39 protein-coding genes are annotated in these 48,188 nt (G+C 71.2%); 17 read left to right on the forward strand and 22 right to left on the reverse strand.

All coding sequences use genetic code 11. The features are described from left to right. Positions 1–314 precede the first annotated feature (314 nt). Positions 315–1,322: a stage II sporulation protein M gene (locus AB0I66_RS32555; RefSeq protein WP_363211579.1), complete on the reverse strand. Its 1,008-nt coding sequence runs from the start codon at positions 1,320–1,322 to the stop codon at positions 315–317. 89 nt (positions 1,323–1,411) lie between these two features. Here AB0I66_RS32555 and AB0I66_RS32560 point away from each other — a divergent pair, with 89 nt between their 5' ends. Next, positions 1,412–2,359: an RDD family protein gene (locus AB0I66_RS32560; RefSeq protein ID WP_363211580.1), complete on the forward strand. Its 948-nt coding sequence runs from the start codon at positions 1,412–1,414 to the stop codon at positions 2,357–2,359. A gap of 12 nt (positions 2,360–2,371) precedes the next feature. On the opposite strand, the gene AB0I66_RS32565 is transcribed toward AB0I66_RS32560, so the two are convergent. Together AB0I66_RS32565 and ahcY are read right to left on the reverse strand one after the other, a co-directional pair. Then, the gene (locus tag AB0I66_RS32565) at positions 2,372–2,986 is read right to left on the reverse strand and encodes a hypothetical protein (protein WP_363211581.1); all 615 of its coding nucleotides are present in this window, start codon (positions 2,984–2,986) and stop codon (positions 2,372–2,374) included. Positions 2,987–3,997: 1,011 nt separating this feature from the next. Beyond that, positions 3,998–5,455, reverse strand: coding sequence for an adenosylhomocysteinase (ahcY, locus tag AB0I66_RS32570; RefSeq protein ID WP_363211582.1), 1,458 nt, complete (start codon positions 5,453–5,455; stop codon positions 3,998–4,000). Positions 5,456–5,950: 495 nt separating this feature from the next. On the opposite strand from ahcY, the gene AB0I66_RS32575 reads away from it, so the two are divergent. After that, positions 5,951–8,026: a fructose-specific PTS transporter subunit EIIC gene (locus tag AB0I66_RS32575; protein ID WP_363211583.1), complete on the forward strand. Its 2,076-nt coding sequence runs from the start codon at positions 5,951–5,953 to the stop codon at positions 8,024–8,026. Positions 8,027–8,104: 78 nt separating this feature from the next. Here the strand turns inward: AB0I66_RS32575 and AB0I66_RS32580 are convergent, their stop codons facing one another. From AB0I66_RS32580 to AB0I66_RS32610, 7 genes are all read right to left on the reverse strand, one after another. Further along, positions 8,105–9,064 (reverse strand): cation diffusion facilitator family transporter, encoded by a 960-nt coding sequence (locus AB0I66_RS32580; RefSeq protein ID WP_363211584.1) that lies wholly within the window; start codon positions 9,062–9,064, stop codon positions 8,105–8,107. Between the two features lie 101 nt (positions 9,065–9,165). Further along, complete coding sequence (manA, locus tag AB0I66_RS32585) at positions 9,166–10,320, reverse strand: mannose-6-phosphate isomerase, class I (RefSeq protein WP_363211585.1); 1,155 nt, start codon at positions 10,318–10,320, stop codon at positions 9,166–9,168. A gap of 90 nt (positions 10,321–10,410) precedes the next feature. Then, on the reverse strand, positions 10,411–11,613 hold the full coding sequence (locus AB0I66_RS32590) for an SIS domain-containing protein (RefSeq protein WP_363211586.1): 1,203 nt from the start codon (positions 11,611–11,613) through the stop codon (positions 10,411–10,413). A gap of 118 nt (positions 11,614–11,731) precedes the next feature. Further along, positions 11,732–11,908, reverse strand: coding sequence for a Trm112 family protein (locus AB0I66_RS32595; protein ID WP_363211587.1), 177 nt, complete (start codon positions 11,906–11,908; stop codon positions 11,732–11,734). Positions 11,909–12,072: 164 nt separating this feature from the next. Continuing rightward, entirely contained in the window at positions 12,073–13,437 is a 1,365-nt protein-coding gene (locus tag AB0I66_RS32600) for a phosphomannomutase/phosphoglucomutase (RefSeq protein ID WP_363211588.1), read from the reverse strand. Positions 13,438–13,583: 146 nt separating this feature from the next. Then, on the reverse strand, positions 13,584–15,200 hold the full coding sequence (locus AB0I66_RS32605) for an L-lactate permease (protein ID WP_363211589.1): 1,617 nt from the start codon (positions 15,198–15,200) through the stop codon (positions 13,584–13,586). Positions 15,201–15,374: 174 nt separating this feature from the next. Then, the gene (locus AB0I66_RS32610) at positions 15,375–15,752 is read right to left on the reverse strand and encodes a DUF3499 domain-containing protein (protein ID WP_363211956.1); all 378 of its coding nucleotides are present in this window, start codon (positions 15,750–15,752) and stop codon (positions 15,375–15,377) included. 384 nt (positions 15,753–16,136) lie between these two features. Here AB0I66_RS32610 and AB0I66_RS32615 point away from each other — a divergent pair, with 384 nt between their 5' ends. Then, positions 16,137–16,601, forward strand: coding sequence for a metallopeptidase family protein (locus AB0I66_RS32615; protein WP_363211957.1), 465 nt, complete (start codon positions 16,137–16,139; stop codon positions 16,599–16,601). A gap of 35 nt (positions 16,602–16,636) precedes the next feature. On the opposite strand, the gene AB0I66_RS32620 is transcribed toward AB0I66_RS32615, so the two are convergent. The 3 genes from AB0I66_RS32620 to AB0I66_RS32630 form a co-directional block, all read right to left on the reverse strand. Further along, positions 16,637–18,139 carry a DUF5719 family protein gene (locus AB0I66_RS32620; RefSeq protein ID WP_363211590.1) on the reverse strand — a complete coding sequence of 501 codons (1,503 nt, stop codon included), beginning with the start codon at positions 18,137–18,139 and terminating at the stop codon, positions 16,637–16,639. Beyond that, on the reverse strand, positions 18,136–21,816 hold the full coding sequence (locus AB0I66_RS32625) for a glycosyltransferase family 2 protein (protein WP_363211591.1): 3,681 nt from the start codon (positions 21,814–21,816) through the stop codon (positions 18,136–18,138). The genes AB0I66_RS32620 and AB0I66_RS32625 overlap by 4 nt, the downstream gene beginning before the upstream one ends. A gap of 192 nt (positions 21,817–22,008) precedes the next feature. Next, positions 22,009–22,272, reverse strand: coding sequence for a WhiB family transcriptional regulator (locus AB0I66_RS32630; RefSeq protein WP_016642094.1), 264 nt, complete (start codon positions 22,270–22,272; stop codon positions 22,009–22,011). Positions 22,273–22,981: 709 nt separating this feature from the next. On the opposite strand from AB0I66_RS32630, the gene AB0I66_RS32635 reads away from it, so the two are divergent. From AB0I66_RS32635 to AB0I66_RS32645, 3 genes are read left to right on the forward strand one after another with little or no spacing between them, the layout of a single operon-like run. Beyond that, positions 22,982–23,497, forward strand: coding sequence for a cysteine dioxygenase family protein (locus tag AB0I66_RS32635; RefSeq protein WP_363211592.1), 516 nt, complete (start codon positions 22,982–22,984; stop codon positions 23,495–23,497). Positions 23,498–23,531: 34 nt separating this feature from the next. After that, a complete protein-coding gene (gene cofD, locus AB0I66_RS32640) occupies positions 23,532–24,488 on the forward strand; it encodes a 2-phospho-L-lactate transferase (protein ID WP_363211593.1) in 957 nt (318 codons plus the stop codon). Positions 24,489–24,493: 5 nt separating this feature from the next. Then, positions 24,494–25,816 carry a coenzyme F420-0:L-glutamate ligase gene (locus tag AB0I66_RS32645; protein WP_363211958.1) on the forward strand — a complete coding sequence of 441 codons (1,323 nt, stop codon included), beginning with the start codon at positions 24,494–24,496 and terminating at the stop codon, positions 25,814–25,816. Between the two features lie 114 nt (positions 25,817–25,930). On the opposite strand, the gene AB0I66_RS32650 is transcribed toward AB0I66_RS32645, so the two are convergent. The 3 genes from AB0I66_RS32650 to AB0I66_RS32660 all read right to left on the reverse strand — a co-directional run bounded on the left by AB0I66_RS32650 (position 25,931) and on the right by AB0I66_RS32660 (position 29,666). Continuing rightward, positions 25,931–26,947, reverse strand: a complete 1,017-nt coding sequence (locus tag AB0I66_RS32650) for a DNA-3-methyladenine glycosylase 2 family protein (protein ID WP_363211594.1) — start codon at positions 26,945–26,947, stop codon at positions 25,931–25,933. Positions 26,948–27,076: 129 nt separating this feature from the next. Further along, positions 27,077–28,159, reverse strand: a complete 1,083-nt coding sequence (locus AB0I66_RS32655; protein WP_363211595.1) for an NDP-sugar synthase — start codon at positions 28,157–28,159, stop codon at positions 27,077–27,079. A 130-nt stretch (positions 28,160–28,289) separates the two neighbouring features. Continuing rightward, the gene (locus AB0I66_RS32660; RefSeq protein ID WP_363211596.1) at positions 28,290–29,666 is read right to left on the reverse strand and encodes a peptidoglycan recognition protein; all 1,377 of its coding nucleotides are present in this window, start codon (positions 29,664–29,666) and stop codon (positions 28,290–28,292) included. Between the two features lie 137 nt (positions 29,667–29,803). On the opposite strand from AB0I66_RS32660, the gene AB0I66_RS32665 reads away from it, so the two are divergent. The 4 genes from AB0I66_RS32665 to AB0I66_RS32680 all read left to right on the forward strand — a co-directional run bounded on the left by AB0I66_RS32665 (position 29,804) and on the right by AB0I66_RS32680 (position 35,602). Further along, the gene (locus AB0I66_RS32665) at positions 29,804–30,559 is read left to right on the forward strand and encodes a TIGR03089 family protein (RefSeq protein WP_363211597.1); all 756 of its coding nucleotides are present in this window, start codon (positions 29,804–29,806) and stop codon (positions 30,557–30,559) included. 138 nt (positions 30,560–30,697) lie between these two features. After that, positions 30,698–31,930, forward strand: coding sequence for an LCP family protein (locus AB0I66_RS32670; protein WP_363211598.1), 1,233 nt, complete (start codon positions 30,698–30,700; stop codon positions 31,928–31,930). A gap of 226 nt (positions 31,931–32,156) precedes the next feature. Then, positions 32,157–33,887 (forward strand): LCP family protein, encoded by a 1,731-nt coding sequence (locus AB0I66_RS32675; RefSeq protein WP_363211599.1) that lies wholly within the window; start codon positions 32,157–32,159, stop codon positions 33,885–33,887. Positions 33,888–33,961: 74 nt separating this feature from the next. After that, positions 33,962–35,602: an LCP family protein gene (locus AB0I66_RS32680; RefSeq protein ID WP_363211600.1), complete on the forward strand. Its 1,641-nt coding sequence runs from the start codon at positions 33,962–33,964 to the stop codon at positions 35,600–35,602. Positions 35,603–35,662: 60 nt separating this feature from the next. Here the strand turns inward: AB0I66_RS32680 and AB0I66_RS32685 are convergent, their stop codons facing one another. Continuing rightward, positions 35,663–36,703 (reverse strand): glycosyltransferase family 2 protein, encoded by a 1,041-nt coding sequence (locus AB0I66_RS32685; protein ID WP_363211601.1) that lies wholly within the window; start codon positions 36,701–36,703, stop codon positions 35,663–35,665. A gap of 290 nt (positions 36,704–36,993) precedes the next feature. Between AB0I66_RS32685 and AB0I66_RS32690 the strand changes: the two genes are divergently transcribed. Further along, positions 36,994–38,370, forward strand: coding sequence for an LCP family protein (locus tag AB0I66_RS32690; protein WP_363211959.1), 1,377 nt, complete (start codon positions 36,994–36,996; stop codon positions 38,368–38,370). Positions 38,371–38,409: 39 nt separating this feature from the next. Here the strand turns inward: AB0I66_RS32690 and AB0I66_RS32695 are convergent, their stop codons facing one another. Beyond that, positions 38,410–38,958: an acyl-CoA thioesterase gene (locus tag AB0I66_RS32695; protein ID WP_363211602.1), complete on the reverse strand. Its 549-nt coding sequence runs from the start codon at positions 38,956–38,958 to the stop codon at positions 38,410–38,412. A 129-nt stretch (positions 38,959–39,087) separates the two neighbouring features. On the opposite strand from AB0I66_RS32695, the gene AB0I66_RS32700 reads away from it, so the two are divergent. Beyond that, positions 39,088–40,422 (forward strand): LCP family protein, encoded by a 1,335-nt coding sequence (locus tag AB0I66_RS32700; RefSeq protein ID WP_363211603.1) that lies wholly within the window; start codon positions 39,088–39,090, stop codon positions 40,420–40,422. 160 nt (positions 40,423–40,582) lie between these two features. Continuing rightward, the gene (locus tag AB0I66_RS32705) at positions 40,583–41,737 is read left to right on the forward strand and encodes a dipeptidase (RefSeq protein ID WP_363211604.1); all 1,155 of its coding nucleotides are present in this window, start codon (positions 40,583–40,585) and stop codon (positions 41,735–41,737) included. 28 nt (positions 41,738–41,765) lie between these two features. Here the strand turns inward: AB0I66_RS32705 and AB0I66_RS32710 are convergent, their stop codons facing one another. Both AB0I66_RS32710 and AB0I66_RS32715 read right to left on the reverse strand, forming a co-directional pair. Beyond that, a complete protein-coding gene (locus tag AB0I66_RS32710) occupies positions 41,766–42,170 on the reverse strand; it encodes a VOC family protein (RefSeq protein ID WP_363211605.1) in 405 nt (134 codons plus the stop codon). 23 nt (positions 42,171–42,193) lie between these two features. Continuing rightward, positions 42,194–42,562, reverse strand: a complete 369-nt coding sequence (locus tag AB0I66_RS32715; RefSeq protein WP_363211606.1) for a VOC family protein — start codon at positions 42,560–42,562, stop codon at positions 42,194–42,196. A gap of 87 nt (positions 42,563–42,649) precedes the next feature. On the opposite strand from AB0I66_RS32715, the gene AB0I66_RS32720 reads away from it, so the two are divergent. Next, entirely contained in the window at positions 42,650–43,195 is a 546-nt protein-coding gene (locus AB0I66_RS32720) for a CGNR zinc finger domain-containing protein (RefSeq protein ID WP_363211607.1), read from the forward strand. A gap of 156 nt (positions 43,196–43,351) precedes the next feature. On the opposite strand, the gene AB0I66_RS32725 is transcribed toward AB0I66_RS32720, so the two are convergent. Beyond that, complete coding sequence (locus tag AB0I66_RS32725) at positions 43,352–44,695, reverse strand: UDP-glucose/GDP-mannose dehydrogenase family protein (RefSeq protein WP_363211608.1); 1,344 nt, start codon at positions 44,693–44,695, stop codon at positions 43,352–43,354. Positions 44,696–44,884: 189 nt separating this feature from the next. Here AB0I66_RS32725 and AB0I66_RS32730 point away from each other — a divergent pair, with 189 nt between their 5' ends. Continuing rightward, positions 44,885–46,042 (forward strand): acyl-CoA dehydrogenase, encoded by a 1,158-nt coding sequence (locus tag AB0I66_RS32730; RefSeq protein ID WP_363211609.1) that lies wholly within the window; start codon positions 44,885–44,887, stop codon positions 46,040–46,042. A 66-nt stretch (positions 46,043–46,108) separates the two neighbouring features. Here the strand turns inward: AB0I66_RS32730 and AB0I66_RS32735 are convergent, their stop codons facing one another. Beyond that, complete coding sequence (locus AB0I66_RS32735) at positions 46,109–46,561, reverse strand: MarR family transcriptional regulator (RefSeq protein WP_363211610.1); 453 nt, start codon at positions 46,559–46,561, stop codon at positions 46,109–46,111. Between the two features lie 145 nt (positions 46,562–46,706). Here AB0I66_RS32735 and AB0I66_RS32740 point away from each other — a divergent pair, with 145 nt between their 5' ends. Both AB0I66_RS32740 and AB0I66_RS32745 read left to right on the forward strand, forming a co-directional pair. Next, entirely contained in the window at positions 46,707–47,264 is a 558-nt protein-coding gene (locus AB0I66_RS32740) for a quercetin 2,3-dioxygenase (protein WP_363211611.1), read from the forward strand. Beyond that, positions 47,261–48,121, forward strand: a complete 861-nt coding sequence (locus tag AB0I66_RS32745; protein WP_363211612.1) for an alpha/beta hydrolase — start codon at positions 47,261–47,263, stop codon at positions 48,119–48,121. Before AB0I66_RS32740 ends, AB0I66_RS32745 begins: the two co-directional genes overlap by 4 nt. The last annotated feature ends 67 nt before the right edge of the window (positions 48,122–48,188 follow it).

A 48,188-nucleotide genomic window follows, 5' to 3' on the forward strand; every position in this document is an offset into this window, starting at 1 on the left:
CTATCAGACTCTTTCGTGTCCGATTTCCTCGGTGCCTTTCCGGTTCCCGCTCCGGCCTTTCGGCTTTCGCGTTTCCCTTTCCGGCGAGTCCGACTTTATCAGAAGTTTTCGGCCGGTCTTACCGGCTGGAGTTTCCGATTTATCGGGTGCGGCTTCTTGGCTTATGAGAATCAAGAAGCAGGCAGATATTAACTGCCGCCGCTGGACTTGTCCAGCTCTAGGCAACTGTTCGAATCTACCTCCCCAGTCCTTCCGTGTCAACGGTTTTTCTGGGGCGTCGAGGACACTAGCAGCTCAGCAGGGGCGTACGCACATCAGGCTGCGACGGGGACCGTGGCGCTGCGTTCGGCGGGGTCCACGTCGCCCGTGGCACCGGCGCGTGCCGCCCTGCCGCCCACTACGTAGACGTAGACCAGGAAGGCCAGTTCAGCGGCGATGCCGATGCTGATGCGAGCCCAAGTCGGCAGGCCCGAGGGCGTGACGAAGCCTTCGATGGCGCCGGAGACGAACAGGACCAGGGCCAGGCCCACCGCCATGCCGAGGGCGGCTCTTCCCTCTTCGGCGAGGGCTGTTCGGCGTGAGCGCGGGCCCGGGTCGATGACGGTCCACCCGAGGCGCAGGCCCGTACCGGCGGCAACGAAGACCGCCGTCAGCTCCAGGAGGCCGTGCGGGAGGACCAGGCCGAGGAAGGTGTCGAGGCGGCCGGCGTCGGACATCAGGCCGATGCCCACTCCCAGGTTCAGCATGTTCTGGAAGAGGATCCAGATGACGGGGAAGCAGAGGAATGCGCCCAGGACCAGGCACATGGCGGCTGCTTGGGCGTTGTTCGTCCAGACCTGCGCCGCGAATGATGCTGCGGGGTGGCTCGAGTAGTACGTCTCGTACTCGCCGCCGGGCCGGGTGAGCTCGCGCAGTTCCGCGGGGGCCGCGATGGACGCCTGGACCTCGGGGTGCGTGGCGATCCACCAGCCGATGACGGCCGCGAGGAGCGTCGAGAGCAGCGCGGTGGGGACCCACCAGTGGCGGGAGCGGTAGACCGCTGCCGGGAAACCGTGGCTCAGGAAGTGTGTGGCATCGCGCCAGGAAGCTCGGCGGGTGCCTGTCACCGCACTACGCGCGCGTGCCACGAGGTGGGTGAGGCGGCCGGTGAGCTGCGGGTCCGGGGCGCTGGACTGGATGAGGGAGAGATGGGTGGCGGTGCGTTGGTAGAGCGCGACGAGTTCGTCGGCCTCTGCTCCGTTGAGGCGGCGCCGGCGGCGCAGCAGGGCGTCGAGTCGGTCCCACTCTGCTCGGTGGGCGGAGACGAAGACGTCGAGGTCCATCAGGTGGCTGCTCCTCGTACTGCGGCGCGATGCTGCCTCAGCTTGGCAGACTGGCGGTTCCGACGGCAGGGCAGGGAAGGGCGGCTGGCGTGAGTGAGCTGGTGACGGGCGAGGCGGTGGCGCTTGAGCTGCGCCCGGCGAAGCTGCCGAGTCGGGGGCTCGCCGTACTGATCGACCTGGTGGTGGCCTGGGCGGTCTACCTGGCGGTGACCCTGACGATCGTGGCCTCCACGTCGTCGTTGGACGACGCTGCGGCCGCCGCTGTCGCCGTGGCGAGCTTCGTGCTGATTCTGGTCGGCGGGCCGATCGCGGTGGAGACGCTCAGCCATGGGCGGTCGCTGGGGAAGATGGCGTGCGGGCTGCGGGTGGTGCGGGACGACGGGGGGCCGATTCGGTTCCGGCACGCGCTGGTGCGGGGTGCGGTGGGGGTCGTCGAGATTCTGCTGACGTTCGGGGTCGTCGCCTGCATCGCTTCGCTGGTGTCGGCGCGGGGGCGGCGGCTCGGGGATGTGTTCGCGGGGACGCTCGTCGTGCGGGAACGGGTGCCGACCGGGCAGGCGGCGTTCATTCCTCCGCCGCCGCCTTGGCTTGCGGGGCGGTTCGCCGAGCTTGATTTGTCCGGGGTGCCCGAGGGTCTTTGGCTGGCCATCAGGCAGTACCTGACGCGGATGGGGCAGTTGGATCCGCAGGTGGGCTGGACGATGGCTGAGCGGCTTGCCGGGGATCTCGCGGGACGTACGGGGGCGCCGGCTCCGCAGGGTGTGCCGCCGGCGGCGTATCTGGCGGCGGTCGTGCAGGAGCGGCAGGCGCGGGATGCTCGGCGGGCGTTCGGTGGCGGGGGTGGGGTGCCTGCTGGCGGGGCGGCGTACGTGGCGCCGTCTCCCCCCGCGTACCCGTCTCTCCCTGCCTACCCGTCCTCCCCTGCCCATCCGGCGCCCCCAGCCGCCGGGCCGGAGATGCGTGACGTACCGCCGGCCGTTCGGCAAGAGGGTGCGGAGGCCGCGCCTCCTGGCACCGGGTTCGTGCCGCCCGCGTAGGGCCGGCCGGGGTCAGGTGAACGTCGAGGGCGGGGATTCGAGGTTCTCGAGCTCCGTGCCGGGGGCGGAGAGGACGACGTCGCCGGCGATGTGGATGGGGTGCTGTTCGCCGGTGTCCAAGGCTGTGACCTGGTATTCGTCCACGATCAGGGGGCCGTTGTCAGTGGCGTGTGCTTCGCTTTTCAGCAGGGCCCAGGACTGGTCGAGGGTGCGGGGGGCGAGGACCGGGTCGGTGAAGGCGACGAGGCGGACGCGGGTCGCGGGGGAACCGGGGGTGAGGCGCAGCAGGCGTGTGGTGGCGACGAGGAAAGCGGGGGATGTGCCGGTGAAGGCGTGGGCGGGGGCGTTGTCTTCGGTGGCGTGGGTTCCGGTGGGGTCGGTGCGTACCCACGTGACGCCGTCGATCGCCGCGGCACGGATCTGCCAGTCACCCGCGTGCAGTTCGAGGCGGATGGGCCGGCCAAGTTCGTCCAGGGCGAGGTCGACGGAGCCGGTGGGCTCGCCTGAGGGCGCGGTCCGCTGGGAGACGTAGCGCCAACCGGAGGGGCCGGGGGCGCAGTGGAAGTGCTCTTCACCGAGGGGGGTGTGGTCGTGCGGGTCGTGAAGCGAATAGTGGCCGCGGGGCATGGGGCTCGGTCCTTGTAGGGGGCGGGTTCTCGTCCCGGAGCCGGGGCAACTGTGGGTCAGTGCTGGGCCGGGTGGGCTGCTGCTGTCGGTGGACTGCGGGCCGTGAGGGTCTCTCGGCCCGCCCCGAACCCCACGGTAGTCAGTCGAAATGCTTGGCCTGCGGGTGCCGGGCGCCTGGGTGGCCTCGCCGACTGTTCGAGGGGCGGCGCGAGGAGGCTGACGGTGGACGTAGTGCGCGTGCGCATCCGGGGGGCTGGCAGAGCAAAGGGCACGGGGGTGTGTAAGGCCGAACCCGGGGGGGTGACGCGAAGGGCGCGGGCCGCGGACGTCCGTCGCGGGCGGTACCCCGTTCCACGCTGACCTGCTGATCCGGACCGACGCCGTCCTGATGCACGCCTGTTTGCAGACCTGCCTTCCGCAGCTGCAAGAACACGGATTGGCCGTCCCGTAGCAGGGGGCGACGGTGGACGTAGTGCGCGTGCGCGTCCGGGGCTGGCAGCGCAAAGGGCACGGGGGTGTGCAAGGCCGAACCCGAGGGGTGACGCGAAGGGCAGAAGGCCGCGGACGTCCGTCGCGGGCGGTACCCCGTTCCACGCTGACCTGCTGATCCGGACCGACGCCGTCCTGATGCACGCCTGTTTGTAGACCTGCCTTCCGCAGTTTCAAGAACGCGGATTGGCCGTCCCGTAGTAGGGGGCGACGGTGGACGTAGTGCGCGTGCGGGTCTAGGGAGCCGTACACGGGTCGGCGGGAGGACAGAGGCTGGGCCTACGGCGGCTGGTCTCCGCGGCCTGCGCGGTGCCGGTTTAGGGAGCCGTACTGGACTGGTGGAGGACAAGGCTGAGCCGCGGCCGGTCTCCGCGACCTCCGCGGTGCCGGTTCGGGCGACTGTGCCTGGCCCAGTCGGAGGGCCGGAGGGCATGGCTTTCGAAGCTGCTGTGGCTGGGACGGGGGCAGGCCCCCGCCGGGAAGGCGAGGGCCTGCTGTTGAGCGGGGCCGGGGGCCCGGGGCTCAGTAGCGGTAGTGGTCGGGCTTGTACGGGCCCTCTACCTCTACGCCGATGTACGCGGCCTGCTCGGGGCGCAGCGTGGTGAGCTTGACGCCGAGCGAGTCCAGGTGGAGGCGGGCGACCTTCTCGTCCAGGTGCTTGGGCAGCACGTAGACGTCGGTGGGGTACTCCTCCTGCTTGGTGAACAGCTCGATCTGGGCCAGGGTCTGGTCCGCGAAGGAGTTGGACATCACGAAGGACGGGTGGCCCGTGGCGTTGCCCAGGTTCAGCAGGCGGCCCTCGGACAGGACGATGAGGACCTTGCCGTCGGGGAACGTCCACGTGTGGACCTGCGGCTTGACCTCGTCCTTGACGATGCCGGGGATCTTCGCGAGGCCGGCCATGTCGATCTCGTTGTCGAAGTGGCCGATGTTCCCGACGATCGCCTGGTGCTTCATCTTGGCCATGTCCGAGGCCATGATGATGTCCTTGTTGCCGGTCGTGGTGACGAAGATGTCGACCTTGTCGACGACCTCGTCCAGCGTCGTGACCTGGAAGCCGTCCATCGCCGCCTGCAGGGCGCAGATCGGGTCGACCTCGGTGATGATCACGCGCGCGCCCTGGCCGCGCAGCGACTCCGCGCAGCCCTTGCCGACATCGCCGTAACCGCAGACGAGAGCGGTCTTGCCGCCGATAAGGACGTCCGTGGCGCGGTTGATGCCGTCGATCAGGGAGTGGCGGCAGCCGTACTTGTTGTCGAACTTCGACTTCGTCACGGCGTCGTTCACGTTGATCGCCGGGAAGAGCAGGGAGCCGTCACGGTGCATCTCGTACAGACGGTGGACGCCCGTCGTGGTCTCCTCGGTCACGCCGCGGATCTCCGAGGCGAGCTGGGTCCACTTCTGCGAGCCCTCGGTGATGGTGCGGTTGAGGAGCTGCAGGATGACGCGGTGCTCGTCCGACTCGGCGGTGTCCTCGGAGGGGACCTTGCCGGCCTTCTCGTACTCGACGCCCTTGTGGACCAGGAGCGTGGCGTCGCCGCCGTCGTCCAGGATCATGTTCGGGCCGCCGGTGGGGGTGTTCGGCCAGGTCAGCGCCTGCTCCGTGCACCACCAGTACTCCTCCAGGGTCTCGCCCTTCCAGGCGAAGACCGGGATGCCCTGGGGGTCGTCCGGGGTGCCGTTCGGGCCGACGGCGATGGCCGCGGCCGCGTGGTCCTGGGTCGAGAAGATGTTGCAGGAGACCCAGCGGACCTCGGCGCCGAGGGCGACCAGGGTCTCGATGAGGACGGCGGTCTGCACGGTCATGTGCAGCGAACCCATGATGCGGGCGCCGGCCAGCGGCTGGGTGGCGGCGAATTCCTTGCGGATCGACATCAGGCCGGGCATCTCGTGCTCGGCGAGGGTGATCTCCTTGCGGCCGAACTCGGCCAGGGAGAGATCGGCGACCTTGAAGTCCTGGCCGTTGGTGAGAGTCGTCATGTGCGAGCTGCTCCTCGTGGGGTTGATCGAGGGTGGGTGGGCATGGCTGGCTGACCTGCGACGACGGCACAGAGGTGCATCGGCGCGCAGCAGCGCAGTCCGTCGGAGGCCCTCTCTCCCTCGGACGGCACCCGTAGAGGCACCGCCCGACCGCCATCAGCAGCGACGTCTGGCTCGGTCACAAAGCTACACCGATTGGCCCAGCGAGCCCCAGCCCGCCTCCAGGGTGTCAGGGCCCGCCTTGAGGGTGGCTGGACCTCGCCTCCAGTGCGGCCGAAGGCTTGCCTCTCCCGTGTCCGGGCTGGCGGGGCGGCCGACGGGCGGCGCGCGGGGCGGCTGACGGGCGGACCCGGGAAGGGCCTCATACCCACCTATTCGGGACCTTTGCGCTTTTGAACCTGCGCCCGCGTGTTGCAGGATGCCTTGAGATCGGGAACATTTGCGCGATCTTGTTGGACGAAGGCTTGAAGACGCTGAAGGCGTTAGGAGATCCACGTGACCCATCCGGCCGATCCCCCCATAGGCGGGAGCAGTGGCGAGCGCAAGAAGCTCAGGCTGCTCGCCGTGACCGCCTGTCCGACCGGTATCGCCCACACGTACATGGCGGCGGAGAAGCTCTCGAAGGCGGCGGAGAGCCTCGGCATCGACATGAAGGTGGAGACGCAGGGCTCCATCGGTGCCGAGAACGTCCTGACTGACAACGATGTCAGGGATGCTGACGGCATCATCATCGCCGCCGACAAGGACGTCGACCGCGGCCGCTTCGTGGGCAAGCGCGTGTTGTCCGTCGGCGTGTCCGAGGGCATCAGCCGCCCTGAACAGTTGATCGAGCAGGTGCAGAGCGCGCCCGTGCACGGTGGTGGCGACGGCGGCGGGACCGCCGAAGCGGCCTCCACAGGTGGCGGCGGGGGCGGAGGCGGCAAGGAGCGGAGCCTCGCGTACAAGGCGCTGATGAACGGCGTCTCGTACATGATTCCGTTCGTCGTGGTCGGCGGGCTGCTGATCGCGATCTCGCTGTCGCTCGGCGGGCACACGGACCCCAAGGGCGGACTCGTCATCCCCGACGACTCGTTCTGGATGCACGTCAACCAGATCGGTGTCATCGGCTTCACGCTGATGGTGCCGATCCTCTCCGGCTATATCGCCTACGCGATCGGCGACCGGCCCGCGCTCGTGCCCGGCATGATCGGCGGCTGGATCGCCAACACCGGCGAGCTGTACGACTCCAAGGCGGGCGCGGGGTTCATCGGGGCCATCGTGACCGGTTTCCTCGCCGGTTATCTGGTGCTGTGGATCAAGAAGGTCAAGGTCCCCAAGTTCGCCCAGCCGATCATGCCGATCATCGTGATCCCCATCATCTCGACGACGGCACTCGGTCTCTTCTTCATCTACGTCATCGGGAAGCCGATCTCGTGGGTCTTCGAGCATCTGACCAGCTGGCTCAGCGGTATGACGGGGACCAGCGCGATCCTGCTCGGCGCGATCCTCGGACTGATGATCGCTTTCGACATGGGCGGGCCGGTCAACAAGACGGCGTTCCTGTTCGGCGCGGGGCTCATCGCGACCGGCAACCAGACCGTCATGGGCATGTGCGCCGCCGCGATCCCGGTCATGCCGCTCGGCCAGGGGCTCGCGACGCTGATCCGCAAGCGGCTCTACAACGAGCAGGAACGTGAGACCGGTCTGGCCGCGCTGTTCATGGGCTTCTTCGGCATCTCGGAGGGAGCGATCCCCTTCGCGGCCGCGCGGCCCGCGCAGGTCATCCCGGCGAACATGCTCGGCGGTGCCGTCGCCGGTGCGATCGCCGGTCAGGCGGGCGTCGAGGACGCGGTGCCGCACGGCGGGCCGATCGTGGCGGTTCTTGGTGCCGTCGGCGGCGTACCGATGTTCTTCATCGCTGTCGCCATCGGTGCCGTCGTCACCGCCCTCACGACGGTCACGCTCGTCGACATCAGCGAGCGCAAGCGCCGTGGGGCGCCGGTCGTCGACGTACCGGGCGGTCCTGAGCCGGTGCTCGCCGGTGTGGGCGCGGGAGCCGTCGCCGCAGGCGGGACGAGCACCCCGCAGAAGGTGCCTGCGCCCGCCCCCACAGCGACAGCCGCCCCCGAGGAGCCCGAAGTCCTCTCCGGCTATCTCACCGAGCAGACCGTGAAGGTCCGTCTCGACTCCGCCGACAAGGACTCCGCGATCCGCGAGATGGCGAACCTCCTCGCCGCCACCGGCAAGGTGAACGACGTCGAGGAGCTCGTGCGGACCGCGCTGCGCCGCGAGGCGCAGGGCACGACCGGGCTCGGCGAGGAGATTGCCATCCCGCACGCCAAGACCGACGCGGTGACCTCGCCGGTCGTCGGGTTCGCGCGGTCGGCCGAGGGCATCGAGTGGGGTGCTCTCGACGGCACGAAGGCCAAGCTGATCTTCATGATCTCCGTGCCGGAGGCCGCCGCGGGCGACGAGCACCTGCGGATTCTCGCGCTCCTCTCGCGCAAGCTGATGGACACCGGCTTCCGGGAGCGGCTCGAGGCCGCCCCCGACGAGGCGGCGGTCCTCGAGGTGCTGCGCGAGGTGCGGTGACCCCTGGGTGAGTCACGCAGTCGGGGCCCCGCACCTGCACGGTGCGGGGCCCCGACTGCGTACGGGAGTGGCGGGAGGTCAGTGGGCGCCCGGCGACTTCGCCGGGTTGGTGCCCTCTGCGGCCGCCGTCTCGCTGTAGATGTCCGGCTCCAGGTAGATCACGCGGGCGATCGGGACCGCGGCGCGGATGCGTTCCTCGGCGGCGTTGATCGCGGAGGCCACCTCGGTGGCCGTCTCGTCGTGGCGTACGGCGATCTTGGCGGCGACGAGCAGCTCCTCGGGGCCGAGGTGCAGGGTGCGCATGTGGATGACGCGGGTCACCGTGTCGCCGTCGACCAGGGCCTTCTCGATCTTCTGGACCTCTTCGGTGCCCGCGGCCTCACCCAGGAGCAGGGACTTGGTCTCCGCGGCGAGGATGATCGCGATCAGGATGAGCAGGACGCCGATGCAGAGCGTGCCGATGCCGTCCCAGATGCCGTCGCCCGTCGCGAGCGCGAGGCCGACGCCGCCCAGGGCCAGGATCAGGCCGACCAGCGCGCCGAGGTCCTCCAGGAGCACGACCGGCAGCTCGGGGGCCTTCGCGCGGCGCACGAACTGCGTCCACGTGAGGTTGCCGCGCGTGAGGTTGGACTCCTTGATCGCCGTACGGAACGAGAAGGCCTCGGCGATGATCGCGAACACCAGGACGCCGACCGGCCAGTACCAGTGCTCGATCTCGTGCGGGTGCTTGATCTTCTCGTAGCCCTCGTAGATCGCGAACATGCCGCCGACCGAGAAGAGCACGATGGAGACCAGGAAGGCGTAGATGTAGCGCTCGCGCCCGTACCCGAAGGGGTGTTGGGGGGTCGCCTCGCGCTGCGCCTTCTTGCCGCCGAGGAGCAGCAGCCCTTGGTTGCCCGAGTCCGCGAGCGAGTGCACGCTCTCGGCGAGCATCGACGACGAACCACTGAAGATGAACGCGACGAACTTCGCCACCGCGATCGCGAGGTTCGCGGCGAGTGCCGCGACAATCGCCTTTGTTCCGCCTGACGCGCTCATGTGTGCCCGTTGTCCCTTCGCCTGCGTACGTACTTGTCCGTTGCCGCTTTGCCCGGCCTTTGCGGTGGGTCATTGTTGCAGCACGAGGCGCTGGTGGTGAGTCAGGCCACCACAGTGGCACGGAAGACCGTGCCGACTCCGGACACTTCGGTCTTTTCGTCCGCGGGGACGAACACGGACTGGCCGGGCGTGAGTTCGCCGGCGTCGCCCACGCTCACGGAGCCCGCGACGCAGAGCAGGATCTGCGGGGTGGCCGCGGTGAGGTCGTGCGGCGCCGCGCCCTCGGGCAGGACGAAGCGGGAGAGGCGGAACTCGTCGATCGGGGTCTCGTAGACCTCTTCGCCGTCGGGCGATGCCTCGGGGCGCAGGATGCCCGGGACGGTCGGCTCGAAGCGGACGATGCGCAGGAGTTCGGGGACGTCGACGTGCTTGGGGGTCAGGCCGCAGCGCAGCACGTTGTCCGAGTTGGCCATGATCTCGACGCCGAGGCCGTCGAGGTAGGCGTGCGGGACTCCGGCGCCGAGGAACAGGGCCTCACCGGGCTGCAGTCGGACGTGGTTGAGGAGCATCGCCGCGATGACGCCGGGGTCGCCGGGGTAGTGCCGGGCGATGCCCGCGTACGGGGCGTAGGCGCCGCCGAGCCGCTGGGCCGCGTCGGTGACCTCGGTGACGGTCGCCGCCATCTCGTCGGGGTCCGCAGTAAGTACTGCCGTCAGTACCTCGCGCAGCGCGCCGTCCTCGGGCTTGGCGTGCAGCAGGTCGACGTACGGCTTCAGGGAGTCGACGCCAAGGCCGGCGAGCAGGTCGGCGGCCTCGACGGGGTCGCGGAAGCCGCAGAGGCCGTCGAACTCCGTGAGGGCGCAGATCAGTTCGGGCTTGTGGTTGGCGTCCTTGTAGTTGCGGTGCGGGGCGTCGATCGGGACGCCTCGCTCCTCCTCGGCCTCGTAGCCCTCCCTCGCCTGCTCCAGGTCGGGGTGGACCTGGAGGGAGAGCGGGGCGCCCGCGGCGAGGAGCTTGAGGAGGAAGGGCAGGCGCGGGCCGAACCTGGCGACGGCCGCCCGGCCGAGTTCCTGCCCCGGGTTCTCGTCGATCACCTTGTCGAGCGGACCGCGCCCGGTGCGCGAGGGGGCGCCGGGGTGGGCGCCCATCCACATCTCGGCCTGCGGTTCACCGGTCGGCTCGGCGCCGATGAGCTCCGCGATGGCGGTGGTGGAACCCCAGGCGTAGGGGCGGATGGTGTTGGTGAGGCGGTCCACGGAGGGGTGCTCCCTTACGTACGTACGCGGTGCGGGCGAGGCGGGGCCATGCGGTGTCGTGCTGCGTCCGAGGTCATGGCCGGGCTGTGGTCATGATCGGTCCCTCGGGGCGAGCGCCAGGTAAACGGCGGCGAAATCCGTGACGGCGATCAGCTCGGCGAGGGTCTCCAGGTCGTCGCCGTCCTCCGGTTCGAGCTCGCTGATCGCGATGTCGTGGCCGTGGGCGAGCTCGCGGGCGGCGGGCGCCGCGCTGAGGCCTCCGACGTCCACCGGGCGGTCGCGGAGCAGGACGACGCGGGCGCGCAGCTGCTGGGGTTCCTCGACGCGGTCGCGGAAGAAGTCGTCGCCGTCGTCCCCGCCGCTCGACGCGAGGTTGCCCGCGAGCAGGGCGCCGTGCGCGGGCAGGGACTCGGGCAGCTCGCCCGCGACCGCGGGGTGCCCGGCGAGCTCGGCGAGGCCTGCGGCGAAACGGCGGCCCACGGGGCCCGCGAGCCCGCCCTCGGTCCAGATCACCGGGAGGGTCTCGTCGAGCTCAGCGGCGAGCGTCTTGGCGGGGTTGCTGTACGTCGCGACGACCGGGCCGCAGCGTTCGGCGACGTGGTCGAGGCGGTCGGCGATCTTCTCCAGGGTCTCGGCCGGTGCGGTGATCAGGCCGGTGCGGTCCAGGAGGATGAGGAGCGGGGTGAGCAGGGCCCAGAGGGTGGCGGGGGCGGAGGCCGCGGCCTCGTCGTCCACGCGGCGTGCCTCGTACGCCTCGGAGGCCCGCTCCCCGTCGTGCGGGGTCTCGTACTCCCCGTAGGGGGAAGTGGCCATGGGGACCGTGAGGCCGTGCGAGCCCTCCACGCCTTCCGCGAGCGGGGAGCGGGCGGGGGCGACGGCCACGACCGTGCAGCCGCGGCGGTAGGCCTGGCCCGCGAGGAGTTCGAGGCCCGGTTCCGTGCCGTCCGGGGTGGCGATGAGCAGCAGGTCCAGAGGACCCGCCCAGCCGGGGAGCGCCCAGCGCAGGGCGCCCGCCGCGGGGGCCACGCCGGTGGGGGCGAGGCGGACCACGGGGCAGCCAGCGCCCGCGAGGGTGCCGAGCAGATCGGCCACGCAGGTGGCGGCCGTGCCGGGCCCCGCGATCAGGATGGCGCGGGGGCGGCCGTCCGGCTTGAGCTGGGTGAGCCCGGCCTCCGTCGCGTGCCGCACCGCCGTGCGGACGCGGGCGCCTGCCTCCGCGGCGCCGCGGAGGAGGCCTCGGCGGTCGGCCACGGCGAGGGCCTCGGGCGCGTCAAGGAGCGATTCGTCCAGCATGGGGTCGGGCCTCCGATTCGCCGGGCGACGGGGCGGGGGCGCCGCCGCTCGCACTTCTTGTCGTTACGCGGGGCCTGGCGGGCCTTGGGGGCGCTGCCCCGGGCGGCCTTGCGGGGCCTTACGCGGGGCGGCGGGCCTCGTCGACGAGGAGTACGGGGATGCCGTCGCGGACGGGGTAGGCAAGGCCGCAGTCCTTCGCGGGCGCCGTGCAGACCAGCTCTGTGTCCGCCTCCTTGAGGGGGGCGTGGCAGGCCGGGCAGGCGAGGATCTCCAGGAGGCCGGCTTCGAGCGGCATGGGGTGGGTCCCTTCGAGCGGTGGGGCGAGGAATGTCGCCTGGTCAGCCTACCGCTGGCCCCTGGGCCTGTGCTGGCCCCCGGGCCTGTGCTGGCCCCGGGCCTGTGCTTGCCCCGGGGCCTTGCTGCGCGTGTATTGCCGGGGCTCCGCCCCAGGCAGGTGCCTCAGCCTCGGATGATCCCCAGGGCCTCGTCGCGGGTTCGGGTCATCGTCGCCTCGTCGCGGGCCTCCACGTTCAGGCGCAGGAGCGGCTCCGTGTTGGAGGCACGGACGTTGAACCACCAGTCCGTGGACGTCACCGTGAGGCCGTCCAGTTCGTCGAGGGTGACGCCCTCCTGGCCGGTGTACCGCGTCTTGATGGCGGCGAGGCGGGCCGTCTGGTCGTCGACCGTGGAGTTGATCTCGCCGGAGCCCGCATAGCGGTCGTACTGCGCGACGAGCGCCGACAGGGGGCCGTCCTGGCCGCCGAGCGCCGCGAGGACGTGGAGCGCGGCGAGCATGCCCGTGTCCGCGTTCCAGAAGTCACGGAAGTAGTAGTGCGCCGAGTGCTCGCCGCCGAAGATGGCGCCCGTCTTGGCCATCTCCTCCTTGATGAAGGAGTGGCCCACGCGGGTGCGGACCGGCGTGCCGCCGTTCTCCTTGACGACCTCGGGGACCGACCAGGAGGTGATGAGGTTGTGGATGACCGTGCCCTTGCCGCCGTTGCGCGCGAGCTCGCGCGAGGCGACCAGGGCGGTGATCGCCGACGGGGAGACCGGGGCGCCGTCCTGGTCGACGACGAAGCAGCGGTCCGCGTCGCCGTCGAAGGCGATGCCGAGGTCGGCGCCCTCCTCGCGCACCCGCTCCTGGAGGTCCACGATGTTCTTCGGGTCGAGGGGGTTGGCCTCGTGGTTGGGGAACGTGCCGTCCAGCTCGAAGTACATCGGCACGAGCGTGAGGGGCAGGCCTTCGAAGACCGTCGGGACGGTGTGCCCGCCCATGCCGTTGCCCGCGTCGACGACGACCTTGAGGGGGCGGATGGACGTCAGGTCCACCAGGCCGCGCAGGTGCTCCGCGTAGTCCTTGAGGGTGTCGCGCTCGGTGAGCGTGCCGGGGGTGGCCGCGGGCTCCGGGGCGCCGGTCTCCGACCAGCCCTCGACGAGGGCGCGGATGTCGGCGAGGCCGGTGTCCTGGCCGACCGGGGCCGCGCCGGCACGGCACATCTTGATGCCGTTGTACTGCGCGGGGTTGTGCGAGGCCGTGAACATCGCGCCCGGCAGGTTCAGCGCACCCGACGCGTAGTAGAGCTGGTCCGTCGAGCAGAGGCCGATCTCCGTGACGTCGACGCCGAGCGCGGCGGCACCGCGCGCGAAGGCGCGGGAGAGGCCGGGCGACGAGGGCCGCATGTCGTGTCCGGTCACGATCGCGTCCGCGCCCGTGACCTTCGCGAAGGCGGCGCCGAACAGCTCGGCGAGCGACTCGTCCCACTGGTCCGGGACCACCCCGCGCACGTCGTACGCCTTGACGATCTGGGACAGATCAGCAGTCACGGCCAACCCTCTCTGCAGGTTCTGCGAGTTCAGCGGTTTCGGAAAGCACTCGGTCGAGTGCTCGCCGGTCACCCCAAACTACCCGCAACAACTGACAGCAGGCTGTGAGCGGCGTCAAGCTCCGTCAGCCGGAGGTCAGGCGCGCGTCACGGCAGCATCCAGCCGAGCACCACCGTGCTCTGTCCCACGACGATCAGGCACATCACCAGGAGCAGACCGAGGCTCCAGGGCAGCACCTTGCGGAGCAGATCGCCCTCCTTGCCCGCGAGTCCGACCGCCGCGCACGCGATCGTCAGATTCTGCGGGGAGATCATCTTGCCGAGCACACCGCCGGAACTGTTGGCGGCCGCGAGCAGTTCGGGCGAGAGCCCGGACTGCTGAGCCGCCGTCACCTGGAGGGCGCCGAAGAGCGCGTTGGCCGAGGTGTCCGAGCCGGAGACCGCGACGCCGAACCAGCCGAGCACCGGCGACAGGAAGGCCAGCCCCGCGCCCGCCGCCGCCACGAAGTGGCCGATGGTGGCGGCCTGCCCGGACAGGTTCATCACGTACGCGAGGGCCAGCACGGACGTCACGGTGAGGATCGCGAACCGCAGTTCGTGCACGGTCGCGAGCCACTCCCGCACCGCCACGCGCGCGTGCACCCCGATGACGGCGGCCGTGCCCACACCGGCGAGCAGCACGAGCGTCCCGCCCGTCGCCACGAGCGGCAGCGAGAAGAGGTTGCCGCTCACCGGGCCCCCGTCGGGGCCGGCGACGTTCAGGAAAGGCCAGTCGAAGGTCTGCGTCGCCTTGGCGAGGAAGTCCTTGACCGGCGGGATCTGGGCGACCGAGAAGATGGCCACGATCAGGGCGTACGGGGCGTAGGCGCGCAGGATCTCGGGGCGCGGGTCGTCCTGGTCCAGGTCCTCGCTGCGGGCGCCGGTGAGGACGGCGACCCGTACGGGCTCCGTGGCGGGCTTGCGCGCGCCGGGGACCGCCATCAGGGCGCCCGCGCCGGCCAGCGCCGCCCCGATGTCGGCCAGTTGGGCCGAGACGTAGTTGGACGCGGCGAACTGCGCGGCGGCGAAGGCGAATCCGCACACCAGGGCGGGCACCCAGGTCTCGCGCAGCCCGCGCCGCCCGTCCACCAGGAAGACCAGGAGCAGCGGCACGACGAGGGCGAGCAGCGGCGTCTGGCGGCCGACGACCGTGGCGACGGTGTCCAGCGGAAGCCCGGTGACCTGCGCGAGTGTCACCACGGGGGTGCCCATGGCGCCGAACGCGACGGGCGCGGTGTTGGCCACGAGGGCGACCACGGCGGCCTTCACGGGGTCGAAGCCGAGCGCCACCAGCATCACCGCGGAGATCGCGACGGGTGCCCCGAAGCCGGCGAGCGCCTCCAGGAGCGCCCCGAAGCAGAAGGCCACGACGAGTGCCTGGATGCGCGGATCGTCCGACAGCCGTCCGAAGGAGCGGCGCAGGATGTCGAAGTGCCGGGTGCGGACCGTCATCCGGTACACCCACAGGGCGTTGACGACGATCCACAGGATGGGGAAAAGCCCGAAGAGGACACCCTGTGCGGCGCCGGAGGCGGTCTGGCCGAGCGGCATCCCGTACGCGATCCAGGCGACGAGGGCGGCGACGCCGAGGCCGATGAGGCCCGCGTGGTGGGCCTTCATGCGGACGGCGCCGAGCAGGACGAGGACGGTCAGGAGGGGCAGGGTCGCGACGAGGGCGGACAGGCCGAGCGAATCGGCCACGGGCTCCAGCTGCTGCACGTACACGGGCGGCTCCCCGGTTCCATTTCCGTATTCCGCGATGTGGAACGTGATCTCTCACGGCTGGGGGAATGGTCGAGTCGCCGACATGGGCACGTCAATGGGTCGTACAAGAAAACTTGTTCAGCGATGAACGACAGGGGTCTCCGGAGAGGGCCGTTCAGCAAGGAGAGGGGCGGTTCAGGAATCCGGTGAGCGCAGCACCCGCAGATGGCCGCGGCGCGCGACCTCCATCGGGTCCGCCCTGCGCGCGCCGCCACCGGCCTCCGCGGCGCGCTCCTGCGGGCGGGCCGCCTCGCGCACCGCGTTGGCGAGCGCTTCGAGGTCGTCACCGCTGGGCCGGGCCGGACCGGAGGAGTCGGCGAGCCGGACGACCTCCCAGCCACGGGGCGCGGTGAGGCGCTCGGAGTGCTCGGCACAGAGGTCGTAGCAGTGGGGTTCGGCGTAGGTGGCGAGGGGGCCGAGGACCGCGGTCGAGTCGGCGTAGACGTACGTCAGCGTCGCGACGGCGGGACGGCCGCAAGCGGTGCGCGAACAGCGACGTACAGGGCTCACGATGTTGGACGGTACCGCACTCTTGAGCGGGCCGCGACGACTCTCCGCGAGGTCACCCCACCGTGTCGTGCCGTGATCCCCGCCACCGCACGCTCCCGCGGCGCGTCGCTGACCTGCGGTGACACAAGGGGCCCGAGTGGCCGGTGGTGTTGAATCCGGTCACTACTTGGCGCAAATACCGTCATTCATCGCGAGGTCGACGGTCCCGGAGAGATACGGAATCGGGCCCAACCCTGGCCGGAATGGTCATCGGACGACATGCGGCGCGCCGGACGGAAGCCGTACGGGGGCAGTACGGAAGCAGTGCGAAAGCAGCACGGAAGCAGTGTGGAAGCCCGGTGGAAGCTGTGCGGAAACGCCGATCTCGAGGACTACTCTTCGTCAGTGATGGACGACCCCGTACAGCCCCGCACCGCAGACCCGAGGCCCCGCCGCCGCGACCGCCACGGCAGGGGCATGCGCGGACCCGTGGCGCCGCCCCAGGTGCCGCTGTCCGCCAGCCGCGCCGAGGTCTTCACCGATCTGGTGCAGGACTCCGTGGAACGCCTCGAGCGGCGCTGGCCGCAGCTGAGCGAGATCGACTTCCTGGTCCTCGAGGTGCCCGCGCTGGGGCGGGGCGGGGGCGCGGGCGAGGACGACTGGAGCGATGACGTCGTGCCGTTGGGCGGCACGATCGAGGCGGCCGGTGACCGTCCCGCGCGGGTGGTCATCTACCGGCGGCCGGTGGAGATCCGCACCAAGGGGCGGGACGAGCGGGCCGCGCTCGTACACGAAGTGGTCGTCGAGCAGGTCGCCGAGCTCCTCGGGCTCTCGCCCGAGTCGGTCGACCCGCGGTACGGGGAAGACTCCTGACGGGCTCCCCCGCCCCGGTCGACGGGCCCCCGGGCCTACTTCTGCAGCACCTTCAGATCCTGTTTCGCATGCGGCACCGACACCATGCCCCTGTCGTCCGGCAGGGTCTGGACGGTGAACATGGGGACGCCGTCCTCCGGGTCCTCCAGCATGCGGGAGGCATGGACGTCTCCCCCCGACACCGGCTCCACCGTGAGCGCGTACGTGCCCTTGAGACCGCTCGGCACGGGCGCCTTGATCCCCAGGGTCGTCCCGCCCTTGACCGTGTACGTCTTGGTCGTCGGCGAGCCGCCCTCGCTGCCCTCCGACGCCGTGACCTTCACCTTGCCGGTCTCGCCCGGGGCCACGAGCGACAGCGTGGAGCCCTTGGCCCGGTTGTCGGCCACCGTCGCGCGCGTGCCGATGGCGCTCGTCGCGGGGATGAACGCCGTCTCCTGGTCGGCGCCCTTGCCCCGGGTGACGCGCAGGGCGGCCACCACGGGCGTCGCCTCCTCCGTCGGCGTCAGGATCAGCGAGCCCGCCTCGCCCTTGGTGACGTCGCCGAGGTCCACGGCTGTCGTCATGCCGGACTTGACGTGCAGGTTCGCGTGCCCGGCGGGGCTGATCGAACCGGTGGGCGAGGCAAGTTGGACCTTCAGGTCGGCGTCGTCGGCGCCGGGGGTGAAGGCGACCAGGCGTACCGAAGTGGCGTCCTTGGGGATGCCGGGCAGGACCAGGCGGCTCGCGGGGTCGGCGGACGCGGGCAGCCAGTCGCCGCCGAGCTTGTCGTCCGACGACTGCACGGCGGCCGCGACCCGGCCGCTGCGCGCGGTCACGTGCATCGTGAGGTTGGTGTGTTCCTTGGCCGCGAGCGTGGACAGCAGGACCGGGACGCTGGAGTGCGGCTGGACCTGGATCGCCTCGCCCACCTCGGTCTTGAGGGCGCCGTCCTTGCCGTACAGCTCGACGTCGACGACCGCCGCCGAGTCGTCCGGGTTGGTCAGGTGGACGTAGTCACTGCGGTCCTTGGCGGTGCTCGCGCCCGGGAACCAGAAGTCCGTGTCGGGCGCCGTGCAGTTGGTGCCCTGGATGCCGCGGCCGCTGCCCACCGCGTACTTGGTGGTCTGCTGGACGGTCCAGCCGGGGGCAAGACGGCCGTCCGCGGTGCCCAGGAGCGAGGGTGACTCGCCCCCGGTCTCCTCGCCGGTGACCGGCTTGCCGGGCGCCTTGGAGGTCAGGAAGGGCTTGTCTTCCTTCTTCGTCTCTTTTCCGGCCTCGTCCTCAGGGGTGACCTTCAACGCCCTGGTGGCGGGCATCAGTTCCGCCTTGCCCGTCTTGCCGGAGCCCTCGCCCTCGGGCGTGAACGCCGTGTACGTGGTCTCGGCGAGGTCGGAGGAGCTGGGCACCGGGCAGAGCAGGCTGGTGCGCTCCACGGGCAGCCGCGCGGCCGCCTTCGCGCCGTCGTCGCCGCTGCCGTCGGGCGCGTTGGCCACGGCGAACCCGGTGACCGCGGCGAGCGCGGCCGCGGCGGCGATCAGGGACTGGGTCGTGCGGTTCACTGCTGGCTCCCGTCGGGGCGCTCACTGTCGGTGCCGTGCGGCGGCTGCGGGGGCTGGGGCGGCATCGGGGGCTGCTGACCGTACGTGGCGTCGAACGCCTGGCCGTACTGCTCGGCGCCGCCCTGCGCACCCTGTGCGCCTCCGTAGGCGTACGGGTCGTACTGGCCGCCCTGGTAGGGGTCCTGGTACGCGGGCTGGTCGTACGCACCCGCGGGGTACTGGGCGTCCTCGTACTGCTGCTCGCCCTGGTACGTGCCGTAGCCGGCGCCCGCGTCGGCGGCCTGCCACTCGTCGTGCGACTGCGACTGCTGCTGGGGCACCGCGGCGTAGGCACCTTCCTCCTCCGGAGGAGGAGGCGGAGTACCGGCGTCGTCCTGCCCGGCGCCTCCCTGCGCGGCGTCCTGCTCGGCCTGCGCGGCCCGCAGCCTGCGGGCCCTGCGCCCCTCGCCCTCGACGGGCTCCGCCGGGACGACGGCCTCCTCGGGGAGGTCGTCGTCCACGTCGCGGCGGCGGCCGGGAAGGGCGAGGACCACCAGGACCACGGCGAGCGCGCCCTGGGCCCAGAGCCATCCCGTGTGCCCCACGGGCGTCGCGTGCGTGACGTCCAGGCGGCCGCCCGAAGCGGGCAGTTCGAAGCCCTGCGCCCAGCCGTCAAGGGTGGTCGGGGTCAGCGTGCGGCCGTCCAGGGTCGCCGTCCAGCCCTCGTCGACGGCGTCGGCGAGCCGCAGGGTGCGGCCCTCGTCTCCGGCCGGGATGTTCGTGTGCAGCTCCACGGGACCCGCGGCCACCGGCAGCGGATCGCCCGTCTCGGGGACGATCGCGGCGCGCGCGACCTGCCGGTCCACGCGCCACAGGGCGCTGCCGTCCTCCTGGGAGAGCCGGGTCAGGCCGGGGGTGGAGTCCAGGGTGCGGCTCATCTGGCGGGGCGCGCCCTCGCGTACGAGGACGTAGCGCACGGCGAAGCCGCCGAGCTGGTCGGCCTGGTCGGCACCGGAACCCGCGAGGAGCCGGGCGACGATCTTGTCCAGGTGCCCGTTCGAGCCGCCCGCGTCGGCGAGTTCGGCGTCGCCGAGGCGGGCGCCCGAGCCGCGGACGAGGGTGTACGACACCTGGGCGGCCGATTCGCTGTCCAGGACGAGCGTGCGGGCCTGATCCTGCGTGCCGCTCTCCTCGGCGACGAACGCGGGCACCTGGACCGGGTCGCGCCGCTCCAGGGGGCCGTCGGCGCCGCGGATCATCCACCCGGCGGCGACGAGCAGCGGCCCGGCGGCCGCCGCGAAGGCGATGAAGACGGCGACCGGCTGGCGCCAGCCGAAGCTCTGCTCGGCGACACGCGTGCGTGCGCCGTCGGCGCCGAGCGCGGCGGCGGCGAGGAGCGCGAGGCCGTACCCGAGGGTCGCGGGGCCCGCCCACGCCGAGCTGTTCGAGAGCGCGGCGAAGACCAGGGAGACCAGCGCGACGATCCAGGCTGTGCGGACGGCGAGCTGCCGCTCCGTGCGCAGGAGCGCGGCCAGGGCGGCGAGCACGATGCCGATGAGCAGCAGCCCGTCCACGGTGCCGGGGCCGCCGGGGCTGCTCCCGAGCAGGTCGAGCCCCGTCGCGGAGCCGACGCCGAAGGCGAGTCCCGCCTCACCGAAGAAGCCGAAGGGCAGCAGCGAGAGCGACCAGGGCGCGAGGACCAGGAGCGGGGTGCCGAGCGCGGCGAGGAACCGCAGGCCGTACGCGGTGATGTCGCCCCTGCGCACCACGAGGAGTGCGAGGCCGAGCACCAGGGCGACCGGCCACACGATCGGCGTGAAGGCGGTGGTGAGCGTCAGGAGCAGGGCGAACGCCCACGAGGCGCGCCAGCTTCCGCGCGTGCCCTCCGGGGAGGCTAGGCCGCTCGCCGCGACGCCCGCGCGCGCCATGAGCGGCAGCAGGATCGCGAGGACGGCGGTGCCGATGCGCCCGCCGGCGAGCGCGCCCGTGGCGGCCGGCAGGAAGGCGTACGCGACGGAGGCCCAGGCGCGCAGCAGACGCGACTCGACCAGCGGCCGTGAGGCGAAGTAGGCGGCGAAGCCGGCCAGCGGCACCGAGCCCACCAGGAGCACCGTGACCGCGAGCCCGGTGGACCCGAACAGCAGGCTGCTGAGCCCCGCGACGAGCGCGAGGTAGGGCGGCGCCGACTGGGTGCCGCCGGTGCCGACCGGGTGCCAGGCGTCGAGATAGCGCGCCCAGAGGGCCGAGGAGTCACCGGGGGCGGGCAGCAGCGCGCCGCCCGCGAGCGCACCGCTGCCGAGGAGTTCGCGGCAGGCGATGAGCGAGGCGAACAGGAGCACCACGAAGAGCATCGGGCCCGGCTTGCGGGCCAGGCGCTTGAGGCGGGCGAACTGCTCGACCTGGAGGAAGTCCGCGTCGTCGCCGCCGGGTCCGGTCTCGACGGCCCCGTGCCGCCCCGCGCCGGTGACGGCCTCGGGGTCGGAGCGGCCGACGATGTTGCCCGCCACCTGTTCGACGGTGGCGCGCACGGTGGCGCCCGGCGGCGGGAAGAGCGGCCGCATCTCGGACGGTTCGAGCACCGACTTGCCGCGCTCCTTGCGGGCGCTGACGATCCGTCCGGGCCGCAGCAGTGTCCCCAGGAGACCGGCGACCTCGTCGACCGCCTGGCCCGGGACCTTGCCGACCAGATACGCCACGGTGCGCAGCAGGGTGCCCAGGACGAGCCGCAGGAGCACCCAGGGCAGCACGGCCGTACGGGCGTTGACGAGCAGGGTGTAGGCGGCGCCCGCCTTGTCCACGCGGTGCGGCGACGTCGACGTACGCCCGACGCAGTCGACGGTGCGGCGCTCGCGCGAGGAGGCCTCGGCGTGCCGGACGACGGCTTCGGGGGCGATGAGGACGCGGTGGCCCGCGTTCTGCGCGCGCCAGCACAGGTCGAGGTCGTCCCGCATGAGCGGCAGGCGCCGGTCGAACCCGCCGAGTTCGTCGAAGACGTCCCGCCGGATCAGCATGCCCGCGGTGGACACCGAGAGCACGGGCCGTACGTGGTCGTGCTGGCCCTGGTCCTGCTCGCGCCGGTCGATGCCGGTCCAGCGGCGGCCGCTGTTGGCGACGGAGACGCCGACCTCGAGGAGCTGGCGGCGGTCGTACCAGCCACGCAGCTTGGGGCCGACGATCGCGACGTCCTTGCCGACCTCGCGTTCGTTCTCCACGACGCGGAGCAGTTCGGCGAGGGCGCCGGGCTCGGGCGCGCAGTCGTCGTGCAGCAGCCACAGCCACTGTTCGGGCTCGCCGTGGGGCAGTTCGGGGAGGTCGTAGGCGTCGTCGCGCCAGGTCCGGCTGACCGGGTCCCAGCCGCTGGGGCGCTTCAGGTAGGGCAGCTCTTCCGGGGTCAGCACGCCGGCGGTGCGGTTCGCCTCGTCGACGGCGGTGCCGAAGCCGGAGCGCCGGGCCAGGTGCAGGACGCGGTCGGGGCCGAGTGCCTCGGTGACCAGGCGGGCGGAGTCGTCCGCGCTGCCGGTGTCCGCGGCCACGGCGTTCTGCACCGGGCGCTCCTGGCCGAGCAGCCCGGCGAGGGCGTCGGGCAGCCAGCGGGCGCCGTCGTGGGAGACGATCACGGCGGTGACTACATGCCGCGGGAACTCAGGAGCGGCAGCGGCGTCTTGGTGACTGGCTGCCGAATGGCTGTGCACGGACATCGAGGTACGGGCCCCGGTTCGATGGACTGCGGTGGACGCCTGCGCTTCATGGGGGCGCCGGGGCGTCTCGGACGGGGCCCCACACTAACGGCTGGCATCACAACAGCCCGCCGCCTGTGGATAACCCACGGGCGACGGGCTGTTCCTTACGTAGGGGTGTGTGCCGTTTGGTCGGGCGGATCCAGCTGGTGTTCAGACGGCGGCCTTCTTCAGACGGCGGCGTTCCCGCTCCGAAAGGCCGCCCCAGATTCCGAACCGCTCGTCGTTCGCCAGTGCGTACTCAAGGCATTCCGAGCGAACCTCACAGGCGAGGCAGACCTTCTTGGCCTCTCGCGTGGAGCCGCCCTTCTCGGGGAAGAAGGACTCGGGATCGGTCTGGGCGCACAGCGCGCGCTCCTGCCAGCCGAGTTCCTCGTCCGCGTCCTCGACCAGCAGTTCCTGAACCAGCTCGGTCATGTGCGCCCCTCGTCTGTCTGTGCGTCCCCGTGGTGCTTGCCGTTACCGATTTCGGCTGAACGACACGAGTGAAATTACAAGTGTGCCGATCCGGGCCAGTCAAGCCGAGATCTGCTATTGGGCCCCTTATTCACCCTGCGGAACCAAGGTAATGCGGAAAGTGTTCAAATCGGCATAAACCCCGTCACTTGCCGGTGGCCCATCCCGAGGCACCCCGCGACCGCCTTCACCAGGGAAGGACGTCACGGGGAACGATCCCGTTGCGACCGGTCCACCGAAGCGAAGGGGATCACATTCGGGTCACGGGAGTGCGCCGGGGTTTACGCGCCGGTTGAAGCGCGATGTGACCCTGGGTGTCCCGTGAACCCCATGCACAAACCTTTCACCTGAGAGAACAACCGGATGAGGTGAAACATATCCCACATACCGGACATAGAGTTGACAGAGAAGGTGTGAGCGGCTGTCCTAGTGGGCATGCTCGCAAACTTGGCACTCCCGACGACCCGCACCCGCGGGCTCCTCGGCGCTGCCCACGCGCGCTGTCTCTGTTCCTGTTCCAGCTGTTGAGCCAACCCGCTTCCAGCTGTTGAGCCCGCTCCGGCGCTTCACCGCCCGAGCCGCTTTTCCCCTCTTTGCCTGTAGCCCCCTCTGTTCCCTCGCACCAGCTCCCTAGCGACTCCTGGCACTCACGTTGAGGAACCACCGCACCATGAACAGCGACAGCGACCTCCAGATCGCCGGCGACATCCTCGAAGTCACCCACCTCCTGCAGCCCGCCCGCGAGCACCCGGCCACCGTGGCCGAGTTCGTCGGCCTGGCCCGCACCATCGCGGCCGACCGCGCCCAGTGGTCCCACCTCGTCGAGTACGACGCGACGAGCCGCTGGTACCACCGCCTGCGCACGGGGCCCGGATACGAGGTCTGGCTGCTCTCCTGGGTGCCGGGACAGGGCAGCGGCACGCACGACCACGGCCGCTCCTCCGGCGTACTGGCGGTCCTGGAGGGTGAACTGACGGAGCGTACGGAGCGCGGGCAGCGCGCGCTCGGCGCCGGGTCCCAGCGCGTGTTCGCGCCCGGGTACGTCCACGACGTCGTCAACGACTCCCTGGAACCGGCCGTCAGCCTGCACATCTACTACCCCGGCCTGACCGACATGCCGATGCACGCGGCGCAGTGCGGCGTGCGGGCCACCGCCCCGGCGGCCGGAGATGTCGTAACCGCCTGACGCGCTGTCGTACCTGCCTGACATGCTTGGCCCCATGCGCATTGTGGTCCTGGCCGGCGGTATCGGCGGCGCCCGTTTCCTCCGCGGGCTCAAGAAATCCGCGCCTGACGCGGACATCACCGTCATCGGCAACACCGGTGACGACATTCACCTGTTCGGGCTGAAGGTCTGCCCCGACCTCGACACCGTGATGTACACCCTCGGCGGTGGCATCAACGAAGAGCAGGGCTGGGGCCGTACGGACGAGACGTTCAAGGTCAAGGAAGAGCTCGCGGCGTACGGGGTCGGGCCCGAGTGGTTCGGGCTCGGCGACCGTGACTTCGCCACGCACATCGTGCGGACCCAGATGCTGGCCGCCGGATTCCCTCTCAGCGCGGTGACACAGGCGCTGTGCGAGCGGTGGCAGCCCGGCGTGCGGCTCATCCCCATGTCGGACGACCGCGTGGAGACGCATGTCGCCGTCTCGGTCGACGGCGAGCAGAAGGCGATTCACTTCCAGGAGTACTGGGTGCGCCTTCGGGCGTCCGTGGACGCGCACGCCGTGGTGCCGGTCGGCGCGGACCAGGCCAAGCCCGCGCCGGGCGTCCTGGAGGCGATCGCCGAGGCGGACGTCGTGCTCTTCCCGCCGTCCAACCCCGTGGTGAGCGTCGGGACGATCCTCGCCGTGCCGGGCATCCGCGAGGCCATCGCCGACGCGGGCGTGCCCGTCGTCGGGCTCTCCCCCATCGTCGGGGACGCGCCCGTGCGCGGCATGGCCGACAAGGTGCTCGCCGCGGTGGGCGTGGAGTCGAACGCCGCCGCGGTCGCCGAGCACTACGGAAGCGGGCTGCTCGACGGCTGGCTCGTCGACACCGTGGACGCCGGGGTCGTGGAACGGGTCGAGTCGGCGGGCATCCGGTGCCGGGCGATCCCGCTGATGATGAGCGACGACGACGCGACCGCCGAGATGGCGCGTGCGGCGCTCGCCCTCGCGGAGGAGGTGCGGGCGTGAGCTTCATCTCCGAGGCCGGGTCCGGGGCCGGGGCCTCGCCGTCGTTCCGGGTCTGGGCCGTGCCCGGACTGCCCGAGGTGCGGCAGGGGGACGACCTCGCCAAGCTGATCGCCGCCGCCGAACCGGGGCTCGCCGACGGGGACGTGCTCCTCGTCACCTCGAAGATCGTCAGCAAGGCCGAGGGGCGGATCGTCGAGGCGAGCGACCGCGAGGCGGCCATCGACTCCGAGACCGTACGGGTCGTGGCGCGGCGCGGGACCCTGCGCATCGTCGAGAACCGGCAGGGCCTCGTGATGGCCGCCGCCGGTGTCGACGCCTCCAACACGCCCGCCGGGACCGTCCTGTTGCTGCCCGAGGACGCCGACGCGTCGGCGCGAGCGGTGCGGGACGGACTGCGGGACGCGCTGGGCGCGGACGTCGGCATCGTCATCACCGACACCTTCGGGCGCCCCTGGCGCAACGGCCTGACGGACGTCGCCATCGGGGCGGCGGGCGTGCGGGTCCTGGACGATCTGCGGGGCGGCGTCGACGCGTACGGCAATCCGCTGAGCGCTACGGTCGTCGCCACCGCGGACGAGCTGGCCGCCGCGGGCGATCTCGTCAAGGGGAAGGCCGGCGGGCTGCCGGTCGCGGTGGTCCGCGGGCTGCCGCACGTCGTCGGGGAGACCGGCGAGGGGGCTCGCGCCATGGTGCGGTCCTCGCGTGACGACATGTTCCGGCTCGGCACGTCCGAGGCCGTGCGGGAAGCGGTGACGCAGCGGCGTACCGTGCGGGAGTTCACCGACGAGCCCGTGGACCCCGGGGCCGTGCGCCGGGCCGTGGCCGCCGCGGTGACCGCGCCCGCGCCGCATCACACGACGCCGTGGCGGTTCGTCCTCCTGGAGTCCGAGGACTCCAGGGTGCGGCTGCTCGACGCGATGCGGGACGCGTGGGTCGCCGATCTGGAGCGGGACGGCAAGTCCGCCGAGTCCATCGCGAAGCGCGTACGCCGGGGAGACGTCCTGCGCAGGGCCCCCTACCTGGTGGTGCCCTGCCTCGTCATGGACGGCTCGCACACGTACGGGGACGAGCGGCGGGACGCGGCCGAGCGGGAGATGTTCGTGGTCGCGGCCGGTGCCGGGGTGCAGAACTTCCTCGTGGCCCTCGCCGGGGAGCGTCTTGGGTCCGCGTGGGTCTCGTCGACGATGTTCTGCCGGGATGTCGTACGGGACGTTCTCGGGCTTCCGGAGTCGTGGGACCCGATGGGAGCGGTGGCTGTCGGACACGGGGCGGTCGAGCCGGGCGCCCGGGGGGCGCGGGATGCGGGGGACTTTGTCGCCGTGCGGTGACTCGCCCCTGGGCGTTGAGCGCGATACTGCCCGGGCTTGATTCGGGTGCGCGGCTGTGGGGGCTGGGCGCGCAGTTCCCCGCGCCCCTTACGGGGCGCCCCGGAACGGAGCGTTCTAGAGCAGTGCGATGTCCGTTTTTGGCATTTTTGGTTTTCTGCGGGACGGGGTGCGGCCGCTCAGGAGGATGAGGCGGGCCGCTCGGTGGCGTTGGCCCTCGTAGGGGGTCAGGAGGCGCAGCATTTCCTCGTCGTCCGCCTCGCGGTTGTCCGCGAGGGCGTGGCCGATGATGCCCGGCAGGTGGAGGTCGCCGACCGTGACCGCGTCCGGGGCGCCGTTGCTGCGCTGGACCGTCTCCGCCGAGGTCCACGGGCCGATGCCCGGGATCAGTTCCAGGCGGGCCTGGGCCTTGAGCGGTTCCATCGCCGCCGCCTCCTCCAGCCGCGCGGCCACTCGCACCGCACGCAGGATCGTCGACGCTCGTTTGTCGTCCACGCCCGCCTTGTGCCACTCCCAGGACGGGATCAGGCTCCAGGTCCTCGGGTCCGGCATGACGTACATGCGCAGCTGCTCGGGGACCGGGCCGGGTGCCGGTTCGCCGTACTTGCGGACCAGGAGGCGCCAGGCGCGGTACGCCTCGTCCGTCGTGACCTTCTGTTCCAGGATCGACGGGATCAGGGACTCCATGACCAGGCCCGTGCGGATCAGGCGGAGGCCGGGGCGGCGGTGTGCTGTCACCGCGAGGAGGCGGTGGCGGGGGACGAACGCCTCCGGGGCGTCCGACTCGCCCAGGAGGTTCGGGAGTTGGTCCAGGAGCCAGGTCGCTCCCGGGCCCCAGGCCGCCGCCTCCACCGTGTCGCCGCGCAGGGCCACCCGGAGCGTGCCGGGGCCCTCCGGGGTGCGGCACGCCCGCCAGGCTTCGCCGGCCGGCGTCGTACGGAACGTGGGGTCCGCGGGGCCCCTTCGCAGGGGGCCTACCGTCAGGCCCAGGTTGAGGGGGTAGGGCGGGGTCCAGGTGCGGGTCCTGGCCGTGGTGGCCTGGCGGGGTGCGCCCTGGCCCACCGCTCGGGGGATCGCCGTTTCGCCGCCGCGCACTGTGGTGCGGGTGGGGCGCGGGGCGAAACGGGATGACATCTGTACGAGGGTAAGGGCTTCCTTGGCCCCAGCCCCGCCCCTTCCCGAAAACCTGCTCCGGCGCAGGGGCCTGGTTACCGCATCACCGGCTTCGCCGAGCTCGTCCTCAAACGCCGGACGGGCTGGTGGTCACTGGTCCGACGAGAACCTCACCGAACCCGCCGGCAACACCGCCCCGCACCACACCCGTACGCCGTCGCGCAGTTCGTTGTCGGCGCCCACGTCCGCGCCGTCGCCGATCACCGCGCCCGCCAGGACCGTGCGTGCGCCCACCCGCGCGCCCGCGCCGATCAGCGAGTCCGTGACGACCGCGTTCGGTTCGATGATCGCGCCCGCGAGGACCGTGCTGCCGTCCACCCGCGCGCCCTCGCCGATCACCGCGTGCTCGCCGACCACCGTGCCGCCGGTGAGCTTCGCGTCGGGGGCGACCGTGGCGGTCGGCAGGACCAGGCGGTCGCCGCAGCGGCCCGGGATCGCCGGGGACGGGGCGCGGCCGAGCACCAGGTCGGCCGAGCCGCGCACGAAGGCCTGGGGTGTGCCCAGGTCGAGCCAGTACGTCGAGTCGACCATGCCCTGGAGGTGGGCCCCGGCGGCGAGCAGGTCGGGGAACGTCTCGCGCTCGACCGAGACGGGGCGGCCCACGGGGATGGTGTCGATGACCGAGCGGCGGAACACGTACGCGCCCGCGTTGATCTGGTCGGTGACGATCTCCTCGGGCGTCTGCGGCTTCTCCAGGAAGGCCTGCACCCTGCCCGTCCCGTCGGTCGGCACGAGGCCGTACGCGCGCGGGTCCGTGACCTTCGTGAGGTGCAGGGAGACGTCCGCCCCCGACTCCTCGTGCGTGGAGACGAGGGCGCGGATGTCCAGGCCCGTGAGGATGTCGCCGTTGAAGATCAGGACCGGCTCGTCGGGTCCCGAGCGCAGGCGCGACGCCACGTTGCGGATCGCGCCGCCCGTGCCGAGGGGCTCGGTCTCCGTGACGTACTCGATGTGGAGGCCGAGGGCCGAGCCGTCGCCGAAGTACGGCTCGAAGACCTCGGCGAGGTACGAGGTCGCCAGGACGATGTGCTCCACGCCCGCCGCGCGGGCCCGCGCCAGCTGGTGGGTGAGGAACGGGACGCCCGCCGCCGGAACCATGGGTTTCGGGGTGTGCACCGTGAGCGGACGCAGCCGGGTTCCCTTGCCGCCGACCAGGAGGATCGCTTCTGTCACCTGTCGTCTCTGCTTCCTGCTGGGGCCGGCCGAACTTGAGTCGCGGCCGGCCAGTGTATGCAGATGGCTTTGCAGATCGTGCAGTGCGCTGTGCGGGTCGTGCGGTGTGCTTCGTGGTACGGGTGCGGACTCAGCGGCCCTGGTAGCGGGCCGAGGTGGACCGGGCCTTGCCCAGCTTCTGGTACAGCCTGCTGCCGGGGCATTCCGTGGCGAATCCGTCACGGTGCCCGGAGATCACGTGGAGCCGGACGTTGCGGCCCTTCTTGTACAGGTTTCCTCCCCCGGACCTCAGGTATGTCTTTCCGCGCGGGTTGGCGCCGTACAGGCCGAGCTTCCACGCGGTCAGCCGGGCGATGGCCCTCACCGAGGCCGCGGGCGGCCTGGTGGACCCGAAGCTGCCGATGACGGCGATGCCCATGCTGTTGCTGTTGAAACCGAGAGTGTGGGCCCCGAGGACGGGCTTGGCCACACCTCCGGCACGTCCTTCGTAGATCTTTCCGCACTTGTCGACCGCGAAGTTGTAGCCGATGTCACGCCAGCCGCTGCTCTTGACGTGGAAGCGGTAGATGCTGCGCAGCACCGATCCGGTCTGTGAGCAGCGGTAGTTGTTGCCGGACGCGCTGTGGTGCACGAAGGCCGCCTTGACGGTCTTGGTGTACGCGAAGTTCTTCTCGCGGAGCCTCTCGTTCGCGCCCCAGCCCTTGCGCGTGGTGATCCGCGGCCGCGGTCCCACGTAGGGCCTGGCCTGGCCCGCGGCCTCCTCCGGGCCGCCGCGGGCCGCGATGAGGTCGGACTCCGTCTCCTTCTTGCCGAGCGCCGGGATGACGTCGGCGCCGAGCGGGGCGAGGTCGGCGTTGACCGCGGAGGAGGCGGCGGTCTCGGCGGTCAGGGCCGTGGAGCCGGCGCCCTTGGGTGCCGGGCCCTGCGGGGGCGGCTCGGCCCCGGGGTCGACGAGTTCGAGGCGCAGGCCCGTCGGCAGGGCCTGTCCCGCGGAGGGGTGTGCGCCGCCGCGGTGCTGCGCCATTTCGCCCCGCACTCGGATCTCGACCCCGTCCGAGTCGCCGACCCACAGCGGTGCCGTGGAGCCGCGGACCCGGCCCGAGGCCCGCTCCGGGTCGTCCGGGTCGGCGGCGTGCTCGTGGTTGTGCGTCTCCACGGGCTGCCAGCCGGACCAGGTACTGGTGCCGTTCGCCCGGGTACGGACCTGGACGCTGCCGTGCAGTTCGTCGTCCGGGTCGTCCCAGATGACGCCCACCAGGGAGAAGGGGCGGACCTCGCGCTGGAGCAGGCCCTGTTCGACGGATGCTCCGCCGCCCGTCGAGCGGTCGGAGCCGAGTGGGGTGAGCGGGAGTGACTGGGTGCTGCCCGGCACCGATTCCGCGGAGGGCCCGGCGGGCGACTCCGCGGCCGGGGTCGCGGCGCGGGCGCCGGACGACGGCAGGGTCAGGGGGAGGGCCAGGGCGGCCGCGCACGTGACGCCGATCGAGGAAGCTAGAAATCCACGCATACAACTGATAGTTGGCATAGCGGGACAGATCTGTCCATTGGGGAATTGACGGTCCGTCGGTTGCTGTCCGCCGAACCGGTGTCCGCCGCTCCCCCGCCGCACCCGGGGCGCAAGGGCACGCGCGTACCCTTGCGCCCGTGAACGCCACCGACCGCACCCCTGCCGACCTGCTGCGATCCGCGCTCGCCGCGGACCCGGGCCGCCCGCTCATCACCTTCTACGACGACGCCACGGGCGAGCGCGTCGAATTGTCCGTGGCCACCTTCGCCAATTGGGTGGCCAAGACCGCCAATCTGCTCCAGGACGATCTCGCCGCCCAGCCCGGCGACCGGCTCGCCCTGCTGCTGCCCGCGCACTGGCAGACGGCGGTCTGGCTGCTCGCCTGTTCGTCCGTCGGCGTCGTCGCGGACGTGGGCGGCGACCCCGCGGGCGCCGACCTCGTCGTCAGCGGGCCCGACTCCCTGGACGTGGCGCGCACCTGCTCCGGGGAGCGGGTCGCGCTCGCGCTCCGGCCGCTCGGCGGCCGCTTCCCGCAGACCCCCGACGGCTTCGTGGACTACGCGGTCGAGGTGCCGAGCCAGGGCGACCGCTTCGTGCCGTACGCGCCCGTGGACCCGGCGGAGCCCGCCCTCGCCGTCGGCGGGACCGGGGAGCTGACGGGTGCGGAACTGGTGGAGCGGGCCCGCGCCGACGCCGGCGCGCTGGGGCTCACGCCCGGCTCGCGGCTCCTCTCGGGGCTGTCGTACGGCACCTGGGAGGGCCTCAGCTCCGGCCTGTACGCCCCGCTGGCGGCGGGCGGCTCCGTGGTGCTCTGCCGCCACCTCGACCAGCTCGCGGAGGCGGGTCTGGCGAAGCGGATCGAGGACGAGCGGGTCACGGCCACCGCCAAGTAGCCCAGGTCGTCGGGCGCCCCCTCGCCTCCCCCGTTCGGCCCACCCACGCCCCTGGCCCGCAGGCCACCGGCGTCGCGTCGGTCCATGGTCATAAGAGCGCACCATGCACCGACGTCGCGATGAGGGGTGGCCGTACACGTGTCCGACACCGCAGGCATGCCCGCCGGACCGGAGCGCCCGGACGCCGACGGCGGCCCGCCTGAGCCGTCGGCGACGTACGCACCCGGCGCGGGCTCCAGCCCCACCGGTGAGGGCGTCGCCCGGCGCAGGCGGCGCTGGCTGCGCTGGACGGCCGTGGGGGCCGCCGGGCTGGTCCTGGCGGCCGGGGGTGCGGGCTGGGCGGTCTACAAGAAGCTCGACGGCAACATCACCAAGGACACCGACGCCGCGGCGGAGCTCGCCCGCTACGAGAAGGAGCGCCCGACGGCGCTGGTGAACGGCGCGCAGAACATTCTCCTGATCGGCTCGGACACCCGCTCCGGACGCGGCAACAAGAAGTACGGCCGCGACCCGGGCACCCAGCGCTCGGACACCACGATCCTGCTGCACCTCGCGGCCGACCGGCGCAGCGCCACCGCGGTGTCGATCCCGCGGGACGTGATGGTGGACATACCCCGCTGCCGCAAGAGCGACGGTTCGCGGACGCGGGCCCAGTTCGCCCAGTTCAACTGGGCCTTCCAGTTCGGCGGGACGGCCTGCACCATCCGTACGGTCGAGAAGATGACGAAGATCCGCGTCGACCATCACATGGTGGTGGACTTCGCCGGATTCAAGGACATGGTCGACGCGGTCGACGGCGTACAGGTCTGCCTCAAGGCGCCGATCAACGACCGCGACGCCCGTCTGAAGATCGCCGCGGGACGGCAGACCCTGAACGGCGAGCAGGCGCTCGGCTATGTGCGGGCGCGCAAGAGCATCGGCAACGGCAGCGACACCGACCGGATGGACCGCCAGCAGCAGTTCCTCGCGGCACTCGTCAACAAGGTGCAGAGCAATGACGTCCTGCTGAATCCGGCGAAGCTCTATCCCGTTCTCGACGCGGCCACTTCTTCTCTGACGACCGACCCGGAACTCGCGAGTTTGCGTGGTTTGTACGAACTGGTGCGCGGCATGCGCAACATCCCCACAGAACAGGTGCAGTTCCTCACGGTGCCCCGGCGGTCGTATGCCTACGACGCCAATCGGGATGAACTCGTCGAGCCGGCGGCGGAAGAACTCTTCACCCGACTCCGAACGGACGCACCCCTCCAAGTGACTCGCGAGGAGCCGGAGACCGACCCCGGCGACGAGCAGGCGGCGGACCCTTCCGCGACTCCGAGCCCCGACCCCACTTTCCGCGGCAACACGGCAGCCGGGACGACCTGCGAGTAAACACATCCTCAAGCGCAAGACCGCCCGCACAAAGAAATGGGGCGGATTGCCCAGTTGTAGGGGAGTGGAATTTGTCACCGGCGTCGTTCGACGCTGAACTGGCCGGATAGTGTGAGCGATCCGGTGCGCCTGGCCCCTCGTGGCCCGCACCGCTGGATGACTGACCGAGCGCCTTTCTTGAGGGGGGAATGGCGCCGCGTGGCCCCGACGGAGGACGCAGACAACCGTGGACGCGCAAGGCCGTGGGCGGGCGGAGAACATCGACCCCGCAGACCAGTGGGTGCTCAACCCGAACACCGGCGATTACGAACTGCGACTGAGCCCTTCCGCTGGGCAGTCGCCAGTGCCCGGACCGCGCAGATCACCGCGGTCCTCGCCCCGCCAGGGAACGCGCGGCCGCGATGGCCGGCGCGACGAGCGCCGTGACGAGCAGCGGGACGTGCCGCCGCAGCGCAGAAGGCGGGCGCCGCAGCCGGAGGCCGCGGGCGGGCGCCGCAAGCAGAAGCCGAAGAAGTCCAAGGGCAAGAAGGCCCTGATGTGGACGGGCGGCTCGCTCGCCTTCGTCCTGGTCGCGGTCGGTGTCGGCGGGTACGTCTACTACCAGCACCTCAACGACAACATCAGCTCGATCAATGACGACGGCGCGAGCACCGGCGGCTTCAGCAAGGACCGTGCCATCAACATCCTGGTGATGGGCACGGACAAGCGCAGCGGCGAGGGCAACGAGAAGTACGGCGACAAGGGAAGCGTCGGCCACGCCGACACGACGATCCTGCTGCACGTCTCCAAGGACCGCACGAACGCCACCGCGTTGAGCATCCCGCGCGACATGATCACGGACATTCCGGACTGCCCGACCACGATGGAGGACGGCAACAAGAAGACGATCCCGGGATCGCAGGGGGCGCGCTTCAACGAGAGCCTCGGTCAGAGCGAGCGCACGCCCAGCTGCACCATGCGTACGGTCACCAAGATCACCGGGATAGTGCCGGACCACTTCATGGTGGCCGACTTCAACGCGGTCAAGACGCTCTCCAGCGCGGTCGGCGGCGTCGACGTATGTCTGGCCAAGGACATCGACGACCCGGACTCGCATCTGAAGCTGCCCGCGGGCAAGCACACCATCGAGGGCGAGGAGGCGCTGGCGTTCGTCCGCACGCGCCACTCCGTGGGCACCGGCGGCGACTTGAGCCGCATCGAGCTGCAACAGCAGTTCCTCAGCTCGCTGATGCGCAAGCTCAAGTCGAACGACACGCTGACCAGCCCGTCGAAGATGATAAAGCTGGCCGAGGCGGGCACCGAGGCGCTCACCGTCGACTCCAAGATCGCGGACATCATGAAACTCCGTGACCTGGGCATGGAGCTCGGCAAGCTCGACATGAAGAACCTCAGCTTCGCGACCGTGCCCGTGGTCGACAACCCGGCGGAGAAGGTCCACACGACGGTCGTCGTGAACGAGGCCAAGGCCGACCCGCTGTTCGCCATGATGCGCGCGGACGAGTCGCTGACCGCGGTGAAGAAGAAGGAGAAGAAGGAGAAGGCAGCGGTCGCCGCCCGGCTCAAGGGCAGCAAGTCCGCCGCCTCCGATGTGCGGGTCAACATCTACAACGGCAGTGGTAAGACCGGCGCCGCTCAGGCAACTCTCACGTACTTGCAGAACACTGAGGGCATGTCCAAGGCCAGCCAGCTCGGCAACGCGTCGTCCGACCTCAAGAAGACGACGCTGGAGTACGCGCCCGACCAGGCCGATCAGGCCCGGCGGCTCGCCGACGTCATGGGGCTTTCCGGCTCCGCGATGAAGCCCGGGAAGAGCGAGAAGAACTCGCAGGGGCTCCCGGCCATCAAGCTGACGCTCGGCAGCGACTTCAAGGGGGCGGGAGTGCCGATCAGTGCCCCGTCGAAGGCGCCGGAGGGCATTCAGAAGGTCGAAGCGGACAAGACTGTGTGCGCCAAGTGACCTGAAGCGGCCATTCTGCGTCTCACAAGGCGCAGGATGGCCGTATTTCGGGGTAGCGCGGGGAGGGACAGGGGATGGGGAAAAGCAGCGTGCGTGGGGAGGGGGCGCGACCACGCGCCCCGCACGCAAGTGATCATGGCCAGGAAGGAGGCCCGCCGCACGAGGGAGGGGAGCCCTCGACGGACGGCGGGCACCGCAGGAGCGGCCGTGGGGGTGGTGGTGGCCGGGCTCCGCGTCCGAGACGCCGGATACTCCGCTGGTCGGCGACGATCCTGTCGGTGCTGATCCTTGGCACGGCCGGCGCCGGATACCTCTGGTACCAGCACCTGAACGACAATCTGGAGACGGACGACCTGACCCTCGGCGAGCACCGGGCCCCCGAGCCCACGCCGAACGCGGCCGGTCAGACCCCGCTGAACATCCTGCTGATCGGTTCGGACGCGCGGGACTCCAAGGAGAACCAGAAGCTCGGCGGGGCCAAGGAGACCTTTGGCGGCACCCCGCTCGCCGACGTACAGATGCTCCTTCACCTGTCGGCGGACCGCACGAACATGTCGGTCATCAGCATGCCGCGCGACACCCTTCTGGACATCCCCAAGTGCACCGACCCGGACGACGGCAAGGTCTACGAGGCGTCGACGCAGCGGACGATGACCAACCAGACGCTCGGCCGCGGCGGCCCCGGCTGCACGGTCGCCACCTGGGAGAAGCTCACCAACATCCACGTCGACCACTTCATGGAGGTCGACTTCGCGGGTGTCGTCTCCATGGCCGACGCCATCGGCGGCGTACCGGTCTGTGTGGACGCCAACATCCACTCGCGCGACAGCCAGGGCCACGGCTCCGGCCTGAAGCTGAAGAAGGGCACCACCGCCGTCAAGGGCGAGCAGGCCCTGCAGTGGCTGCGCACCCGCTACGGCTTTGACGGCGGCACCGACATCAGCCGCGCCAAGGCCCAGCACATGTACATGAACTCGCTGGTGCGCGAGTTGCGGGACAACGCCAATCTGAGCAGCCCCAACAAGCTGCGCAGGCTCGCCGAGACGGCCACCAGCGCGCTCAAGGTCGACGACGGCCTCGGCACCGTGAAGAAGCTCTACGACCTGAGCAACGAGCTCAAGAAGGTCTCACCGGAGCGCACCACGATGACGACCATGCCGTTCGAGTACGTGGGCGCGCGCGTCATCCCCAAGCCGGGCGACGCCGAGCAGCTCTTCCGCCTCGTGCGCGACGACATCGCACTGGACGGCAAGGGCAAGAGGAAGCCGGCCGAGGAGAAGCTCTCGGACGACCCGGCGGCGGCGGACGACGAGATCGCCGTACGGGTGCAGAACGGCACCCGCACGGACGTCGAGCCGCCGGTCAGCGGGCGCGCCAACGCGGTCACGCAGATCCTCGCGGGCAAGGGCTTCGCCAAGGCGACGGCCGACACGACGACGGCGCTCGCCCAGGAGAAGACCGTCGTCAGGTTCCCCAGCGCCGAGCTGGAGGGCGACGCCCAGCGGATCGCCAAGTCCCTCGGGATGAAGCTGAGTTCGGTGAAGAAGTCGACGGACGTCTCCGGGGTCACCCTGGTCGTCGGCGCCGACTGGCGGGAGGGGAACAAGCCCCCCAAGGCGAAGCAGGACGACAAGACGCCGGATTCGGCCGACGCGCTCAACGGCTCGGACAAGAAGGCGTGCATGCACGTGGACCCGGACTTCACCTGGAAGTGAGGACCGCCCGGACATGAAGAGACCCGGCCCACCAGTGGTGGGCCGGGTCTTTTTCGGCTGCTAGGCCTCGCTGAGGACCGCCGGGCGCCGGGAGGCGATGACCCTCTTGGCGAGGGAGCGCGGGCTGGTCAGAAAGCCCCAGCCCCACGACATGTGCATGGTCGCGAGGGCCACCGGGATCTGCAGGCGCGCCTTCAGCGGCAGGCCCTTGCCGGCGGGCAGTGAGCCTGCCGTGATCGCCGCGAGGTAGCCCGCGGGGACGACGAAGCCCCAGGGCGTGACCAGGGCGCCCACCACGACGCCTGCCGCGATCGCGCAGACGGCGGTCGGCGGCGCCAGATAGCGCAGGTTGATGGAGCCCTCGTGGTAGCGGGCGACGACGTGGCGCCAGCGGCCGTAGTCCTTGTACTGCTTGGCGAGCGCCTTCACGCTCGGCCGCGGGCGGTACTGCACCCTCAGCTCGGGCGAGAACCAGATGAGGCCGCCGGCCTCGCGGATGCGGAAGTTCAGCTCCCAGTCCTGGGCGCGGATGAATTCCTCGTTGTACCCGCCCTGCTGTTCCAGGGCCTCGCGGCGGAAGACGCCGAGGTAGACGGTCTCGGCCTGCTGGGCGGCGCCGCCGGTGTGGAAGGCCGCGTTGCCCACGCCGATCTTCGACGTCATGGCGGCGGCGACCGCGTGCTCCCAGTCGTTCTCGCCCTCGGCGTGCATGATGCCGCCGACGTTCTGCGCGCCGGTCTCCTCCAGGAGGCGTACGGCCGTCGCGATGTAGCCGGGCGACAGGATGCCGTGGCCGTCCACGCGCACCACGATCGGATGGCTGGAGGCCTTGATCGCGGCGTTCAGGGCCGCGGGCGTGCGGCCCGTGGGGTTCGGGACGGTCTGCACCTTCGCGCGGTGGCCCGCGGTCTCGGCGACCAGTTCGGCGGCGATCTCGTTCGTGCGGTCCGTGGAGGGACCAAGCGCGACGACGACCTCCATCTCTCCGTCGTACTCCTGCTCGAGGATGGCGGAGACGGCAGCACGCAGATGCCGTTCCTCGTTGAGCACCGGCATGATCACGGATACGGCAGGAAGCTGCTCGTCGGGCGTCGCGTTCATCGGCGCCACGTTACCGCGAATGGGGGACACGGGCGCGCGCCGCCCGGCCTGCTGCCCCGGGTCGCAGATCGTATGGGCCTACGGTTCTCGCATTCCCCGGCCCCCCACGCGTCCTTCCACCTACCCGTCCGGACAGGCCCGTCACCGCGGAGGTGTCCCCCCACGTGCCCACACCGCCCCGCCGCTACCCCACCCCGCCGCCGCGTGGCCAGCGTCCGCCTCGGGCGAGGCAGCCGGCGCCGCAGCCCGTGGGGCGGCCGGTCAAGCAGCGCAGGCGGCCGCGGTGGGTCATGAAGGTGGCGACGGGGTTCTCCTTGACGGTGCTCGCGGCGGCCGGGATCGGGCACGGCGTCGTCACCAGCCTCGACACCGAGATCGCACGGGTCGACGCCTTCAAGGACATGAAGAACCGGCCCAAGGGCGGCAACGGCATGAACGTCCTGCTCGTCGGCACCGACGGCCGGGACAAGATCACCCCGGCGGAGAAGGAGAAGTACCGCCTCGGCGGGGCGCCCTGCCACTGCACGGACACGGTCATGATCGTGCACATCTCCGAGGACCGGGACCGCGCCAGCGTCGTGAGCCTGCCCCGGGACAGCTACGCCATGATGCCCGAGCACGTCGACCGGAACTCCGGCGACCGGCACAAGGCGCACCCGGTCAAGCTGAACGCGGCGTACGCGGAGGGCGGCCCCAACCTCACCGTGCGGACCGTCGAGAACATGACGAAGGTCAAGATCGACCACTATCTGGAGATCGACTTCACCAGCTTCATGAAGACCGTGGACGTGCTCGGCGGCGTCGACATCTGCACGACCCGCCCCCTGCGGGACTCCTACACCGGGCTCAACCTGCCCGTCGGCACCCACACGCTGAACGGCGGCGCGGCACTCCAGTACGTCCGCACCCGGCACGTCGACGGCACGTCCGACCTGGGGCGGATGCAGCGCCAGCAGCGGTTCCTCGCGGCGCTGATCTCGAAGGCGACCGGCAGCGGGGTGCTGCTGAACCCGCTGAAGTTCCGGGACGTGTCCAGGACGCTGCTCGGCTCGGTCCGCGCCGACAAGGGCTTCGGCACGAACGAGATGCTCGCCCTGGGGCGGGCGATGCGCGGCTTCTCGCCGAAGTCGTCGGAGTTCACCACCGTCCCGTTGCGCAGCAAGGGCGTGCTGGTGCCCGGCATCGGGTCGACGCTGAAGTGGGACCCGGTCAGGTCCGCGAAGCTCTTCCAGGCGCTGCGCGACGACCGTCCCCTGGCCGCGCACAATCTCGGGCGCAAGGCCATCGTCGACGTGTCACCGCAGCAGATCAGGGTGCAGGTCGACAACGCCACGGGCGTGCCGGGCCTGGGCAAGCGGGTCGACAACGGTCTGCGGGCCACCGGCTTCCGCACGACGCGGACCCCCGGCAACGTGCCGGCCAATGTGCCCGGCATGCCGCTGAAGCGCACCATCGTCGCGTACGACCCGCGCTGGGACCGCTCGGCGAAGTCCCTGGCCACGGCGTTGCCCGGCTGTCAGATGCGGGCGATCAACGGGCAGGGCGCGACCCTGAAGGTACTCGCGGGCCAGGACTTCAAGATGGTCAGGCCGGTGCGCGCGGAGGACGCCTACCAAGGCGAGTTCGGCGCCGTGACCGGTGACCAGGTGGTGTGCCAGAAGAACTGACGGCCCGCGGGCCCGTCCGCGGGCACCCGCGCCCGGCGCTCAGTCGTCCAGACCCTCCGCGGCGCGCGCTCGGCGCAGGTCCTTGATGGCCCGGCGGCGCGCGAGGCGGTGCGTGCGCCGGATCTGCGCCTCCTGATAGCGGCGGCGGTCCCGCTCGGTCTCCGGGAGCACCGGCGGCACGCCACGCGGCTTGCCGTCGGCGTCGACGGCTGCGAAGACGAGGTAGGCCGAGCCCACCTGCTGCGCGGGCGTCGACTCGTTCCAGCGCTCGGCGAGGACCCGGACGCCGACCTCCATGGAGCTGCGGCCCGTCCAGTTCACCTGCGCCTTCACATGGACGAGATCGCCGACGCGCACCGGCTCCAGGAAGGCCATCTCGTCCATGGACGCGGTGACCGCGGGCCCGCCCGAGTGCCGTCCCGCGACCGCCCCCGCGGCGTCGTCCACCAGTTTCATGATCACACCGCCGTGCACCGTGCCGAGGAGGTTGGTGTCGTTGTGGGTCATGATGTGGCTGAGAGTCGTGCGGGACGCCGAAGTCGGCTTGCCCGGAATCTCCGATTCCGCGCCAGGGGCCAGGTCTGTCATGGGCTCCACCCTATGTCTGACGTGTGCCGGGCCCGCGCCGGGCCGCTTTGCATCAGCTCTGCAACAGCCCTGAACCGAAATCACGCCTGCCCTGTGAGGCACGTGGGCGGAGACGGCACACTAAGCCACATGAGCGATTGGCCTGACGACCAGGGCAACGGCCGCGCGTACGGCCGTGGCAGCGGGAACACGCAGCCTGAGGGCGCCCGCAGGATGCGGCATGTCCAGCGCGGCGGCCCGTCCGGCCGACCGGGCCAGCAGCAGGCGGGAGGCGTGCCGCAGCAGCAGCCGTACGACGACGGGTACGGCCGGCCGTACGGCGACGCGCGCGACGACATGTTCGAGCCCCGCAGCCCCCGTCAGGAGGGTTACGACAGCGGCTACAACACCGGTCAGGTCTACGGCTCCCCGAACGGACAGGGCCAGGGCCAGGGCGGCCGGGGCGGCGACGACGGGTACGGCGCCCGCGCACCCCGTCCCGCTCCGAACTGGCGGCGCCGCATCAAGATCGGCTCGATCTCCCTCGTCGTGGTGCTGCTCGCCGTCTCGATCGGCACGTACTTCTGGGCCGACTCCAAGCTCAAGCGCGAGGTCGACCTCTCCAAGGTCATCGAGCGCCCCGACGGCGGCGACGGCACGAACTACCTGATCGTCGGCTCCGACAGCCGCGAGGGGATGTCCGACCAGGACAAGAAGGACCTCCACACGGGCTCGGCCGAGGGCAAGCGCACGGACTCGATGATGATCCTGCACGTCGCGGACGACGGCGGGAACACGATGATCTCGCTGCCCCGCGACTCGAACGTGACGATCCCCTCGTTCAAGGGCGCCGAGTCCGGCAAGCTCTACCCGAACCAGGGCCGCCAGACGAAGCTCAACGCGGCGTACGCGGAGGACGGCCCCGAGCTGCTCGTCCGCACCGTCGAGTACAACACCGGCCTGCGGATCGACCACTACGCCGAGATCGGCTTCGGCGGCTTCGCCAAGATCGTGGACGCGGTCGGCGGCGTCGAGATGGACATCCCCAAGGGCTTCAAGGACGAGAAGTCCGGCGCCGACTTCGAGGCGGGCAAGCAGACCCTCGACGGCAAGCAGGCCCTGGCCTTCGTCCGTACGCGCTACGCCCTGCCGGGCAGCGACCTGGACCGCACGAAGAACCAGCAGAAGTTCCTCGCGGCCCTGGCCAACCAGGCGGCGACGCCGGGCACGGTCATGAACCCCTTCAAGCTCTACCCCACGATGGGCGCGGGCCTGGACACGCTGATCGTCGACAAGGACATGGGCCTGTTCGACGTGGCCTCCATGTTCTGGGCGATGAAGGGCGTGACCGGCGGCGACGGCAAGTCCATGAACATGCCGCTCGCGGGCTCCACCGGCGGCAACCTCCTGTGGGACAAGGCCAAGGTCAAGCAGATGGTCGAGCAGCTGAACAACGACGAGAAGGTCACCGTCTCGGGCGGCTGAGCCGTCTCCCGGACATGTCGAAGGGGCCCCGCCGGACGATCGGCGGGGCCCCTTCGCGTACCGTCGCCGCCCCCTCGTACCCCGAACGCTCCGCCCGCCGCGAAGCCGCGGCCGAGGCGTGTCACGGTGGACCGGACCCCCCTGAAGCCGGAGCACCGCCATGGCAGATTTGCAGGTCGAATTCGACACCACCGCCGAAGCCGGAGAGCTTGACCGGCCCGTCGAGCGACGACCCCCCGCACCCCCGTCCATATCCGAGCCCGGTCCTGAGCCGCCCGCCCCGGAAGCACCCGTCTCGGAACGACCCGTCCCGGAACCGCCCGCGCCCGACCCGCTGCGGCGGGCGCGCGCGCTGCTCGCCGCGCATCCCGTCGCCGACGGCTACAGCGGACTGCCCTGGGCACTGCGCGCACTGCCCTGGTACGACCTGGAGCTGGGCGACAGCGCGGTGGACGCCGACGTGCCGCGGCTGCGGGCGGGCGGCGTCGGGGCACAGTTCTGGTCGCTGCACGTGCCGGAGAGCATCACCGGCGACCAGGTCCTCGCCGCGACCCTCGAACAGCTCGACCTCGTCAAGCACGTCGTCGGCCGCCACTCCGAGGGGCTGCGCCTGGCCCACACCGCGTCCGAGGTGGCCGACGCCCGGCACTGCGGGCGCATCGCCGCCCTGATCGGCCCGGCGCGCGCCGAGGCGATCGGTGACTCGCTCGCCACCCTGCGCGCCCTGCACACCCTCGGCCTGTGCTCGCTCACGCTCTCGGGCACGTCCTGGGCGGGCCCCGAGGGGCTCACCCCGTTCGGCGAGGAAGTGGTGCGCGAGCTCAACAGGCTCGGCGTCCTCGCCGAACTGACCGGCGCCTCCGAGGCCACGGCGCACCGGGTGCTCGCCGTCTCCAGAGCGCCCGTCCTGTTCACCCGCTCGGGAGCCCGCGCGCTGCGGGACGCCCCGGCGAACCTCCCGGACGACCTGCTGGCCGCGCTCGGCGCCGCCAAGGGCCTGTGCCTGGTGCCCCTGGCGGCCGAGCAGACGGGTATCTCGGTCAGCGAGGTCGCGGACCATCTCGACCACGTACGCCGCGTCGCGGGCCCGGAGTGCGTGGGCCTCTCGGGGATGTACGACACCCCCGCCGCGCACCCCGAGGGCCTTGCCGACACCTCGCGCTATCCGCACCTCGTCGCCGAGCTCATGGAACGCGACTGGTCCGACGAGGACCTCGCGCGCCTGACGTGGGGCAACGTCCAACGGGTGCTGCGTGGCGTGGACTTCGCGGCCCGGGCGGCGCGGGAGAGGCGCCGGCGGCAGGCGGCCGACTGAGACCGCCCGGACCGCTCGGTCCGACCGCTCAGTCCACGGGGATCCGGCAGAGGCAGAAGGGATGCCCTGCCGGATCGGCGTAGACGCGGAAGTCGCGCTCGCCGTTGTCGTCGTCGACGTCGAGCGGCTTGGCTCCCAGGCCGATCACGCGCTCCTGGGCCCGCTCGACGTCCTGGACGGTCGGGCCCACGTCGATGTCGAGGTGGGCCTGCTGGGAGCCGGCGTCCGACTGCGGCCAGTCGGGCGGGCGGTGGCCGGGGGCTTCCTGGAAGCAGAGGCGCAGGCCGCCGGGGGTGTCGAGGGTGACCCAGTCGTCCCCCTCCTCGGCGTCGACCTCGATCTCGCCGCCGATCAAATGGGCGTAGAACTCGGCGAGTTGGTGTGGGTCCGGGCAGTCGAGGACGACGTTGCGCAGGCGTCCGACGGGTGCCATGAGTGTTCCTTTCTCGGCTGGATTCAGCAGGCGCAGAGACAGAACGGGTGCCCGGCAGGGTCGGCGTACACGCGGAAGCTGCGCTCGCGGTCCTCCGTGTCGAGCGCGGCGGCGCCGAGCGCGAGCACCTCCTTCTCGACGGCGTCCAACTGGGCCCGCTCCACTTCGAGGTCCAGATGGAACTGCTGCGAGCGCGTGGCCTCGGGCCACTGCGGCGGTACGTGACCGGGGGCGGCCTGGAAGGCGAGCGGTGTACCGCCGGGGACCTCCAGCTGGACCCAGCCGTCGCCGTCGTCCTTGGGGGTGCCGCCGAGTACGGCCGCGTAGAAGGTGGCGAGCGCGAGGGGGTCGGGGCAGTCGAGTGCGACGACGCCGAGTTTGGCGAGGGGCATGGTGGTCTCCTCGGATTGGTTACCGGTAGGTGAGCTCTAGCAGTAACGGTTACTGCATGGTGCCCCACTGGAGGTAACGTCGCAAGCATGAATGACAGAGCACCCGCTCCCGGGGGCCTCGCGCTGATCCAGGCGCTGGTGAACACCCTGGACGTGGAGTCGGGCGCGGACGCGCTGGACACGGCTCAGGGGCGTGCGCCCTTCGGCCTCGCGCCGGGCGCGGAGGTGGTGGCGGCACGGGAGCTGCGGGAGTCGCTGCGGGTGGCGTGCCTCGCCCACGCGGGGCACGGGCCGCACGCGGTCACACCGCCGCTGGGTCAACTCCTGGCGGGCGCACCGCTGTTGGTGACCGTCTCCGTCGATGACGGATCGGCTTCGCTCGTCCCTGCCGATCCGTCACCGCTGGCGTCACGGGTGGCGGCAGCCATCGCCGAGGCGGCGGCCGACGGTACGTGGAGCCGCCTCAAGGCGTGCGAGGCCGCGGACTGCCTCTGGGCGTACTACGACCGGAGCCCGGCCGGGCGGAGCCGGTGGTGCGACATGGGGGTGTGCGGGGCCCGCGCGAAGATGCGGGCGTACCGGGCGCGGAAAGCCCCGCGGGGCGAGCGGAGGTCCCCGCGGGGCGGGCTCTGAGGCCAGGCCCCCCGCATCCGCCTCGCGCCGAAGAGGCTCTCCCGCCCACGCGCCCGATTGCCCCGCAACCTTCCCTGCCCGAACAAGCCTTCCCGCCACCCGCCCGATTGCCCCGCAGCACCATCGAACCGACGGACCAAAACGCGCCGCCGGACCTCAGGCCGAAGGCCGTCCCATCGCCCGGTAGGTCCACCCGGCGCCCCGCCACACGGCGGGGTCCAGCGCGTTGCGGCCGTCCAGGATCAGCCGCTCGGCGGCCACCTCGCCCAGCGCCACCGGGTCGAGCTCGCGGAACTCGCGCCACTCGGTCAGGTGCAGCACGGCGTCCGCGCCCCGCACCGCCTCCACGGCCGACTCCGCGTACGCCAGCGTCGGGAAGAGCCTGGCCGCGTTCTCCATCCCCTTGGGGTCGTACACGGTGACCTGGCCGCCCTGGAGGTGGATCTGCCCGGCGACGTTCAGCGCGGGCGAGTCACGTACGTCGTCCGAGTCCGGCTTGAACGTGGCGCCGAGGACCGCGACCCGCTTGCCCAGGAAGGACCCGCCGCCGAGCGCCTCGCGCGCCATCTCCACCATCTGCCCGCGCCGGCGCATGTTGATGGAGTCGATCTCGCGGAGGAAGGTCAGGGCCTGGTCCGCGCCCAGTTCACCCGCCCGCGCCATGAACGCGCGGATGTCCTTGGGCAGGCAGCCGCCGCCGAAGCCGATGCCGGCCCGCAGGAACTTCTTGCCGATCCGGTCGTCGTAGCCAAGCGCCTCGGCCAGCTTCACGACGTCGCCGCCCGCGGCCTCGCACACCTCGGCCATCGCATTGATGAACGAGATCTTCGTGGCGAGGAAGGAGTTGGCCGCGGTCTTCACCAGCTCGGCGGTCGGGAAGTCCGTCACGACGAAGGGCGAACCCTCGCCGACCGGACCCGCGTACACCTCGCGAAGGAGCTTCTCCGCGTGCGAGCTGCGGACGCCGACAACGATGCGGTCGGGGTGCAGCGTGTCGTCCACCGCGAAGCCCTCGCGCAGGAACTCCGGGTTCCAGGCCAGCTCGGCCTCCGCGCCCACCGGGGCGTTCGCGGCGAGCTCACGCGCGAGCCGGTCCGCCGAGCCGACCGGCACGGTCGACTTGCCGACGACCAGCGCGGGCTTGGTCAGATGCGGGGCGAGCTGCGCGAAGGCGCTGTCGACGTAACTCATGTCGCAGGCGTACTCGCCGTGCTTCTGCGGGGTGTTCACGCAGACGAAGTGGACGTCGCCGAAGGCGGCGACCTCGGCGAAGTCCATGGTGAAGCGCAGCCGCCCGCTGGAGCCCTCGATCCCGGCGACGTGCTTGCGCAGCAGCTTCTCCAGGCCGGGCTCGTACATCGGGACCTCGCCCCGCTGCAGCATCTCGATCTTCTCGGGCACGACGTCGAGGCCGAGCACCTCGAAACCGAGCTCGGCCATGGCCGCGGCGTGCGTCGCACCGAGGTAGCCGGTGCCGATCACGGTGATCTTGAGGGCCATGCGGTGCTCCAGGGGTCTACGGCCGTCAGTGCGGTGCCCGAGCATAGTCGGGCCCTTGACCGGGCACGTTTCCGCCATCGCCACCCGTCGGCTGCCCGTTGTCGGCAAGCTCACGTATCCCTCGCGTGGGCCGCCCTCTAAAATTTGGGTTACTTAACGGTAATTAGCGTCCTTGGAGCGTGAGAGACCTTGGCCGGATCGGCTGATTTCGACCTGTACCGCCCGTCCGAGGAGCACGACATGCTCCGCGACGCGATCCGTTCGCTCTCCGAGGCGAAGATCGCGCCCTTCGCCGCGGCGGTGGACGAGGAGGCCCGCTTCCCACAGGAGGCGCTCGACGCCCTCGTCTCCTCCGACCTGCACGCCGTGCACGTACCGGAGAGCTACGGCGGCACGGGCGCCGACGCGCTCGCCACGGTCATCGTGATCGAGGAGGTGGCGCGCGTCTGCGCCTCGTCCTCGCTGATCCCGGCCGTGAACAAGCTGGGCTCGCTCCCCGTGATCCTCTCCGGGTCCGAGGAGCTGAAGAAGAAGTACATGACGCCGCTCGCCAAGGGCGAGGGCATGTTCTCGTACTGCCTCTCCGAGCCGGACGCCGGTTCGGACGCGGCGGGCATGAAGACGAAGGCCGTCCGTGACGGGGACTTCTGGGTCCTCAACGGCGTGAAGCGCTGGATCACGAACGCGGGCGTCTCCGAGTACTACACGGTCATGGCCGTGACGGACCCGACCAAGCGCTCGAAGGGCATCTCCGCCTTCGTCGTCGAGAAGTCGGACGAGGGCGTCTCCTTCGGCGCCCCGGAGAAGAAGCTCGGCATCAAGGGTTCGCCGACCCGCGAGGTCTACTTCGACAACGTTCGCATCCCCGCCGACCGCATGATCGGCGAGGAGGGCACCGGCTTCGCCACGGCGATGAAGACCCTGGACCACACCCGCATCACCATCGCGGCCCAGGCGCTCGGCATCGCGCAGGGCGCCCTGGACTACGCCAAGGGGTATGTCCAGGAGCGCAAGCAGTTCGGGAAGCCGATCGGTGACTTCCAGGGCGTGCAGTTCATGCTCGCGGACATGGCCATGAAGATCGAGGCCGCGCGTCAGCTGACGTACGCCGCCGCGGCCAAGTCGGAGCGCGGCGACGCGGACCTCACCTTCCAGGGCGCGGCCGCCAAGTGCTTCGCCTCGGACGTCGCGATGGAGGTCACCACGGACGCCGTCCAGCTGCTCGGCGGCTACGGCTACACCCGTGACTACCCCGTCGAGCGGATGATGCGCGACGCGAAGATCACGCAGATCTACGAGGGCACGAACCAGGTCCAGCGGATCGTGATGGCCCGCAACCTGCCGTAACCCCGCACAACACAGCCGAGCCGCCCTTCCCCTGTCGCAGGGGGAGGGCGGCTGCGTTTTTCGGGGTCAGTCCCTGTCCGGAGCGAGTACCGGCGGGGTGCCCCACGGGAGTTCGAGCGCCGTCCGCAGTGCATGCGCCGCCCGCTCGCCGATCCGGGCGGCCAGCTCCTGCTCGACGCGGCGCAGGACCATTTCGGCCCTGCGGTGCGTGCGCTCCCCTTCCGCCGTGCGCCGGATGAGCCGCTGCCGCCCCGACGTGGGGTCAGGGGCCTGCTCCAGGAGGCCCGCGGCGACCAGGCCGTGCACCGCCTGGTGTGCGGTCTGCCGGGTGACGCCCATGCGGCGGGCCAGTTCGGACACCGTTGTGCCCTCGTCGTCCAGTACGGCGAAGAGGCCCGCCTGGGTCGGCGAGACACGGCTCTCCCCCGCCTCCTCCAGGGACGCGAGGAGCGCGTCCTCGAACCAGCGCCGGGCGTCGCCGAGGAGCTGGGGGAGGTTACGGCCGGTGGTGGCATGCATGGCGTGAGCCTATGGGTTCGAGGGTGCTTCGAGAGGGCTTCAAGAGGGCTTCGAGAGGGCTCCCTTGCCCGCATCGGATTTCATATGTCAGGCTACCTGACATTGCTACCTGGCATTGCCCTCGTCCCTCAGTCCCGGAGAGCTCATGACGATCGAGTACGCCACCCGCCACCGGCCCTCCTCGCGCATCCCCGCCGAACCGGGCAAGCCCTACGTCATCGAGAAGGGCGAGGGCGATCGCGCCCATCTGTTCGGCGACCTGATCACCATCTACGCGGGCGGCGAGCAGACCGAGAACGGCTTCAACTTCTTCACCGTCGAGGGCCCCAGGGGCAACGTCATCCCCGCCCACCTGCACCCCGACACGTACGAGGTCTTCTACGTCACCCAGGGCGCCGTCCGCCTCTTCGTCGAGGACCTTCAGGGCGAGCAGCTGGAGAAGCTCCTCACCCCCGGCGACTTCGGCTTCGTGCCCAAGAACTGCCCGCACGCCTACCGCATGGAGCGCCACCACAGCCAGGTCGTCGGCGTCGCCGCGGGGCCCGGCGGCACGTTCGAGCGGTTCTTCGAGACCCTCGGGGCGCCCGCCGAGGGCCTCGGCCTGCCGCGCGAGCCCGTCGTGCCCACGCCCGACAAGTTCGCCACCGTGCCCGAGCGGTACGACGTGCGCTTCCTGCCCGAGCATCAGTGGCGCACCCGGTGAGCGAGTCCCTGCGGGAGCTGATCGCCGCGCCCCACCCGGACGTGGCACCGCTCCCGGCACCGGATCCGCAGGTGCTTCGCGGCATCCCGTACGGCGAGGTCGAGGGCGGCCGTCCGCTGGAACTCGACCTCTGGCTGCCGGAGGACGCCGGGAGGGGGCCCGCGCCTCTCGTGCTCTTCGTGCACGGCGGGGCGTGGCGGCGAGGGCACCGCGACGACATGGGGCCGCGGACCCGGCACTGGGACCCGGGCCCGTTGGCGCGCATCGCCGCGGCGGGCTTCGCGGTGGCCTGCGCCGACTACCGGCTCAGCGGCGAGGCCCGTTTCCCCGCCCCGCTGGACGACCTGCGGGCCGCATTGCGCTGGCTGGAGCTACGGGCGCCGGAGCCCGGCATCGACACCTCTCGCACCGTGCTGTGGGGCGAGTCCGCGGGCGGGCACCTGGCCTCGCTCCTGGCTCTCGACCCCGCGGTCGCGGCCTCCGGCGCGGTGATCTGGTACGCCCCGAGCGACCTCACCGTCCCCCGCGGCCCGTTCGACCCGCACAGCGCCACGACCCCAGAGGCCCTGCTGCTCGGCGCCGCCCCCGCGGCCGTACCCGAACGGGCCCGCGAGGCAAGCCCCGTGGCCCGGGTCCACCCCACCGCCCCGCCCTTCCTCCTGATCCACGGCGAGCGGGACACGATGGTGCCGGCAACACACAGCGAGACGCTGGCCGCCCGACTGCGGGAGGCGGGCGCCCGCGCAGAACTACGCACGGTGCCGGACACGGACCACGGCTGGTACGGGGCACCCGATGCCGAGGTGGAGGACGTCTTCACCCACTCGCTGCGGTTCGCGCGGGGGCTCCTCGGCTGAGACACGCGAAGACGCCGACGGCACGACCACAGGAGGCAGGAGCCAAGGTGTAGCTGCGCAAGATACC

This window comes from Streptomyces sp. NPDC050439, assembly GCF_040655335.1.
Taxonomy (GTDB): domain Bacteria; phylum Actinomycetota; class Actinomycetes; order Streptomycetales; family Streptomycetaceae; genus Streptomyces.

Coding starts and splice junctions, on each gene's coding strand:
- AB0I66_RS32555 (WP_363211579.1), bottom strand. CDS start 1,322: ATGGACCTCGACGTCTTCGTCTCCGCCCACCGAGCAGAGTGGGACCGA.
- AB0I66_RS32565 (WP_363211581.1), bottom strand. CDS start 2,986: ATGCCCCGCGGCCACTATTCGCTTCACGACCCGCACGACCACACCCCC.
- ahcY (WP_363211582.1), bottom strand. CDS start 5,455: ATGACGACTCTCACCAACGGCCAGGACTTCAAGGTCGCCGATCTCTCC.
- AB0I66_RS32580 (WP_363211584.1), bottom strand. CDS start 9,064: ATGAGCGCGTCAGGCGGAACAAAGGCGATTGTCGCGGCACTCGCCGCG.
- AB0I66_RS32590 (WP_363211586.1), bottom strand. CDS start 11,613: ATGCTGGACGAATCGCTCCTTGACGCGCCCGAGGCCCTCGCCGTGGCC.
- AB0I66_RS32595 (WP_363211587.1), bottom strand. CDS start 11,908: ATGCCGCTCGAAGCCGGCCTCCTGGAGATCCTCGCCTGCCCGGCCTGC.
- AB0I66_RS32615 (WP_363211957.1), top strand. CDS start 16,137: ATGGACGACCCCGTACAGCCCCGCACCGCAGACCCGAGGCCCCGCCGC.
- AB0I66_RS32625 (WP_363211591.1), bottom strand. CDS start 21,816: ATGTCCGTGCACAGCCATTCGGCAGCCAGTCACCAAGACGCCGCTGCC.
- AB0I66_RS32630 (WP_016642094.1), bottom strand. CDS start 22,272: ATGACCGAGCTGGTTCAGGAACTGCTGGTCGAGGACGCGGACGAGGAA.
- AB0I66_RS32635 (WP_363211592.1), top strand. CDS start 22,982: ATGAACAGCGACAGCGACCTCCAGATCGCCGGCGACATCCTCGAAGTC.
- cofD (WP_363211593.1), top strand. CDS start 23,532: ATGCGCATTGTGGTCCTGGCCGGCGGTATCGGCGGCGCCCGTTTCCTC.
- AB0I66_RS32650 (WP_363211594.1), bottom strand. CDS start 26,947: ATGTCATCCCGTTTCGCCCCGCGCCCCACCCGCACCACAGTGCGCGGC.
- AB0I66_RS32660 (WP_363211596.1), bottom strand. CDS start 29,666: ATGCGTGGATTTCTAGCTTCCTCGATCGGCGTCACGTGCGCGGCCGCC.
- AB0I66_RS32680 (WP_363211600.1), top strand. CDS start 33,962: ATGGGGAAAAGCAGCGTGCGTGGGGAGGGGGCGCGACCACGCGCCCCG.
- AB0I66_RS32685 (WP_363211601.1), bottom strand. CDS start 36,703: ATGAACGCGACGCCCGACGAGCAGCTTCCTGCCGTATCCGTGATCATG.
- AB0I66_RS32690 (WP_363211959.1), top strand. CDS start 36,994: ATGAAGGTGGCGACGGGGTTCTCCTTGACGGTGCTCGCGGCGGCCGGG.
- AB0I66_RS32695 (WP_363211602.1), bottom strand. CDS start 38,958: ATGACAGACCTGGCCCCTGGCGCGGAATCGGAGATTCCGGGCAAGCCG.
- AB0I66_RS32700 (WP_363211603.1), top strand. CDS start 39,088: ATGAGCGATTGGCCTGACGACCAGGGCAACGGCCGCGCGTACGGCCGT.
- AB0I66_RS32705 (WP_363211604.1), top strand. CDS start 40,583: ATGGCAGATTTGCAGGTCGAATTCGACACCACCGCCGAAGCCGGAGAG.
- AB0I66_RS32710 (WP_363211605.1), bottom strand. CDS start 42,170: ATGGCACCCGTCGGACGCCTGCGCAACGTCGTCCTCGACTGCCCGGAC.
- AB0I66_RS32715 (WP_363211606.1), bottom strand. CDS start 42,562: ATGCCCCTCGCCAAACTCGGCGTCGTCGCACTCGACTGCCCCGACCCC.
- AB0I66_RS32720 (WP_363211607.1), top strand. CDS start 42,650: ATGAATGACAGAGCACCCGCTCCCGGGGGCCTCGCGCTGATCCAGGCG.
- AB0I66_RS32725 (WP_363211608.1), bottom strand. CDS start 44,695: ATGGCCCTCAAGATCACCGTGATCGGCACCGGCTACCTCGGTGCGACG.
- AB0I66_RS32735 (WP_363211610.1), bottom strand. CDS start 46,561: ATGCATGCCACCACCGGCCGTAACCTCCCCCAGCTCCTCGGCGACGCC.
- AB0I66_RS32740 (WP_363211611.1), top strand. CDS start 46,707: ATGACGATCGAGTACGCCACCCGCCACCGGCCCTCCTCGCGCATCCCC.